Below are 57,461 nucleotides of genomic sequence, written 5' to 3'. Positions count from 1 at the left end.
CGGCCGGCAAGCGTATTTCGGATTGGCTTCGAGCACGCTCGGGACGCTGACCCTGGGTCGGCAGCTCGACATGATCAATGACTATGTGGCGCCAATGACGGCAAACTCGTCGTGGGGCGGTTACGCCTTCTCGCATCCGTTTGATAACGACAATACGGACGGCTCGTTTCGCATCAACAACGCGATCAAGTACACCAGTGCGAACTATCTGGGTCTAAGTTTCGGGGCGACATACGCGTTCAGCAACGCAACGGGTTTCGCGCAGGACCGTGAATACAGCATGGGGGTTCAGTACACGCACGGTCCGCTGGTTATCGCCGGGGCGTACTCGAACGTCAACGGCCTCGGCACCAGCACGAACGGTGCCGTCACGCCCGACACCGCGCCGTTCGTCGCAGATTCCCAGAAGATTGCTGGCGCGGGAATCAAGTACGCTTTCGGCCCTGCGGCGGTCGCCTTCGTTTATACGTATACGGACATCGGCCAACCCGTAAGGAACAACCTCGTCCGCGCAACACTGAACGGCACCAGCTTGAGGTTCAGCAACTACGAAATCAACGGGACATACCAGCTTGCTCCGCAGTTCTCCGTTATGGCGATGTACACCTTTACACATGGCGACTACGCGGCGAGCAGCGGTACCGTCCGCCCGAACTGGAACGAAATTGGCTTGATGGGCGACTACCTGCTATCCAAGCGGACGGACGTGTATGTCCAGGGCGTGTGGCAGCACGTGAGCGGCGTGGCCGATGACATGGGCGGAATGAGCGGGGCGTTGATACTAGGCAGTGCGGGGCAGGCGAGTACGGCTAGCCAGATGCTCGTGCATGTGGGTTTGCGGCACAAATTCTGAGTGTGCGAACCGGTGGGTTGCCGTCAATCGCTCGAGAGAGGGCGCGGCGAGATGGGTGTCGGTGCTACCGTGAGGCCAGACCGATCAACGCTCCCGGCACTACAACGCTCTTCGGTCCTGCCAGCAACGCAGTCCGAATAGCGGCACGAGTGCGTAAGCATGATCGAGCATATCCGACTGCAGGCTTTCATACGGCTCCCAGCGCGTCTCGCCAGCCGGTGTTGATGCGACAGGGTTCCTGCGCGCTGGCACTGGAGCCGTTCAGACGCGAAACCCGGATTTCAACGCCTGATAGAGCCGCCTGTACCGTTCAAGCCGGTCTTCCAGCACGCTCCGAAGTGCTGCCACAGGCTCGTATCGCTCGAGGACAGCGGGCGCTTTGACCACTCCAGCGAGTTCTTCCCGTGTGCACGAGAGACGAGCGAGGCGACTTGCTCCAAGTGCCGCCCCGAGTTCGCTCCCTTCGTTTCGATTGAGTTCGAAGCCGAGCGCGCAAGCGCAGAGTTTGCCCCAGAACGCGCTGCGCGACCCGCCGCCAATGAAGGCGGCCGCGGTGAGCGTCGTTCCCGCTCCCCGCAGCGCCGCATATCCATCCGCCATCGCGAACGCGACGCCTTCCATCACGCTGTACGCGAGATGCTGGGCGCCATGCGCCGAAGTCATCCCGTAGAAGACACCTTTTGCTGCGGCATCGTTGTGCGGCGTCCGCTCCCCGTTCAAATAGGGAAGGAAAATCGGCGCGGCGGCGCTTTGTCCCGAGGGGGCCATCTCGATCAGTTCGGCGACGCTGCTCTTGAGCAGGCCGGACAGCCAGTGCAGGCTCGCGGCCGCGCTGAGGATGACACTCATCTGATGCCACTGTCGCGGCACGCAATGGCAGAATGCATGGACGGCCTGGGCGGGGTTCGGTGCATAGCTCGCGGTCGCGGCGAAGAGTACGCCCGACGTTCCCAGCGACAGGAACGCATCGCCCGGCCGGGCAACGCCGATGCCAACTGCGCTCGCGGCGTTGTCACCGGCGCCGCCACAAACCGTCACGCTGCCATCGAGACCCCACTCGCGCTGAAGGTCTCCCCGCAACTGGGCCGCAGGCTCGCTGCCCTCAACCAGCCGGGGCATGTGCTCCCTCGACAAGCCGGTTGCGTCGAGCATGCGGTCGGACCAGTCGCGTTTTGCGACATCGAGCCATAGCGTCCCCGAGGCGTCGGACATGTCGGATGTAAACTCGCCAGTCAGACGCCATGTGATGTAATCCTTCGGAAGCAGCACTTTTTGCACTGCACGAAAGACGGCTGGCTCGTACTTCGAAAGCCAGAGCAGCTTGGGCGCCGTGAAGCCCGGCATGGCCTGATTTCCGGTGATATCGCGCGAATCGGGCACGAGCGCCTCGAGTTCGACGCACTCCGCGTAGGCGCGCGTGTCACTCCACAGAATCGCCGGACGCAGCACGTTGCCACTGCGATCGAGTAGCGTCGCGCCGTGCATCTGGCCGGAGAGGCCAATTCCGCGCAGCGCCCTGAACGCGCGAGGCTGCTCGCTGCGTAGGGCCGCGACGGCGTCGAGCGTAGCGTTCCACCAGTCCTGGGGACTTTGCTCCGACCACAGGGGGTGAGGGTTCTCGACGCGCAGTCGGGCCCGGCTGCTGGCGATGACGTTCGATTCGGCATCGGTAAGCACAACCTTTACCTCGGACGTGCCGAGGTCGATTCCCAGATAACTCAAAGTGTATTCCCGACGGTGAGCAGGCGGCCGCGCCGCCTGGCATGGTCTCAGGCCGCTGCCTTGTGAGCGTGTGAGGGGGCGTCGTTGAGCCGGTGCAACGCGCGAAACTTCGAAGGCGGAATCCCTTTTTGCGCGAGAAACTGCCGGTTGAAGTTCGATACATTATTGAACCCGACGCGGTAACAGATATCGGTCACGCCCAGATCCGAGCACATGAGCAGTTCGCAGGCTTCGTTGAGGCGCAGCCGGTTCTGATACTGCACAAACGTGCAACCGGTATGCCGCTTGAAGAAGCGCGTAAAGGTGCTGACGCTCATGCTCGACATTTCCGCAACGTCGACTTCACGCAGATTGCCGGCGAGATTCTGCTGGATATAGGACAGCACCTGGTTGATGGTCGACGACATGTAGCGCTGCGCACTGACGTTGTATGCCGGCCCGGCGAGCAGCTTCCTGCTGGTGCAGGCGATCAACTGGTCGAGGATCGACATCAGCAGCATGACGCGGCGCGCACCGTGCGCACCTGAAACCTCCTGCATCACAGGGGCAATGGCGAGGCCGAGTGCGTCCGGAAACTGGATGCCTCGCGACGCCTGATCGATCAGCGCCATCGCAGGGCTGAGTTCGGCGAACGCCGCGACCATCTTTTCGACGGCATCACGCGAGAACTGCAGCACGAGATCGCGAGACGGCACGCTCGCGCCGCCGTCGCTGTCCGTCACCCAGTTGTGAGGCAGATTCGGTCCCGTCAGTACGATGTTGCCAGGATGGAAGTCCCCGATGTAATCCCCCACGAAGAACTTGCCCGACGAGGCACGGATGACGTGCACTTCGTATTCGGGGTGGAAGTGCCATTTCGCAACCGTATGCGGATAGTCGTGCACCCAGGCCCGAAAGGACTCGTCCTGACGGGTATGGACCAATTCGAGATCCGGATTCATTGCTCTCGTCTCCACGGGAATCCTGGCTTCGCGCCCAGGGCGCGTGCATGCACCCTAATGTACTCCCACGCCGGGCGCCGCGTGCAGGCGCGGGGCGGGTACGGGAGCCGCCGCCTCGTCTGCCAGCCCAAGCGACACATTATCCCCCGTCGCGACGTCGAAAACATGCAGATCGTGTTCGCGCAACGCGAGCCTGACGTGATCTCCCGTGTGAGGCTCGGTACTCGCCGGAACCAGCGCGGTGATACGCTCGCCTGAGCAGTCAACGGTAATGAGCGCTTCTGCACCCAACACTTCGACCAGCTCCACAATGCCACTGAGCACGAGGGCATCGTCCGCTTTCACATCATCTGGAATCCATACGAAATTTGGACGGACCGCCAGCTTGATTGCCTGCCCGACCTGCAAGCGCTGAAAGCGGTTCCCGCGTAATTGCCATTGACCGGCGGTTGACGACACGATAAGTCTTTCGCCAGTGCGTTGCACAGAGGCATCCAGAAAGTTCATCGCAGGCGTGCCGATAAAGCCCGCACCAAAAATCGTGCGCGGATACCGGTATAGCTCGGTGGGCGTGCCTTCCTGCTCGATGTGTCCGCCGCGCATCAGAATGACGCGGTCGGCTAGCGTCATCGCCTCGAGCTGGTCGTGCGTCACGTAGACCGTGGTCGTTTTCAGACGCTGATGCAAGCGTTTGATGTCGGTGCGCAGCTGGGCGCGCAACTTGGCGTCGAGGTTCGACAACGGCTCGTCGAACAGGAAGACCGCAGGCGTCTTGATCATCGCCCGGGCGATGGCGGCGCGCTGCTGCTGGCCGCCCGACATGGCGCGCGGCTTGCGTTCGAGCAGCGCATCGAGATTGAGCATGGCGGCTACCTCGCGCACGCGGCAGTCGATCTCGGCCTTCGGCGTTTTGAGGCGCCGCAGGCCGAACGCAATGTTCTCGTACACGCTCATGTGCGGATAGAGCGCGTAGTTCTGAAACACCATCGCGACATTGCGCTCGCGTGCGGGTACGTCGTTCACGACCGTGCCGCCGATCGAGAGGCGGCCCCCCGATATCTCCTCCAGCCCGGCGATCATGCGCAGCATCGTCGACTTGCCGCATCCCGACGGCCCCAGCAGCACGACGAACTCGCCTTCGTCGATGTGCAGGTCGAGCGGATGCAGTACCGGTTGCCCGCCGTCGTACTGCTTCATGAGCCCTTCGCAGACAATAGTCGCCATGATTCAATCCATCTCGATCTGGATCTTCACGTCCTCGGGCCGGCCAGCAGCGGCTTCCTCGAACGCCTTGATGCCGTCTGAAAACGCGAATTTGCGGGAGATGAACGGATTCACGTCGATCATTCCCGAACTGATGAGGGCTAGCGCCCGCGGAAAAATGTTCGCGTAGCGGAACACGGATTCGAGCCGGATCTCCTTTGCCTGCATCGCTACCACGTCGAGCGCGACCGGGCCTGGCGGCATGCCCACCAGCACCGCGCAGCCGCCCGGACACACGAGGTTCAGCAGCGTCTCGAAGACCTTCGCGTTGCCCGAGGCTTCGAACACGACGTCGGCGCCCCAGTCTTCGGTCACCTGGCGCACCACGTCTTCGAGCGATTCCTCTGCGGCATTCACGGTACTCACTGCCGGATTGCCGGCGAAATGGCGCAATTTCTCTTTTACGACGTCGGCGAGGATCACGCGCGACGCGCCGCCCGCGAGCGCCGCGAGCGCCGTCATCGCGCCGATGGTGCCTGCGCCGATCACGACGGCCACGTCGCCGGGCTTCATCGCGGCCTTCGTGGCCGCTTGCAAGCCGATCGACAAGGGCTCGACGATGGCGCCTTGCGCGAACGAGACGTTGTCCGGAAGCCGGTAGGTGAACGCGGCCGGGTGCACTACGTAGGGGGTCAGGCAGCCATGCACGGGGGGAGTGGCCCAGAACCGCACGGCGGGGTCCAGGTTGTAGAGTCCGCGCATGGTGGCGCGCGAATCGAACTGCGGCACGCCGGGTTCCATGCAAACCCGGTCGCCGACTTTCAGGTGGCCGACTTCGGCTCCCACCTCGACGATCGTGCCCGACGCCTCATGACCGAGCACCATCGGCTGCTCGACCTTGAACGGCCCAATGCGGCCGTGCGTGAAGTAGTGCACGTCACTTCCGCACACGCCAACGGTATGAATGCGAACCTTGACATCGCGTGGCCCGATCGCCAGCGGCAAATCGATGTCCCGCAGGCTCAGGCGTCGAGCTTCTTCCAGTACGAGTGCCTTCACAACATTCTCCTTATTTTCCTTTGACCATTGAGTTCAGGAGGCGAATCAGCACGCCCACGAAGATGATTGGCGGCAGGGCGAGCAGAACCGTCGACGCGTTGATCACGCCCCACGGCACTTCCTGGCCGAGCGACGTAAACGCGGATGCGACGACCGGCAGGGTGGCGCTGCGCGACGACGTCAGCGCAAGTCCCATCATCAGTTCGTTCCAGACCAGCACGAAGCTGAAAATGATGCCGCCGAGCAGCGTGTTGCCACAGGTCGGCAACGCAATGCGCCAGAACACCGCGTAGGGTCCATAGCCGTCGAGCGTGGCGGCCTCCTCGATTTCGCGCGGCATGCGCTGGAACACGGGTATCGACAGCCATGTGATGGTGGACAAGGTCGTCAGCAGATAGGTGACGATCATCGAAAAGCGCGTGTCGTACAGACCCAGGTCCACCCAGATCGCGATGAGCGGAATCGCAACCGCGACCGGCGGCAGGAAACGCAGCGACAGCAGAAAGAACTGGATGTCGCGTTTTGCCGGAACGTGAAAACGTGCGATCACATAGGCTGCCGGCACGCCGAGCACCGTGCCCAGGATGACCGCGGTGCCCACGATGACCGAACTGTTCTCCAGTGCGATCAGCACCTCCGGGCTCGAAATCACCTGCCGGTAATTGTCCAGCGTCGGCGTGAAGATGAAACGCGGTGTGGGTGTGACGATATCGAGCAGGTTCTTCAGTGAATTGAGCACCGCCCAAAGGATCGGGAACACCGCCACCACGGCGAGCGCAACGCCGAGCAGCAGGATCGTACTGCGGGAGATCAGTCTTCCCATTTGTTCACCCGCTTCCAGATAAGCGTGAAGATCAAGGTCGTGGCGACCATCATCAGGACCGCCATGCTCGACGCGTACGACACCTTTCCTGCGAGGCCGATTCCCTGGGAGTACGCGTACATGTCCAGCGTTTCGGTGGATACGCCCGGGCCGCCTTTGGTCATCACGTAAATCAGGTCGAACGAGCGCAGCGACTCCACCATCTTGATGAACACAAGACTCATGATCGGCGCCTTGAGCATGGGCAGCGCGATGTATGCATAAACCTGCCAGGTACTGGCATAGTCGAGCCGTGCGGCTTCGAGCGGCTCGGGCGGCAGCGTCTCGAGCAGCTTTAGCACCACCACCGAGAAAAACAGGCCCCATTGCCAGATATCGACCAGCGCGACCGCATAGAGCGCAAGCGCCGGGTCCGAGAGAAAGGCCGTGTTCGTGATGCCAAAGAGGCCGATCAACCAGCTGAGAATGCCATTGAGGGGCGAGTACATGAACTTCCAGATAAACGCCGCGGAAACACGTGGCAACAGCACAGGGATGATCAACAGCACGCTGATGGCGTTGCGCAGCCGGCCGTGCACATGCTCGAACAGATAAATGGCAATGACGATTCCGAGCGCGACCGCGCCGAGCACCGTCACGACCTCCCAGATGGCCGAAACCTCGATGGAGTTGATGAAGCGCCGGTCGGCGGCAAGGCGCACGAAATTGCGCATCCATACGAACTCGCTATCCGGGTAGCGCAGCACGCGATTGCGGAGTGCGAGGTTGATGGCCGCGATGGTCGGCACGAATCCCAGCACCACCATCGCAACGAGAGGCGGCACCAGAAACACGAACGGAAGGCTAGTCTTTCCGCGATTAAACATTCAGCTCTCCAGCTTCGAACACTCGGGAGCGCATCCCGCCGCTCCCGTGCACAGAGGGGACTCGCGCGCCTCGCGCGCGTCCCCGCGCTGCCGCTCACTTGCGCGCATGCTCCATGGCGTCTTGCGCGTACTGGGTCGAATCGTTGAGCGCGCCCTGAATGTCCTTCTGGGTGCCCGTAAAGATTTCCTCGAGCGCCACGCCAAGGTTGTCGCCGATATCCGGCCATTGGGGGCTCGGCCAGAACGTGACCTTCGACACCGGCGTCGTATCTTTCAACCCGGCGAGAATCTGCGGTTTGACATGCTTCTGGAAATAGTCGCTTTCGATCGTGCTCGTGCGGTTGTAGTCGCTGAACACGTTGTCACGCAGGCGTGCCTGCTCCTGATCCTTGCTCGTTGCCCACGCAATGAACTTGCCGGCCGCCTGGCGCGTGCATTCGTCCTTCGCGCCGACCGCAGAAATGGCCAGACCATGCCCGTATGCAGCGGAGGGCAGCGGTGCGGGCGGCCTCACGTAGCCGACCTTGTCGGCGACACTCGACTTGGTGGGGTCTTCCATCCAGTCGGCGAACGGCGTCGACTCGATCATGAACGCCACCTTGCCGGAGCGGAATGCCTCGAGCGCGTTGCTCCAGTCATAGGTAGTGGAGCCCGGCGGCGCATACTTGAAGAGGTCCGTGTAGAGCTGCGTGGCCTTGACGGCAGACGGCGAATTGAATGCGGGTTGCTGCTGCTTGTCGGTCCATGTGCCGCCTTCGGCGAGCATGAACGGCGCCCAGCGCCAGACATTCATGCCGGAGCCGCGCTGGCCTCGGGCAACCCAGCCGTACAGGTTCGGCGGCGCGTTGAGTTTCTTGATGTCGGCAACCAGCTCGTCGAGCGTGCGCGGCACCGGCATATGCGCTTTTTCGAGAATATCCCGGCGATAAAACAGGAAGTCGGAACCACCGATCAGCGGCGCGAAATACGCGACGCCCTGATAGCTCGCGACGGCGCGGCGTCCGGGCAGGAAGTCGTTGTAGTCGGCTTCCTTGGGGTAGTACTTCAGCAGGGGCACGATCCAGCCCGCCGTCGCGAACTCGGAGACATTCGCCTCATCCACGTAGTAGACCTGGTATGAACCGGCGCCGGTCGATGCGTCGAGCCGCGACTTTGCGCGGCGGTCGTTCTCTCCGAAGTAGCTGATCTCGATCTTCGTTCCGGTCTTTTTCTCGTAGTCCGGCAAGGACTTTTCCATCACGGTGAGGCCGAGACTTTTCTGCGCGAGCACCTTGATGACCGGAACATTGCACGACTGCGCGACTGACACGACAGGCAGGGTCGCGCCCAGCAACGCACACAGTGCGGAATAGTGGAACCTTTTCACTGCCGTCTCCTGAAAGGTTTTAGTTCGAGTGGTTGTTATCGGCCGGTGGAGTTTGCGTGCCGGTAGATAGCGAGCGTAAGTTAGCACCGGCCTGGCGAGCCAGCCACGCCAAAACGGGGCAGCGCTTCTGTACTTTTTGCTCAGTTTTTGTGTGCAGCGCAAAATTTTGTGTCGAACCAGGTTGGATTGGGAAACCATGGCTGTATGCGTTCTGGGAGATCGCGACACCTGTTCGATGGGTGGTTCAGGAATGGCCGCGCGTGCAACTTTCGGCTTGATCATGCGAGGAATCCTCGCGGCATTGATCGAAAGTAGACCTATGTAATTTAATTATTCGCGAGGATCGAATCCGTAGATGTCCGCCTTCTCAAGGGGAAGCGGGAAGATGAGGCCGCTCAGCGCTTTTCGTCGCGAACTCGCACGGCCGAAATTCCGTCAATCACGCTCGATACCCAAGGCCGAAATCAGGCGCTCGCGCCGTGACAGCGCCTCCAGCGAGCGCTTGCCAAGATGCGTCGCGACGAGGTTGAGCAAGCCTTCGCAAAAGATCAGATATGCGCCCATGCTGTTGCTGAAGAAACTGCTCTCATGCGGAATCAGAAAGGCGTGACGTGCGGGCGGCACGAGCGGGGAGGCGAGCGTATCCGTGATCGCGATCACGGTCATGCCGGCCTCGGCGGCTGCTACAGCGGCCTCGGCGACGCTGCGCGTATAGGGTGCTACGCTCGTCACGACGACTACATCGCCAGGCTGCAACTGTGCGAGTCCTTCAGCGACGCCGAGCCCCTGCGCATCGAGCAGCGCGACATCGGTGCGGATCATGCCGAGGCCGTAGCACAGGAAACTCGCAAGCGCGCTGAACTGCCGCAAACCATGCACGCGCACGCGCGGCGCGTCGGCGAGCAAGGTCGACGCGCTACGCAGATCGACGGGCGACAGCCGCGCGAGGAACGTCTCGACATTGCCAATCGATTCATGTGCGAGTTGCGCGACGACATCGACTTCAGGCGAACCCGCGCCAACGGTGCCAGCAGGCGCGCCAGCTTTCTGCCCGGACACGAGCCGTTCCGCCTGATGCGTGTAGAAATGCCGATGCTGCTGCGCGAGAGAGTCACGGAACACGCTCTGGAAGTCCGCGAAGCCGGTGTAGCCGAGCTTCGTAGTCAGGCGCGTCAGTGTGGACGCGTTCACGTCGAGCGCCGTTGCGAGATCCGTGATCGTGCGCACGGCCACTTCCTCCGGTCGCTCGAGCAGCCACGCCAGCACCGCATGCGCCTTGCCGCCGAGCGATAACCCCGCCTCGGCGCGGCCGATGCGCACCACCAGATCGCGCAGCCCAGCGACGCTGCGCGGCGCGCTCGCTTCAGGCGCGCTCGCCTCTTCCTTGTGCACCAGTTTGCGGCGCTTCGTGCGTGGGTTTGTGTCCATTGATCAATTGGTAGCGGGGCGGCGACCCAGGCTGTTCATAAACGTCCCATTCTATGTGAGACGCCGCGATCACGATATCGGCGGTTGCGAGCGTATTTTCGTCGTCGGGATCATCGGGGTCGGCGCGATAGATCGGCAGCGACGCGTCGTCGGTGTCGGCAAGGATGGCGAGCGGATTGGGCGCGCGGCCAGCTTCGAGCGCGTCGTGCAATAGCGCATCGCCACGTGTCTGCCGGTGCTGCGACGAATCCGTCACGACCTGGGCGAAACCCCGCATGGACGGATGAATCGCATGATTCGCGTGCACCGACGGCTGCGCGATCTCCTGCACGGAACAACCGCGCGCGCTGTACTCGACGCTCAGCAACGCGGCGCTCGCGCAATGCGCAAGCGTCAGATGGAACCCGCCCGCGCGCGGGTTGTCGCGCACCACGGCAACAGCCGCATCGAGATCGCGCGTATCCAGCACGGCGCGCGTGAGCACCATACGCGGCACGCCGGCTTCTATCTGGCGTGCTCGCAGATTGTTCACGGTGACGGCGAGCCCGGCGTCCGTCACGGCAAACGTGTGGCCCGGCAGCGAGCCCGGATACACAAAGGCCGCAAAACCCGGGCTGCCGTCGATACGGCACGCGGCAATCGCACAATGTCCCGCGAAGCCGGGATCGCCGTCTTCGTTGTGACAGATGCGCCGGCGATCGACGCAAGGCAACTGCACGGTCGTGCAGCCATCGGGCGACGCGGCCCAAACATCGCCGCGACAGTTCCAGAGGAACACCTCCTCGAAGGGCAGGCCGAGACCCACGGCCAGCCCCTGCAGTTCCGCCCAGATACGCGGAAAGCGCTGCTGCGTATGCGCAGCGAGGCCGGCGGCGAGCGGCGTGCCTCTCCACTGCATCACGTCACGCCAGGCCGCCGAGTGCACCAGATGACGATGCACGGCCAACGCGCCAAAGCGCCCCAGCGCCTCGCCCGCGTCGAACGGCGAGCCGGAAATTTCGATGAATGCAGTTGCAGGCATGAGTGCGGGATCATTCAACGTGTTGAAGGAAATCGCGCAGGCGCTGATTCGGCGGATTGTCGAGCAGTTGCGCGGGCGGCCCGTCGACGGTGATATGGCCGTGCTCCATGAAGACGAGCCGCGTGCCGACCTTGCGCGCGAACGTCATTTCGTGTGTCACGACGACCATCGTCATGCCTTCTTCCGCCAGCGACTGCATCACGCGCAGCACTTCCTGGCGCAGTTCGGGATCGAGCGCAGAAGTCGGCTCGTCGAACAGCATCAGCTTCGGCTTGACGGCCAGCGCACGCGCAATCGCGACGCGTTGCTGCTGGCCGCCCGACAACTCGCTCGCATAGTGGCCGACGCGGCCCGCCAGGCCCACTTTGGTGAGCAGCTCGTGCGCGAGCGTTTCCGCCTCGGCCTTGCTCATGCCGCGCACCTGACGCGGACCGAATGCGACGTTTTCGAGCGCCGTCAGTTGCGGGAACAGGTTGAACTGCTGGAACACCATGCCCGCTTCGCGGCGAATCTCGCGCACTTTCTTCGAGCCGCTGAGCACGCTGATGCCATCGACGATCAGATCTCCGCCGTCGATCTGTTCCAGCGCGTTGATACAACGCAGCAGCGTCGACTTGCCCGAACCCGACGGACCGATCAGCACCACGACTTCGCCTGCGCGAATGTTCAGATCGACGCCGTCGAGCACGGTGGTTTGACCGAAGCGCTTCGTGACCTGCTTGAACTGCACCATGTCGAGCGTGCTCATAGTATCCGCATCCTCCTTTCCATCGTGCGCAGACAGAACGTCAGCACGCCGATCATGCACAGATAGATCGCGGCCACGGCCGTCCAGATTTCAACGGCGCGGAAATTCGCCGCCATGATTTCCTGCCCCTGACGCGTGAGTTCACCGACGCCGATCACGATGAAGAGCGACGTATCCTTCAGGCTCACGATGAACTGGTTGCCGAGCGCAGGCGTCATGCGGCGAATCGCAACGGGCCCGACGACGAATCCGAGCACGCGCCACATCGGCATGCCCAGCGCGAGTCCCGCTTCCTTCAACCCGCGCGGCACCGACAGGAACGAGCCGCGCACGATCTCGGCGATATACGCGCCCGAATTGACGACGATCGATACGATTGCGGCCGTCAACGCATCGACGCGCACGTTGAGCAGCACGGGCAGCGCGAAGTAGATGAACATCACCTGCACGACGATCGGCGTGCCGCGCACGAACTCGACGTACGCAAAAGCGATCTTCTGCAGGAAAACATTCCCGTACGCGCGCATCAAGCCGAACAGAAAGCCGACCGCAAGGCCCCCCACAAGGCCCGCAATGGTGATGAGCACCGTCAACCGTGCGCCCTGCAACAGCGCCGGTAACGCATCGACGACGACTGACAGATCGAACTGCATGACTTGCCTCCCGCAGCCGTTGCGTTATCAGGACTTCGTCGGCTCGACGCCGAACCACTTCTTGTAGATCGCCGCATAGCGGCCGTCAGCCTTGATCTTCGCGAGCGCCGCGTTGACCTTCGGCACGAGCGGGCTGCCCTTCGGAAAGCCGATGCCGTATTGCTGCGCCATCATCTGCGGACCGACCGCCTTCACGTGACCCTTGCCCGCCGTGTTGATGTAGTAGAGAACGTTCGGCGTGTCGTGCATCGCAGCGTCGACGCGGCCGGTCTGCAGTTCCAGATACGCGTTGTCGATGTTCGGGAACTGGCGCAGATCGGTGCCCGCGAAGTGTGCCTTCGCGTAATCCGCCGCCGACGTGCCCGTCTTGATCGCGAGCGACTTGCCCTTCAGGTCGTCCGGGCCCTTGATCGCACTGGCGGCCGGCACCATCAGCGTGAAGCCGCTGTCGTAGTAGCCATCGGAGAAGTCGATCACTTTCTTGCGCTCGTCCTTGATCGTGATGCCCGCGAGCGCGACGTCGACGTTATGGGTTTGCAGGGCCGGCAGGATGCCGCTGAAATCCATAGGCTGCAGCTTGTAGTCGAGCTTCAGGTCCTTCGCGATGGCTTCCCACAAGTCGATGTCGAAGCCGACGTATTTGTCACCCTGCTTGAATTCGAACGGCACGAACGCTGTGTCGCAGGCGACCAGCAAGGTCTCGGCCCGAGCGGCATGACCGAGGACGGAAACGGCGACGAGTGCAGCCGCGGCGAGCTTTGCTACGAGTTTCATGATGGCCTCTACAGGGGTGGGTTGACGAACGACGGCAAGTGGATTTGCGTCGAGTATCTTCGCGCAATTTAATTTGCGCAATAGGGGTGTGCGCAATTTGACTTGCGAATCGGGTTTACCCTGGAAGCGCTGAGTGGGTTAGACGTGTGGCTTGTTGGCAGCGCGCAACTGGCGCAGGTTGTCGAAGGCGGTGCAGCAGCGAATCGGGCGAGCCGGGTTGAATGAAGCGAGACCGGCGTCGGCGTCACTCCTCGAGACACCCACGCAGCGTTCGCGCGAGCCGGGCGGCCTCAGCCGCGTCGGCAATGTTCGCGAACCCCATCACAAGGCCGCGCGGCGTGTGCTCATTTCGCAGTCTTGACTATTGCATCGTCGCGACCGCACGCTCGATCAAGCCATCGGACGATGCGGACGTTCTTGCGGTTGCCGGTGACATTGGCGATCCGGCAACCGCCCGCCGCGTTATTTCCGAGGGCGTCGCGCGATTTGGCCGGATCGGCACGCTGGTCGACAACGCCGGCATCTCCATCGGCAAGCCTTTCACCGAACACACTGCCGAAGACTACGCCGCAGTGATGAACGCGAATATGGCGGGCTTCTATCACATCACGCAACTCGCCATTGCCGAAATGGAAAGGCATTCGAGCGGCCACGTGGCCAGCGTGGACCAGGCGTGGAAAGGATAGGTATTTACACCAATGCCAAAACGTGTATCGGGGAAGGCGAATTTTTCATTAGAAGGTTATCGGGCTTCTCCATAGACTGTGCCGAACCCAGTGATCGAGCGCTGTCCGGAGGTAAGGGGCCGGGTCGACGGCGTTCTTGCCTTACCCAATTGCCAGGAAATTCAAATCTAACGACACAAAGGGGGAGCGGAATACTTGCGTTTTGCCTAATGCATCCATTCGATCGGTGATTCGAACAGCGTCAGGCTGTGGCGAAAAATAGCAATTAGAAACTCGTACATCGGAGACAGAATAATGAAGCTGGTCAGAAAGATCGCACTGCGTACGATGGTGGGAGCGGCGTTCGCGCTTGCTGCCGGGACAAGCGCATTCGCGCAGGGCAAGCCGGTTACGCTTGGGTTCTCCCAGGTGGGCGCCGAGAGTGCATGGCGCACGGCGAACACCGTGTCGGTGAAAGCGGCAGCCAGGGATGCCGGCATCAACCTGAAGTTCTCGGACGCTCAGCAGAAGCAGGAAAACCAGATCAGGGCGATCCGCTCGTTCATCGCGCAGAAGGTTGACGTTATTGCGTTTTCGCCTGTCGTCGAGTCGGGCTGGGAGCCGGTGCTCGAAGAGGCGAAGCGGGCAAAGATCCCGGTCGTCCTCACCGATCGCGCGATCGACGTGAAGGATCCTTCGCTGTACGTGACGATGATCGGCTCCGACTTCATGGAAGAAGGGCGGCGCGCCGGTCACTGGCTCGAGGAGCGTTACAAGAACGAGCCGGGTCCCATCAACATCGCAGAGCTGCAGGGGACGGTCGGTTCCGCGCCGGCCAACGACCGTCATGCGGGCCTGATGGAAGTGATCAAGAGCGATCCGAAGTTCAAGGTCATTGCCTCGCAAAGCGGTGACTTCACGCTCGCGGGCGGCAAGCAGGTGATGGAAGCGTTTGCGAAGACGTACGGCAAGAAGATCAACGTGGTCTATGCCCATAACGACGATATGGCGCTCGGCGCGATCCAGGCCATGGAAGAGGCAGGCATCAAACCGGGCAAGGATGTCACGGTGGTTTCCTTCGATGCGACGAAGGGCGGCTTCCAGGCCATGGTGGACGGGAAGATCAACGTGGACGTCGAATGCAGCCCGCTGCTCGGTCCTCAGCTGATGGCCGCGGTGAAGGACATCGTGGCCGGCAAGCAGGTTCCGCAGCGCATCGTGACCGACGAAGGCATCTTCCCGATGAATGTCGCCGCGCAAGTCATGCCGAGCCGCAAGTACTGATCCGCACGTCATACCCCGCCGCTGACGGGCGCGTTCGGGAGGGTCACTCCCGAGCGCGCCGGCTCGTCCCCGACACCCTTGGCGAGGCCGTCCGCGGATCTCGCGAACACCATGAAACCTTCACCCATCCTCGAAATGACCGGCATCGACAAGACGTTCCCGGGCGTCAAGGCGTTGCAGCAGGTCGATTTTCGGCTGTATCCCGGTGAGATTCACACCTTGATGGGCCAGAACGGCGCGGGCAAATCGACGCTCATCAACGTGCTCACCGGCGTATTCGCACACGATAGCGGCGAAATCTGCCTCGCCGGGAAGCCGGTGCGCTTCACGGCGCCGCTCGACGCCGAAGCCGCCGGGATCCAGACGCTGTATCAGGAAGTGAACCTCTGCCCGAACCTTTCCGTGGCGGAGAACATCTTCGCCGGCCGGCACCCGAAGAGGCGCGGAGCAATCGACTGGAAGGCGATCAACCTGCAGGCGCGGGACGCGCTGGCCGCGCTGGATCTCTTCATTGATGTCACGCACTCGCTGGACTCCTACCCGATTGCGGTCCAGCAAATGGTGGCCATCGCGCGCGCCGTCTCCGTCGACGCGAGCGTGCTCATTCTCGACGAACCGACTTCAAGTCTCGATGACGGCGAAGTCGCGCGGCTTTTCGCCGTGCTGCGCCGCTTGAAGGAATCGGGAATGGCGATTCTGTTCGTGACGCACTTTCTCGAGCAGACCTATGCCGTATCGGATCGCATCACCGTCATGCGCAATGGCGCACGAGAAGGCGAGTACCTGGCAAAGGACTTGCCCGTCGACGTGCTGGTCGCGAAGATGACTGGCCGGGAAGGCATGAACGAGGCGATGAAGGCAGGCACATCGGACGGTCCGCACCCGGATGCAGCGTCCACGCCTTTTCTTTCCATGCAGGGTGTGGGTCGGCGCGGGTTGATGAGTCCCGTCGATCTCGACGTGTGCCCTGGTCAGATCGTCGGCCTGGCCGGACTGCTCGGTTCTGGCCGCACCGAAACAGCGCGGCTGGTGTTCGGCGCCGAACGCCCGGACACCGGGACGATGCTGATCGACGGACATCGCGCCAGGCTCACTTCGCCGCGAGACGCGGTGCGACATGGCATTGCCTATTGCCCGGAGGATCGAAAAAAAGAAGGCATCGTCGCGGCGTTGTCGATCCGGGAAAACATCGTTCTGGCGTTGCAGGCACGACGTGGATGGTGGCGCATGCTGAGTTACACCCGCCAAAGAAAAATGGCCGATCAATACATCGCGCAACTCGGGATCAAGGCACGCGACGCAGAGCAGCCCATCGGTTTGCTTTCGGGGGGAAACCAGCAAAAGGTGCTGCTCGCCCGCTGGCTCGCGACCGAGCCAAAACTGCTGATTATGGATGAGCCAACCCGCGGCATCGACGTTGCCGCAAAGTTCGAGATCATGGACCGCGTGCGTTCGCTTTGCGCGAAGGGCCTCGCAATTCTCTTTATCTCTTCTGAAATGAGCGAAGTGGTTCGCGTCAGTCACAGGATTGCGGTCCTGCGCGACCGTCGCAAGGTCGCCGAGATTGCGGGCGATCGCCTCTCGGAGGATCAGGTGTATCAACTCATCGCAGGAGGCGAGTCATGAAGGCGGTTCACGCGCTGATGCGGCACCAACTGGTGTGGCCTGCCATCACACTCATCTTGCTGATCCTCCTGGACGTGGCGCATCGCGCAAGCTTCCTCTCGGTGACAGTCCTGGACGGTCACCTTTTCGGCGCGCCGATTGATATCCTGAATCGTGCTGCGCCGCTTGTGCTGGTCTCCCTCGGAATGACGCTCGTTATCGCGACGCGCGGCATCGATATCTCGGTCGGAGCAACGGTGGCGATTGCCGGCGCGGCCGCCGCGATCATCCTCGAGGCGGATCCGTCGCACGTAGGCATGGCGCTTGTGGCGGCGATTGCCGTCGGACTGTTGGCCGGGATGTGGAACGGTCTGCTTGTCGCGCTCGTCGGGATGCAACCGATCATCGCCACACTCATTTTGATGGTCGCAGGGCGGGGCGTTGCACAGCTGCTGACAGGTGGCCAGATTATTCCCATCGGTGCACCGGGCTACCTCAGGCTGGGTGATGGATATCTGGCGATGGTTCCCTGCTCGGTCTGGATCGCGGTCGTCGTGACGCTGGCGCTCGCGCTTCTGGTGAACCGCACCGCACTGGGACTCTTCGTTCGCTCCATTGGCGTCAACCCTGTCGCAACGCGGCTGGTCGGGCTGCGTTCCGGTGCGATCGTCTTCGGCGTGTACGTCATCTGCGGGCTGATGGCGGCGATCGCCGGGATCATCTCCAGTTCGAACGTACGGAGTGCTGATGGAAACAATGCGGGACTGTTGCTCGAACTCGACGCGATTCTGGCCGTGACGCTCGGCGGCACGTCGTTGCTTGGCGGCCGCTTCAGTCTTGGCGGCACGGTGCTCGGCGCATTGATCATCCAGACGTTGACCTACACGACCTATTCGATCGGTGTGCCGCCGGAAGCAACGCTCGTTGTCAAGGCGATTGTCGTGGTCGTAGTGAGTGTCATTCAGTCCGAAGTTGCGCGCGCGCTGGTCGTCAAGCAGGTGAAACATCTTCTTTCCCCGGCGCGCGAACGCGCATCCACCGGAACGAGTCCATCATGAGAAAGCTGACTGGCCGGCTGGCCGATCCGAGAACGCTGCCCATCGTCGCAACGGTCGTGCTGTTCGCTGCGCTGTTCGGTTTTGGTTCCGTCATGTACACCGGTTTCTTTTCGATGCAGGTATTGACGGGCCTGTTCGTTGACAACGCGTTTCTGCTTGTCGTGGCGATTGGCATGACGTTCGTGATCCTGTCGGGAGGTATCGACCTGTCGGTCGGCGCTGTGGTTGCCCTGACCACGATACTGTGCGCTGTGGGCGCGCAGTGGCTGCACTGGCCCATCTGGGTCGTCGTGCCGATCGTGCTGGTTTTCGGCGCGCTTTACGGTGCGGCGATGGGAACGTTGATTCACTTCTTCCGCCTGCAGCCATTCATCATCACGCTCGCGGGCATGTTCCTGGCCCGCGGCACATGCTTCCTGATCACGACGGAATCCATCACGATCGACGAGCCGACGTTCCATGCTGTCGCGTCGCTGAATATTCCGGTCGGCGGCGGCTCCCTCAATGCCGGAGCGCTGGTTGGCATTGCGACGCTCGGGGTCGCCATTTTCATCGCGCACTTTACGCGCTTCGGGCGCAACGTCTATGCGATTGGCGGCAATGAGCGCTCTGCGCTCCTTATGGGCTTGCCAGTCGCAAGAACGAAGATCGCCGTGTATGCGCTCAGCGGCTTCTGCTCGGCGCTGGGCGGCGTGATCTTTACGCTGTATGTGCTTTCCGGGTACGGACTGCAGGCACAGGGGATGGAACTCGATGCGATCGCCGCAACGGTGATCGGCGGAACGTTGTTGACCGGCGGGGTCGGCTATGTAATTGGCTCGCTGTTCGGCGTCGGCATCCTCGGCACCATCCAGACGCTGATCACCTTCGACGGCACGTTGAGTTCGTGGTGGACGCGCATCGTCATCGGCGCATTGCTCTGTGTGTTCTGTTTGCTGCAGCGGATCATCGAGCGGCACGCGGGTCGACGCCGCAAGGGCGGCGCGGATCTCGCGCCGACCTCGGCCGGGCCGTCACACGGTGGGCAGCGGGGGCGGGACAAGCGTGGCAGCGGTGATCTCGTCACGACGACCTGATCGTTGCAGGTTGGTATTCAGTCTGTCTGAACGAGAGGGGAAAACATGCTCGAGCTGCGGGAAACGGATTTACGAAAGCCAGCCTTCGGGGAGGCGGTGCGACCTGGCGAGCCAGAGCAGGGCGCAGCCGGGAAGGCGTATCGGCAGACGCTTTCGAACGCCTATCTGAGGCTCGACATAGAGGCAGGGCGCCACGGCGGGATTGCGCAACTGGAGTGGAACGACCGCGGCGTGTGGACGCCCGTCTTTCGACAGGCGGAGCGGCGAGGGCATGGAGTGGCTCCGCGTCGACTATCGTGTCAACCGTCGATCTGGGTTCAGAACGCGGCGCAGGACATCGAGGCAGCGGCGCCGTCGCCGGGGTCGCAGCCAATCGGCGCAAGTCGGCGAGCTCCAGTGGCCGATGTTGCTCCAGATGTTGCACTCATGGGTGACTGGAAACTCGACCCCACTGGGGAAAAATGTCTCCGCCTGAAAGCCGAAGTCTCAGATCGCTATAAGGCGGTCCAGACATACGAGCTTGACGGGCCGACACTGGAAATCGCCATTGAACTCGAAAATTCGGGACACACGCCGCTACCGTGCGAAATCGAGGTCAGTCCGGTCCTGGTGCGGGATTCGGATACCCGCATCAGCGCACCGGCGGGCGGCATCTGGATTGCGCGAGAGAACGGAAAAACTCCCAGGCTCGTTCCGGCTCCGTTCGCGTGGCAATTCGGGGTGACATACCCTTTGCCGGGGAAGGCGGTTGACCACGCATTCACTGGCTGGGGAGGGAGGGCGCTGGTCGAATGGCCGGCGCGACAGTTTTCTCTCGCGATCGTGGGAAACACGGACTGCTATCGCCTTCGCGCCTATCCGGAAGACGATTCGTTTTCGTTCCAGGTGATGAATGATCAGTCGGAACACCGCTACATCCGCGAAGGCGATGGCGTGCGCGGGCTTTCGGTTCTTGCTGCGGGACAAACGCTCAGCCGTCGGGTGAGCTTCACAGTCGAACGTCTCGCGTCTCTGACGAGGACCGCGCGTTACTCGACGGAGTAGCGGCTTATTCCAGCTGGAATCTTTTTCTATTAATAGAAAGTCATCACGGCCCGCTTGAGAGGTCTATTTGACACATCATGAATCGGGGGGGGGAAACATGCTCAAGGGGCTCAGTATCAAACGCGGGCTGACCTGCGTAATTTCGGTGTTTGTCGTCATCCTTGCCTTGACGAGTTCTGCGGGCATTCTGGCGCTGAAGTTGAACAACGACGCGCTGCGAGCGATGTACGAAGTCGATACCGGTTCGCTGGTCGCGCTGAAGACCAGTGACGCCTTGCTTCAGCGTGCACGCGTTTCGCTCGACAGCTACCTTTCGTTGTATGGTCTGGGCGACCCGGAACCGGAGCTGCTTTCGGGCGCGCGACAGGATCTAAAGGATTCCGAACTGGAATTCTCGAAGTATCTTTCACTGCAATCGGGCGCGGACTCCGAGGCGGCGAGGCAGCTGGCAGGGCGCCGCCGGTCGGTCCTCGACAAGGCAATCCTGCCGGCGGCCGACGCGCTCAGCCAGATGGATTTCGGCCGCTTCAAGGAGCTCCAGGGGAAGGCGACACAGGATGCGGTGGCGTCTTATCAGAGCGCGATGAAGGCGCGCGAGAACGCGGTCGTCGACTTGCAACGGGAACGTTTTGCGCAGGCGCAGTCGCGCTTTCATTCGATGGTCGCCATGCTTGCCGCAACGGCGATCGTCGCACTTGCCGTGGGAATATTCGCGAGGCGGATCCTCGTCGGCATCGTTGTGCGCCCTGTCGCTGAAATCAAGGGGCATCTCGCGCGCATTGCCTCAGGCAATCTTCAGGGGGATGTGCTCGCAGAATCCCGGAACGAGATGGGAATGCTCATGGCGGACGTCAGGACAATGCAGGACGCGCTGGTGCGAACTGTCCGGAGCGTTCGCGGCGGAACGGAAACCATCAACGTCGGCGCACAGGAGATCGCCTCCGGCAGCGCAGATCTTTCCCGGCGAACCGAGCAACAGGCCGCTTCGCTCGAGCTTGCGGCCGCGAACATGGCGCAGTTGACGCGGGCCGTCAAGAAAAACGCGGAGACCGCCAATAGCGTGAGTCGACAGGCATTGGTAGCTTCACAAACCGCATCTGCCGGCGGCGAGGTGGTTCACGAAGTCGTCCGGACGATGCAAGGCATATCGGTGCATTCCAGCAAGGTTGCCGAAATCGTGGGCCTGATTGAAAGCATCGCCTTCCAGACCAACATTCTGGCGCTGAATGCCGCCGTCGAGGCGGCACGCGCTGGAGAACTCGGGCGCGGTTTTGCGGTCGTCGCGAGTGAGGTTCGAAGTCTCGCTCAGCGAAGTGCCCAGGCGGCAAAGGAGATCAAGCAGTTGATTGACGCGACGGTCGGAAAGATCGACGAAGGTTCACTGCTCGCGCAAAAGGCAGGCACGATCATGACCGAGGTCGTGTCGTCAGTCACAGCGGTAAGCGGCTTGATGGCGGAGTTGCATCGGGCTACGCAGGAACAGAGCCACGACATCGAGCAGGTGAATGGCGCGGTCGTGCAAATGGACACGACCACTCAGCAAAACGCAGCGCTTGTCGAGCAGGCTGCAGCCGCAGCCCAGTCGCTCAAGGAGCAGGCCGCGCTGCTCGACGATGTCGTTTCGGAATTCAAGCTTGCATCGGGTACGTCGTGACTCTGCCACGAGCACAAGCAACCTTACAGCACTGCCGTCGCTTCGATCTCGATCTTGAAGCCGAAGTGGAGCGGCCCCGTCGGCACGATTGTGCGTGCCGGCCGCGCCTCGCCCGCCCAGCCCGCGTAGATCTGGTTGAAACTCGGCCAATGTTCGATATCGTCGAGATAGACGCGAACCTGGACCAGTTGCGCGATGCTGCTGCCTGCGCCTTCCAGCGCGACCTTGAGATTCGCCAGCACCTGCTCTGCCTGCACTTCGAACGACGCGTCGGTAAGCTTTTGGCCCTGCGGGTCGATCGGCAACTGACCGGAGACGAATACCAGTCCGTTTGCGATCGCCACGTGACTATAGTGGCCCCCCGGGGGACGCAGGTTCAGCGGGTTTTCCGTGCGCGGCAATCGCGTGCCCGATTCGTTACCAGCCATGAAAGCGGCTCCATACGGTTGTTTCGCCATCTGCGGATAGCGCTTGATACTCCGGGAACTGCGTACCCGTCGCGCAGGCGTGATTGGGCAAGATACGCAGCTTCGTTCCGATCGGAAAGCGCGTCGCGAGGCTCGTGGTTTGCTGAGTCTCATGAGCGGGCGACAGAATGCCGTGCTCCTGGTTTGCGCCGCTCAAAACCCAGTCGGTCAAGGGCGTGCCATCGAGACTGCAGGGCAGACCATAGCCGAAATCTTCCGCCTGCCGCGACGTCCCGCGGTCGCGGCTCATCGCCATCCAGCCTGCGTCCACGATCACCCAGTCTTTTTCCGGCTGATGGCCGATGACCGTCGTGAGCACGCTCAACGCGATGTCTTCGCTCGAGCATACGCCGATGTTGCGCATCACGAGATCAAAAAAGACGTAAACCCCCGCGCGCACTTCGGATACGCCATCGAGTTTCCCGGCGGACAACGCGGTAGGTGTCGAACCGACGCTCACCGCGTCACAAGGGAGGCCCGCCTCACGCAACCGTTGCGCCGCGCGAACACAGCCCGAGCGTTCCTGCTCGGCGAGCGCAGACAACGCGTCGGGCGTGTGAAGTTCGTAGCTGGATCCCGCGTGCGTCATCACGCCGCCGAGCTTCACGCCGCTGTCGTGCAGAATGCGCCCGACCTCCAGCAACGCATCCTGTTCCGGTGCGATTCCTGAGCGATGCCCATCTGTATCGACCTCGATCCAGACTTCGAAGGCTTCCCGCTGCGCAGCGCAAAACTTCGCGACCTCTACCGCGGCGCGCGTGTTATCCACCACCAGCTTCAGATCGCAGCCCCGTTGTCTGAGCGCCATCGCTCTTGGCAGCTTCGACGGCGCGATACTGACCGCATAGAGAATATCGGTCACGCCAGCCGCAAAGAACGCTTCCGCTTCCTTCAGCGTCGATACCGTGATGCCGTTCGCGCCGGCCGCCAGTTGCGCCCGCACGACCTCCAGACATTTGGTCGTTTTCACGTGCGGGCGGAACCTCACGCCGAGCGCGTTCATGCGCGACTGCATGCGCGCAATATTCCTGGCCATCCGCGGGATATCGACCACGGCCGCGGGGGTATCGAATTCATCGAGTTTCATGATTTCAGGCGGTCAGGTTGTTGTGCGCCGAAACGTCAAACCGGCTGCACCAGGGCACAAGGGCTTCCAGTGTCGGCGCCTCGATTTCAGGAGGCGGCGCACCTTCTACCAGGGGCAGGGCAACCCGGTTGTGCCAATAGGTCCGCAAGCCGACCGCGGCGGTGCCGAACATGTCGTAGCTCGATCCGGCGACGAAGACGGCTTCCGAAGCCGTCACGCCGAGCACGTCGAGCGCCAGGCGATAGGGCGTCGGATCGGGTTTGTAGGTGCCGGCTTCTTCGGCGGTGATCACTGCATGCCATTTGACGGGAATGATTTCTGCCGCCTGGCGGCCAAGTCGTATCGAGCAGTTGGTTACGATGGCGATCTTGCAATGCGATTGAAGCTGTTGCAATGCCTCGACAGCACCGCTCCACGGGGTCAGTTGAAGCCAGTCCGCCTCAAGCGCGAGTGCGGCGGATTCGGGCAAGCCCACGTGCGCCGCGGCCTCCTTTACCAGCTGTTCGTAAGCGACATAGCGCCCGCACCCGTAGGTTAGACGCAAATACTCGGCGCGCCACGCACGCCCCGCCTGTTCCGAGCCTGCGGAACGGTTCCAGAGCGTCCACGAGTCGAGCAGTGCAGTCAGGAGATCGAAGAGGACCGCCTTCGGATAGCCGGTCGTTGAAGATGGATTGCTCATGAGCGAGGCCTCCACGTGGTTCGTTCATGGCATCAAGTATAGAGTTCGATCAGGCGCCGGGAATTCAGTCCCACGAAATCAATCATTCAGAAAGAATGAATGTCTTCCGAGGTGAAGGCTAGCTTCGCCACGGCGGCTGTGGCCGAAACTGCGCCTGCAGATATTGCATGAATTGCCGGGTGCGGGCGGGCAAGCCGGCGCGATTGTTGGTGAGTGCGATCACATCGGCGTCGTGCGCCTTCCATGCAGGGAGCAGCCGCACGAGGTTTCCCTTCGCGATATCGCCGGCAACGTCCCATTCCGAGCGCAGAATGATGCCGCGGCCCTCGCACGCCCATTGGCGTATCACCTCGCCATCGTTGCAGGTCAACTTCGACGACACGCGGATGCTGCGCGCCGTACGGCCCTTGCGGAACTGCCAGAGCGACGCGTCTTCGTTGTTCTCTCGCAGCACGATACATGGCAGTTGGGCCAGATCGTCGGGGGTTTCCGGGCTCGGAAAGCGCTTCAGAAACGCGGGGGATGCACACACGAAGCGTGCATTCGGCGCAATCGCATAGCCGATCATGTTGGACGCAGGCAGCTCGCCGATGTGAACCACGATGTCAAAGCGGTCGGCGGACTCGGTCAATGGTTGATCGGTGAGCGTCAACTCGATGTCGACGTCGGGGTTGCCTTGCTGGAAGCCGGACACGACGGAAGCGAGATAGCGCCGCCCGAAACCTAACGGCGCGCGAACCCTCACGGTGCCGACGAGCCCACCGCGGCGGGCGCGCAAATCCTCGAACAGCGTGTCGAACTGTGTCACCAGGTGCGCGCCGCGTTGACACAGCAGCATTCCCTCTTCCGTGAACCGTAGGCGGCGAGCGCTGCGGTCGACGAGGCGGATATCGAGCTTTCTTTCGATCTGCTGCAACCGCTGCGTGACCGCTGGTGGCGAAAGCCCAAGCTTTCTCGCTGCTGCAACGAGGCTGCCGGCTTCCTGGATGGTCAGCACGAAGCGAATGTCATTGGAATCGCTCATGTCGGTCTCGTCGCAGGCGCGGCTGCAATCGTTGTCTGGTAGACCCCGCAGCGCGAGGGACGCAGCGGCATCGCTGCGATGCGATTCATTGCACTCGATATCGCGCCAGGAAAGTGCAAACGGCGCTCTCGACGATGCGTTCTACCTGAGTGTCGGACAGGGCGTAATCTGTTTGCATCAGGCGAGGATAAAAAACGGTCTCGCCCAGCATGCCAATGAACTCCGCGCGTGCAAGCTGCACGTCGGCAACACGCAGCTCGCCTTCGTCAACGCGCCTTTGCAACCAGGCGTCCGTAATATCGCTGAATAAATGCTTCGCAAGTTGAAAGCGGGCGCCCACGGCGGGAAAGTTTCGCACTTGCCCAATGATCAGGCGCATCGCGGAAATCAAACGCGCATCCGAAACGAGCTCGCAGAATGCGCGTCCAATTTCGCGCAGACCCGGTTCGACGTCGTTGGGCACGACATGATCTTTCCAGCTCGAGAATAGCTGATGGATCAAATGGTCCACCGCTTCGACGAACAGCGTTTCCTTGCTGGGAAAATGTTTGTACAGGGTCGCGTATGACACTGTCGCGCGATCGCCAATGGAATCCATCGTGGCCGCGTCATATCCGCTTTCCAGGAACGTTGCGATTGCAACCTCCAGGATCAGCGCACGCTTTTCCCTGCTAACGCGCTGCTGATATCCCTGTACGCCGTCCGTCGAGGAAGCCTCTCCCCGCGAGATGGGCTTCTTCCTTCCTGTCTTCGCTATTTCCACTCACCAGCTCCAAAACTATCGGTCTGGAAGGCATTCTGCCCCCCGTTGGCAAAAATCGCCAGCAAGCGAGACTGCGGGCGGTCTTTCGGCATCGGCCGCAGCGGCCGTGCCGGGTTTTCCCTACCTTTCTAGTTGCCGTTGACTACTATAGTGTAATACACACTACACCATCGAACTCGAACAGAAATGGGAGCCAGCGTGAACGGTTTCAGACGATTAGGCACCGCCTCGGTGGTGAGAGGCGGGAAGGGCTGGTCTTTACTCGGAGCGAAGTGCTCCGCTTGTGAAGCGCCGATCTATCCGGTACTCACCGTGTGCCCGCACTGCGGCGGTCGTGACTTCGTTGCGTTGCCGTTGCCGGCGATCGGCACCCTCTACTGCCATAGCGTGGTGCATATGGGACCCAGGGGCGTCGACACGCCCTATATCGTCGGCTATGTGGACTTTAGTGACGGCCTGAGGGTCTTCGGGCGCATCGAAATGGAAGTTGGCGCCGTCCAGACGGGGCAGCCACTCGAATTGCGGGTGAAACCAGCAAACAAACGAGCAAGCCAGTTCATCTATTTCTTTGCCGCACCCGGCGAAGGTTCCCGGCAGGCAGGTTCATGAGCGCGACGAACGGTTTGAGGAGCGTGAGCGTCGTCGGCACAGGCATGGTTCGCTTTGGGCGTTTCCCGGAAGTCAGTCTTCCACAGCTCGCCGCGCCAGCGGTCATCGAGGCACTTGACGAAGCCGGAATCGATCGGCCGCGCATCGGCGCTATTTATTGCGGAACGGTATCCGGTGGTCCATTGGCTGCCCAACGTATCGCACGGGAGACGGGGCTGACCGGCATCGAAGCGGCGAATTTCGAAAATGCCTGCTCGTCGTCGGCGAGCGCATTCCGGCATGCCTGGCTCGCAATTGCCGCGGGGGCGGTGGATTGTGCCGTCGTGGTCGGAGCGGAGCAATTGACCCGTCTCGGCGGCGGCCCACTTGACCTGGGCGATGAGGATGTCGAGGCGGCGAACGGATTGACGATGCCGGCGCTATATGCAATGCGCGCACAGCGCTACATGCACGAATTCGATTTGTCGCCTCGCGATCTCGCGCAGATCGCGGTCAAGGCCAGGGCGAATGGCGCGCTCAACGCCTATGCACAGATCCGCAGCACCATCTCGGTGGATGAAGTGCTCGCTAGTCGGCAGGTGGCCTCGCCGCTGACGTTGCATCAGTGCTGCCCGCTGGGCGATGGCGCATCGGCGGTAGTGCTTGTGGCCTCCGACTTTCCCATTGCGAATCGGCAAGGCGCCGTGAAGATTCTTGCGTCGCATCTGACGTCGGGGCGTTACCTGCAGGGAGGCAGGGATATGACGACTCCCGAGGTCACGATGCGTTGTGCGAACGAAACCTACGAATCCTGCGGCATCGGACCTTCCGACATCGATCTCGTCGAGTGTCACGACGCCTTCACCATCGCCGAATTGCTGTACTACGAGGCACTCGGTTTTGCCCGCCATGGAGAAGGGGCGGGTTTGATCAGGGAAGGTCAAACGTCGCTGAACGGGCGGATTCCGTTCAACCCTTCCGGCGGTCTGCTCTGCAGGGGCCATCCGCTCGGCGCGTCGGGCATCGCGCAGATCGTCGAAATAACCCGGCAGTTGCAGGGCCGCTGCGGCGCACGCCAGGTCGCGAAAGACCAGCCGCGCGGTCCGCGGATCGGGCTGGCGCACATCACCGGCGGAGGCACCTACGGCTTCGATCACGGTGCCTGCGCGATACACATTCTTGGAAGGTGAGAAGTGAAATCAGCACCCTTTACCTGGCACCGCCCGGAAAGCGTGGCGCGCGCCGTCGAGCTGCTTGCCACGCTGGACAACGCACGCATCGTCGCTGGCGGGCAGACGCTGATGCCGATGCTGGCCATGCGCTACGCGTATGTGGACCATCTGATCGACGTGAACGCGATACCCGGACTCGACGGGATAGCGTTGGAAGGCGGCGAGGTCTGCATCGGCGCACTGGTTCGCCAGCGGGATATCGAGCAGTCTCCCTTGATTCATCGATACGCGCCGCTGATGGTCGAGGCGTATCGATTGGTCGGTCATATTCAGACGCGAAATCGGGGCACGTTTGTCGGAAGCGTTTGCAACCTCGACCCGGCCTCGGAGCAGCCCGCACTCGCCGAAATCTTCAATGCGACCATCGTCGCCGTGGGACCCCGCGGAGAGCGGCGCATCCCGTTTCATGAGTTCGCGTGCGGCTTCATGACGACTTCGATCGAAGCGGACGAAATGGTGACGCAAATTCGCCTGCGCATCTGGAGCGAGCCGCACGGCTATGCGTTCGAGGAATTCGCGCGCAGGCACGGGGACTTCGCAATCGTCGGCGCCGCGGCCATGGTGTCCGTCGACGCCAATCGCGCTATCAGCCGTGCCGATGTGGTCCTGTGCGGCATTGGCAGCAAACCTTGCCGTCTGCAACTCGACGACGTCCTCCAGGGACAGCAGCCCAGCGACGGTCTCGCAAGGGTGGCCGCTGGTAGAGCAAGCCGGATCGATGCCCTTGGCGACACGAGTGCTAGTGCGGTCTATCGGCAACGCCTCGCGTCCACCGTGACCGAGCGTGCGCTTGGGCGCGCGTTCGCTCGTGCATTGAACGCAAGCTGAGGGAATCATGGATCAGAGAATCGAATTCGTAGAACAGGCAAGGATTGCCTTCGAACTGAACGGACAGGCGGTGACCTGCGACATCGACCCCAGAGTGACGCTCGGCGATTTTCTTCGTCACCAGCTTGGCAAGACAGGCACGCATTATGGCTGTGAGCATGGTGTTTGCGGGGCATGCACGGTACTGGTGGATGGACGTTCCATGCGCTCATGCCTTCAGCTCTGTGGTCAGGTCGACGGGCGGAAGGTCACGACCGTAGAGGGGCTGGCGAATGCCGACGGCTCGCTCGGCATCCTGCAGCAGGCGTTTCAGGATCGCCATGCGTTGCAGTGCGGATACTGCACCCCGGGCATGTTGACCACGCTCACGGAGTTTTTGCGGGCCAACCCCGACCCGTCCGAGGCGCAAGTGCGTGATGCGATCAGCGGGAATATCTGCCGCTGCACGGGCTACCAGGCCATAGTCGAAGCGGCGCTGCTCGCCGCAGCGCGAATGCGCGGCGAGCCCGATCCCGCTTTCGGACCGGTCACCGCACACTCGAAGAGCAGCGATGCCCCTTCGGAGTCGGCCGTGGGCGCGCGATATGTCGGCAAACCCGTCAAGCGCACGGAAGACCCCGCGCTGCTCAAAGGCGAGGGGCAATTCGTCGACGATATCCAACTTGCTGGAACGTTGCATTGCTGTTTCGTGCGCTCGTCGCACGCGCACGCCCGCATCAGGCACATCGATACGCAAGCAGCAAAGGCCGTACCGGGCGTGCAGCATGTCTGGACATTCGCCGACCTGGATGAAGCGCTGCGGGGGCCGTTGCCTGTCCTGGCGCCCACGCACATGCTCACTGAGCCGCGCATGTGGTCGCCGCTGGCTGCGGACGAGGTGTGCTACGTCGGCGAGGCGGTTGCTGTTGTCCTTGCCGAAAGCCGGTACATCGCGGAAGACGCCGCTAACCTGGTGCAGATCGACTACGAGGTACTGCCTGTTGCCGGCGACATCAGGAAGATATTCGACCCGGATGCGCCACGGGCTCACAGCGACGTTCCGACAAACCTCCTGCTCGACATGCCGTTTGCTTTCGGCGAAGTCGACTCGGCCTTTGCGAGCGCAGCACACGTGGTCAAGCGCGAGATATTCCATCATCGCGGAACTGCGCACCCGATGGAGTGCCGCGCGACCCTCGCGCGGCTCGATGGCGGCACCGGCGATCTGACCGTCTGGAATTCAGGCCAGGCGCCGCACCTCGAAAGACGTCTTCTCGCGCAAGCGCTCCGCTACGACGAAGCGAAGATCCGGGTCATCATGCCGGACGTCGGAGGGGCGTTCGGTCCCAAGGGTATCGCCTATCCGGAAGAGTTCGTCGTGGCCTCCGCGGCACTCCGCCTGGGTGTGCCGGTCAAGTGGACCGAAGATCGGCGCGAGCACTTCCTGTGCATTACCCAGGAGCGCGATCAATTGTGGGATCTCGAGATGGCGCTCGACCAGGACGGAAAGATCCTCGGCGTGCGCGGTTCCGTGGTCCACGATAACGGTGCGTACGTGCCCTGGGGCATTGTCGTGCCGATCATCGCGGTGACCTCGTCGCTGGGTCCGTATGTCGTCCCCGCATTCGACGTGAAGCTGAAAGTCGCGTGCACGAACATGGTGCCGACCACGCCGGTGCGCGGCGCGGGGCGGCCCAAAGCGGTATTCGCGATGGAGCGGATGCTCGATGCGGCAGCCGACCAGCTCGGCCTCACCCGTCTGGAAATTCGACGCCGCAATTTCGTGCAGCCGGAACAGTTGCCGTACAAAACCGGCCTGATATTCCGTGACGGTTCGCAGATGGTGTATGACTCCGGAGACTATCCGGAGACCCAGGAAAAGGCGGTCGAGCTTGCCGGTCTGGACGCGTTCCGCGCCCGCCAGGAGCACGCGCGTGCGCAGCAACGGTATCTCGGGATCGGCTTTGCCAACTACGTCGAAGGTTGCGGTCTCGGTCCCTATGAAGGGGCGGAAGTCACGTTGCAAAACGACGGACGCATCCACCTGGACGTCGGTGGCGCCGGCGCGCAGGGACAAGGCATGAAAACCATCTTTGCCCAGATAGCGGCCGATCAGCTCGGTGTCGAGATGGATGCAATCACGGTCGTCGTCGGCGATACGGGCAAGCTTGCAATGGGCGTCGGGACATTCGCGAGCCGGATCACCGTCAACGCCGGAAATGCCGTTCACATTGCATGCGGCAAGCTCGCCGGAAAAATCAGGGCGCTGGCTGCGAACGCCCTTCGTGTTCCGCTGGATCAGATCGAGGTCGCGCGTGGCGTCGTAGGCGCGCGAGGTCAGCCGGAAAGGGCGTTGCCGCTCGGGAAAATCGCTCAGATGTCCTATGGGATACCTGGGTTCACGCTTCCTGAGGGGCTGGATGCAGGCATGACCGTCACGCATTATTTCTCCCCGAAAGCCAGTGTCTACGCCAACGGAACGGCGTTCGCGGAAGTCGAGGTGGATCTCGGGACGGGCTACGTAAAGGTCTTGCGTTATGGCGTTGCGCACGATTGCGGGAACGTGATCAATCCGATGCTCGTCGAGGGGCAAGTGATTGGCGCGATTTCCCATGGGATCGGCAACACGCTGCTCGAGCGCCATGCGTACGACGAGAATGCCCAGCCGCTTGCGACGAATTTCGCCGAGTTTCTGCTGCCGACCGCTCTCGACATGCCATCCCGCATCGCGATGGCGCATCTCGTTTCGCCCTCGCCAAACAACCCGCTTGGCGCCAAAGGCGCAGGGGAGGGCGGGACGATTCCTGCATCCGCGGCGATCGTCAGTGCCATCGAGGATGCGCTGAGCCGTTGGTCTATCCGTTTTGACGAAACCCCCGTGCTGCCTGAAATGATCTTTGAACGTCTGCATGCCGCCGGCGCCTACAGCGACATCGCCCTCTCACACACCTCGAACGAAGAACTTGCAGGATAACGATATGGACTCTGGAAAAACTGGTCCGCTGAGCGGTGTAAGGGTTCTGGACCTCACGCAGTTCCTGTCGGGCCCTTTCGGAACGCAGATCCTCGGTGACCTCGGCGCCGAGATCATCAAGATCGAGCCGCCGGCGGGTGAACTTTCACGCGGCGTGCCTCCCCATTTCGTAGAGGGAGACAGCGCCTACTATCTCGCGGTCAATCGCAACAAGAAGAGTGTCGTCATCGACCTCAAGACCGCGAGGGGAGCGGAACTCGTCCGGGAGCTGGCGGCGCAATCCGATGTCCTCGTAGAAAACAATCGCCCCGGTGTGATGGAGCGGCTCGGGCTCGGTCAAGCGGCGCTTCGCGCGAGCAATCCGCGGCTCGTCTATTGCAGTATCAGCGGCTTCGGACAGACCGGCCCGGACAGGGATCTTCCCGCTTACGACATGATCGTGCAGGCGATGTCGGGGGGCATGAGTCTGACTGGAGAGCCCGGGCAGGCACCCGTTCGCGCTGGTATTCCGATCGGCGACCTTGCGGCCGGCATGTATGGCGTGATGGGCATACTCGCTGCGCTTGTCGAGCGCCAGACTACCGGCGAAGGACGGTTCGTCGATGTGTCGATGCTCGATGCGCAAATCGCCATGCTTTGTTATCAAGGCGCCTATTATCTGCTGTCGGGCGAAGTGCCGGAACCACAGGGACGAGGCCACGATTCGATACCGACTTACCGCTCGTTCGAATGTGGCGACGGCGTTTCACTGGTCGTGACCGCCAACACCGAACGTATGTGGGCCGACCTGTGCAAGGCAGTCGGTTTGCCACACCTCGTCCACGACCCGAGATTCAAGGATCCGGCCGAACGCCTCGCAAACAAGGTGGCGCTATGGGAATCACTGGAGGCGCGCTTCCGGTCCGAACCCGCGCAGAGTTGGCTCGATCTGCTGAATTCGGCCTCGATTCCGGCCGCTCTGGTCAAGACAGTGGATAAGGCACTGAACGCCTCGCAAGTCGCGCACAGAGACATGCTCGTCGAGCTTCGCAGCCGAGCGGGATCCCATGTGCGCGTGCCCGGCAATCCAATCAAGCTCGATACTTCGGGTCCTGCCGGTGCGAGTTACCCACCCCATCTGGGGGAGCATACGAACGCCGTGCTTGGCGAGTACATCGGCCTCGATATCGACGAACTGAGGTCACTTCAGAACCAGGGGGTTGTTCGGCAGTTCGTACCGGGCATGCCATCACCCGGCGTGAAATCGCGATGAACGTGGAGACCAGAATGCATGAAAATCTTCTGCTGAAGATGAAGGGGCATGTTCTGCATATTGCCCTGAACAGCGCTGACGGCAGGAACGAGCTGGATCACGCCATGTTGCGAGCGCTCACAGAAGTGATCGGCGACCCTCCCGAGAGCACCGTGGCAATCGTGTTGTCCGGGGAGGGCGAGAACTTCTGCACAGGCCGGGCCGCATCGCCGCCGCCGGCACTTGCCCCAATGGAAGATCCACGCCCCGCAATCAAGGAACGGGGGGCGGCGCCTATTCTCGCGCTCTACGAGGCCATCCGTTCGAGTGCGGTACCGGTTGCCTGTTTCGTCAAAGGGCTTGCTTCGGGTTTGGGTTGCGCAATCGTTGCAGCGAGCGACTATGCAGTCGCCGACGTGCGTAGCCAGTTCGAAGCCAACGAACTGGAGAAGCAGTTTGCTCCTGCACTGCTGATGTCCGTGCTCATCGCGCGGGTTCATGTCAAAGCAATTTCGCGCCTGGTTTTGACGGGCCGGCCCATCGACGCGACGACCGCTCTGGAGTATGGGCTGATCGGTGCAGTCGTCGCTCCCTGGGAGCTGGACAACGCGCAGGACGAGTTCATCGCGTTCATGAACAGCCGGGCGCCGCAGGCGTTACGCGGAGTCAAGACCTTCTTGCGGGAATCGGCCGGTCCGCATACGCCAACGCTCGCCGCGCTTGCCGCCGATGTTCTGGCGGACTCGATCGCGGCTCGCCTCGAGGCGACAGCGCCGTTCGTGCCGTCCCACGACAAGCGGTTTCTGAGCGTCGACGGCGAGCGCATTGCCTATTTCGACATCGGCAACGGGCCCGCGGTCGTTTTGCTCCATAGTCTCGGTACATCGAGCGCGCTGTGGGACGACATCCTGCCCGCACTCACCGCGAAATATCGAGTCGTGGCGATAGATGCCCGAGGTCACGGCGACTCGACGAAGCGAAGCGCGTGGAATGCAGACGCGGTTGCCGGCGACGTCGTCGCGGTGACGGGGGCCATTGGTCTCGACCGTTTTGGCCTGGTGGGCATCTCGATGGGGGGACTCACTGCAATCCGCGTTGCCGCGAAGCTGGGTCGACGCGTGGCTGTCATGGTCTTGTCGAGCGCTTACGCAAGCGTTTCAGGACCGGCCGTAGCCAGGCGGCTCGCAGCAACCGAAGGGATGTTGAAAAAGCTGCCAATGCATCTCTTTGCGCGCATGTACGTGGAGCAGACCCTCCACAGAAACACGGCGTATCCGAAGCGGGAGCGACTTGCCCAGCAGATTGCGGCCATCGCTTCTACCGATTACCTGGAAATATTGCACGCCATTGCCACGGACGATGTGTCCAGTCTGCTGTGCGACATCGAAGTCCCGACGCTCGTGCTCAACGCCGAACTCGACGGGAGTGTACCCAGAGCCGTATCGGCGCGGTTGACGCAAGGAATCCGGGGCGCGGAGGAACGAACGCTGCGCGCTGCCGCGCACCTTGCATGTGTCGACGCGCCCGATGCGTACGCGGAGGTGTTATTGGGCCAGTTTGAGCAATACACGGATGAAGGTGGAGAAGTATGGAGATCGTAAATCGCTTTTCGGTCGACTCGACGATCGAGAGTGCCTGGAACGCACTACTCGACGTACCGCTGGTGGTGTCCTGCTTTCCCGGTGCGACGCTCACGGACACACTCGGCCAGGACTCGTACAAGGGGCTGATTCGCGTCAGGCTGGGTCCAATCGCGATGGAGTTCTCCGGCCTGGTCACCTTGAGCGCCCCGTTGGGCGACGCGTATACGGCGACCGTTGAGGCCATATGGCAGGAGACCAGGAACCGCGGATCGGCCAATACGGTGACCACGTTTTCTCTATCTCGCCTCAGTGACGCCGCCGGCACCCAGGTCGACGTTCGCACCAGTGTGCAGATGGCGGGGCAGGTGGCGCAATACGGCCGCGGGGTTGGAATCATCAACGCCGTATCGGAACAGATGGTCCGTCAATTCGCGGCTAATTTGCTGGAGAAACTTGCGGACCGGCAGACTGAAGCAAGGGTGCCCCGGGTCGACACAGACGCGTTCGCTTCGACAGCCACTGGAGAAAGAGAACCTGTGGCGGCAACACGCCGTGACAACGCTGCGGGCTCGACGAACGAGATTTCCGTGCTCGGCTTGCTGTGGAAAACGCTGGTTTCGAAGTGCAGGCAGTGGTTTGCCAGGCCGCGTTCGTCATAGTTTTCCTGGTTGAGGTTTTTGTTCAGTCTGGTCAGGTCGTGGCAAACGGCAGCCGCTTCTACTGAGCCTTGTCATGCCCGATATGCGATGCCATCGAAGTGTCGGGAAGTGCTTTTCCAATCATAAGTAGTGCAAAGCAGGAGATGGGAAGATGGAAACGAAATCGACTCCTTTTGAGTCGACAGAACATGGGAGCAATGTCGGCGCTTCTGTCGTGGGCAAGGCCGCGTGGATCGTGCTTGCGTCCGCGTTTGTGGGGTGGATGTTCGATGCGATGGATCTCTACCTGTTCACCATGATCATGGTTCCGGCCCTTCACGACCTGCTCGGGGCCTCACAAGGCAGCGTCATGCGGATTGGCGGGCTCATTGTCGGCGCGAAGCTGCTTTGCTGGGGCATCGGTGGCATTCTGTTCGGTATCGTGGCAGACCGGTTCGGACGAGCTCGAGTGATGCTCGGCACGATGCTGATTTACTCGGTATTCACGGCAGCCGGTGCCTTCGCGCGAGACTGGTATCAGCTGCTCGTGTTTCAGATGCTGGCGGGCTTCGGAATCGGAGGGGAGTGGGCCGCCGGGGCCGCGCTCGTCGTGGAGACCTGGCCGGAAAAGCACAGGGCGAAGGCCGTTCAGGTGATGCAAGTTGCCAATGTGGCAGGGCTGGTTGCCGCCTCCGCGCTTGCGATCCTGCTTTCCGGCGCTGGATGGCGTTGGGTGCTTGGCGTGGGGGCGGCACCGGCACTCGCAAGCCTTGGCCTGCGTTTCATCACACCGGAATCGACGCGTTGGGAGCAGTCACGTGCGGCCGCAATGCGTCACGCAGGTCCAAAAATGGGCTCGATATCGGAGATATTTGGCAGCCCGTTGCGCCGTCGAACCCTGGTCGGAACGCTCATTGCCTCGGCAATGATGATCGGTGGCTGGGGGGCATCCATCCTCTTTCCCACCTTGCTGAGAGAGTTCTTCCCATTCGCCGGCAACGCGGAATTCACGCGACAGACGGGCATCGCTTTCATGGCGACCAATGCCGGTGCCGCACTTGGATATGCCTCGATTCTGCTCCTCGTCAGTCTGATACCGCGTGTTTCCAGACGGATCGTCTACGCGGTGTTTTGTGCCGGCGCCTGGATTGCAGTCGTTGCCCTTTTTGGAGGGGCGAAAACACTGGGGACGTTTTACTTCGCGATGCTTGGATTCGGGTTTTTCGCAATGGGCGGATTTGGCATCGTCGCTCTGTACCTGACTGAGCTTTTTCCACTCCATGTTCGCGCCACAGGACAAGGCTTCGCCTGGAATATGGCACGTCTCTTTACCGCGCTTGGACCGTTGCTCGTGTCGCTTGCATCGGCGCATCTGGGATTCCGTGTGGTGGGAATCACTCTCGCCACCGTATTCGGAATGGGATTGGCCGCGGTATTTTTCGGGCCGGAAACTGCCTGAAAAGACGACGCGGAAGTTCGCAGCGCGGCACGCATCCGCCAAAAAATATGACATTGGAGACAGCATGAAAATGAATGTGATCGTCGCCTCGACGCTCTCTGCGTGGACGGTCGCGGCACACGCGCAATCGTCGGTGACGCTGTATGGCGCCGTCGATACGGGATTGCTGTATCAAAGCGCGAATGCGCCGAATTTCCAGTCGAAAGTGAATCTCGGGCACGTGTACGCACTCAAGGACGCGGGTATTTTCACCAGTTTCTGGGGGCTCAAGGGCGTTGAAGACATTGGCGGTGGTTACAAGGTCAACTTCAGGCTCCAGGGAGCATTCGCCAGTACCAACGGGAAGTTCGGACTGTCCGACACACCGGGCGTCAGCGCAATCTTCAACCAGCAAGCGACGATAGGCATCTCCGGTCCTTTCGGCTCGATCGACGCGGGCCGTCAGTTCGTGCCGATGATATTTGCGATGGCCGACACCGACGTACGTGGCGCGCAATTCTTCGGCAGTATCCTCACCGCATGGCTTGGCATGAATCAGGCTGCAGGCTGGCAGGGCACCAGTACAAACGGAGCGATCGGTGCGTTGTACGACTCTAACGCGATTGTTTACCAGTCGCCGAAATTTCACGGTCTATCGCTGGGACTCGAATACGCGCCGGGTGGCGTCGCCGGTCAATTCCAGGGGGGCACGCGCGAATCGGCAGTGCTCAGGTATTCGAACTACGGTCTGAATCTTTCGGCTGCCTACTACAACGGCCACGACAGCAATCCGTTCACGACGACAGCGGCCGGCACGATCGTCACGGCGCCGCCCACCGGGCTCGATAACAACCGCTTTTACTATGTCGGCGCGATGTATACGTTCCACGACCTGTCGGTGTCGACGTCATACAGCATCGGCAGGAATCCAGCGAAAAGTGGTCAAGACGACTTCGAGATGATTTCCGGGGGACTCGGCTACAAGTTCACTCCTTTTCTCAAGGTTACCTCGGGCTTCTATTACCTGAAGGATCGCAACGTTTCAGCCAATCAATCGGATTTGTACGCGGTGGGTGCCGAATACAGCTTGTCCAGGACAACCATCACCTACATACAGATTGGCCACGTCAATAACCGCGGCAGGATGAGCCAGACAATCGCCTATGCCGCGCCGGTTCCCGAGGGTACCTCAAGCACCGCGGCGATGATCGGCATTCGCCACGTCTTCTGATCTCACCCCGCGCACTGGAGCATTCGATGAAGACAAGCAGGGCACTCAAGATCGCTGTTGGAATACTGGTCGGATCAGCATCCATTCACGTCTGGGCGCAGGCCGGCGAGAGCGAAGCGCGCAGCGCGTCAAAGGGCACAGTGGCCGAAGCGTCCGGGGACATGGGCGCGAAGAGCAATCGAAAGGATAATTTTGCACTGCGCCGCAAGGTCTACGCGGCGATCGCGAAGCACAAGGAGATCAACGCCGGCGACATCAGCGTGGTCGTGAAGCGTGGCTCGGTGACGCTCGACGGGACCGTGGCGGACGCCTCCCAGATTGGCGAGGCGACGGAGATCACGAAAAGCGTTGCGGGCGTGACGTCCGTGACCAACCGGCTGACGGTCAAAGAGCCGTTCGGCAGTCAGTAGGGGCGCGTGCGTGACGGTGCTTGAGCAGGTACTGAAGGAACATGAGCATGAACAGTGTTGATTTCGAGGTGCTGGAAACAACGATGCGCTGGCTCGATGCAGGTCATCGGATGCTGCTTGTGACGGTTGTGAAAACGTGGGGTTCGTCACCTCGCCCGGAGGGGGCGATGCTGGTCCTGCGCGCCGACGGTCACGTGGTGGGCTCGATTTCGGGCGGCTGCATCGAAGATGACCTCATCGACCAGGTGCGTCGGCACGGCGTCGCGCAAAGGACCCCGGAAGTGGTCGAATATGGCATTAGCGCCGAGGAGGCACGCCGTTTTGGGCTGCCTTGCGGAGGTACGATGCAACTCGTGCTCGAGCCGATTACGCGGCAAAGCGGCATTCAGGCCTTGCACGAAGCGCTCAGTCGCGGCGAACTGGTGGCGCGCACGCTAGACATGTCAACGGGTGCAGCCACACTCGGGCCAGCGAGGACGACTGACGGTGTGTACTTCAACGAGACGCGTTTGACGACGATTCACGGGCCACGCTACCGTATGCTCGTGATTGGCGCGGGACAGCTATCGCGCTACTTGTGCCAGGTCGCGACAGGGCTCGATTATCAGGTGGTGGTGTGCGACCCGCGCGAGGAGTACGTGTACACATGGGATGTACCCGGCACGAAACTCGTGCGCACCATGCCCGACGATACGGTCCTGGATATGAGACTCGACGAACGCAGTGCACTCATTACACTCACGCACGATCCTAAACTGGACGATCTTGCGCTGATGGAAGCGCTGAAGACACCCGCGTTCTATGTCGGCGCGCTAGGCTCGCGGCGCAATAATGCTGCTCGGCGGGAGCGGCTTAAAGAGTTCGATCTGAGGGACGCAGAACTCGCACGGTTGCGCGGTCCGGCCGGGGTCTATATCGGCAGCCGCACGCCGCCCGAAATTGCGATATCGATTCTCGCAGAAGTGACGGCCGCGAAGAATAATGTGTTGCTACCGGCAATCCTCCGGGTCGAGCGTGGGAAGACGGCAAGGAGATCACGACTGGCACACCAATAACTGCGCTGGATCTCGCTGACGAGCGCCTGTCGATTTGGTAGTCTGTGAGACGACCTGGTTTCGCCGGAGCAACAGAGCGCCACCGGTGTCGCGATGTCGCCCGCCTCCGGGTGGCCGAATCCCATAGTTACCGCCGTGTCCTGTTTGGTGATAACCGGTTCGCTCACGAAACCGGCTTCTGGCGATGAACTGAGGGCGATGGCCACGCCGACAACGCAATATCAGCCAGCCGCTGCAATGTTTCCCTGCATGCCCCGTCACACGCTTGCGCCGACATGCCTTGCACCACTGCGCCATAAAAGCGTGCGAGCGCATCGGTGTCGGTATCGGGGGCAAGCTCGCCCTCAGCGACGGCACGGTCGAAGCGCGCCTTGATGGTCTGCAGCCCGAGTTCGCGCCTTGCGGCGACCGTCTGGGCGACAGACTCGCACTTTTCGGCGTGTTGGAGAACAGCAGTCGAAACCATGCAGCCGCGCGGCCTTCCCGCGGCGGTAAAGCGCGTCGCCGCATCGTGCAGGTAGAACGCTATTGCATCGTGGGCCGGCATCTTTCCACCTAGCGCTTCCAGCGCCGCTTTGTTTTCACGCTCGCTGATATGGTCGAGCGCCTGTCTGTAAAGGTCTTCCTTGGAGCCGTACGTTGCGTAGAGGGATGGCGGCGGGATACCCATGGCCTCGGTCAGATCGGCGATCGAGGTACCCTCGTATCCATGCTCCCAGAACAGCCGGGCGGCGACGTCGAGTCCCACGTCGCGGTCCAGCAACCTCGGCCTGCCGCGTTTCCGGGCGGGTTCGCTCATTTTTATATCGAGTCCTATAAAAATCGTTGACAAGCATGTTTCGACGTTAATATTATAGCGACCACTACTAATTTAGTCAGGAAGGAGTGGTCGATGTCTGCAAAACTTTCAAACAAGGTGGCCCTTATTACGGGAGGCTCGCGTGGCATCGGGCGTGCTGTCGCGCTGGCATTTGCGAGAGAAGGGGCTGCGCTCATCGGCGTGCACTACGGCACCAATCGGGACGCGGCGAACGCCACCATCCGTGAAATCGAAGCGCTCGGATCGAAAGCGGTCGCTATCGAAGCGGACCTGAATCGCGGGAAGGAAGCAACGGACAGTATCTGGGATCAGTTCAAGGCAGCCGCGATCGGCGCCATAGGCGAACCCCGGCTAGACATTCTCGTCAACAACGCTGGCGTGGCACCGGCCATCCCCCTGTCTCAGACGAGTGAATCAGTATTCGACGAGGTCCTGACGATCAACTTCAAGGCACCGTTCTTCCTGATTCAGGCTATTGCAGATCACATCCGCGACAATGGACGAATTATCAACGTTTCGACGGGTTTTACGCGTGTCGCGGCTCCAACGCATCCCGCTTATGCCGCGTCGAAAGGTGCCATTGAAACGCTGACGCTGGCGCTTGCCCCCGAGTTCGGTCCTCGTGGTATCACGGTGAATGCGGTCATGCCGGGCGTGACGGAGACCGACATGAATGCGGCGTGGATCAAGGTACCGGAGGCACGTGCCGGCGCAGAGGCCATGTCGGTGTTCTCGCGAGTGGGTCAACCTGTCGATGTGGCTGACGTCGTCACCTTCCTCGCGTCGAATGAGGCACGCTGGACGACGGGGCAGGTGATCGACGCGACGGGCGGTGCGCGGCTCTAAGCATTCCGCTCCCCTGATAAAAAGGCTGCACCAGGATAAACCGGACAAGAAGGGGCGGGCGTATCCGTTAGGTGTACTTTTAATGGGAAGAATGGTACGCCTCGCATGTATCCGCATGCTGCTACCGAAAGCAAAGCATTTTGGTGGTCCGCATGCGGCGACTGCATCGTAAAAGCCGGTTCGCGCGCGTCCTGTTCGGGGCTGTGAAATATTTCGCGCACTGCGGAGGTGATCAACATGAAAACTTCCCGCTTGCTGCTCGCCGGCGCCGCGGTCTTTGCGGCGGGAGCCGCTCTGCAATTCGTGTGGCCGCTCCTGCAACCGGAGTCTTATCATCACTTCGCCGACGAGCGTTCCCTGGGCACGCTGCCCAACGCATCGGACGTACCGTTACGCGCCACCCGCTCGAGCAAACCGTGACGGCGCATTTGCCTCAACGTACACACACATCTTTTCTGTCGATTGGGTCATGCCGATCAGGTTGCCGGCGATCGAACCTGATATGCACCCGGCATCGAAAACGCACATCCTCGCTGAATCGCGCGTAACGCGGGATGCGCAACGACTTGATGTGACCGGGTTCGATATCTACGACACCGTACGAAGCGCAGCGCGAGGATCGCGAGTACTCTTTCATCAAGCTTCACGGCAATGCTGCGGAATGGCCGAAAGCCGATTCAGGTTCATAGCTGGTAGTTCGCTCAGCCCGATCACGCCGGCGCCGTTCATCGGCGGCCGGCCGGGGAACATGACTTCCATGGAGCATGTGATGGCAATCAGACCACGTTGGAAAACGCTGTTGTCTCTAATATTCCTGTCGCTGGCAATGATGGGGAGTGTCGCGCGAGCGCAGGGCATTCCCATCGTCACCGGACAGCAATGGATGGCGTCAACGGATGCGGAGAAGAAAGCCTATCTCGTCGGCATTGCGAATCTGCTGGATATTGAGCGTGCCTATGCCGGCAATACGGTAAACAGCAACGATATCGCGCAACGCTTCGGCAAAGGCATGCAGGGCCAGACGCTCGACAGCGTACGCCAGGGTCTGGACAGCTACTACACGGCGAACCCCACAATGATCCAGCATCCGGTGATCGAGACCCTTTGGTTCCAGATGGTCGTACCGGGCCAGAACAAGAGTCAATGAGGGCGAAGATCATGAAACGACTGGGATGGATCGCAAGCATCGTCGGGCTCATTGCCATGACAGGTTGCACGAATATGACCCCGCGCGAGCAGGGCGCCGTGAGCGGTGCGGCGCTTGGCGCCGGTGCGGGCGCGGGCATCGCGGCGATCGCCGGTGGCAACGCGTGGACAGGTGCGCTCATCGGCGGCGCTGCGGGTGCGGTGGCAGGCGACATACACGGTGCCCGTCAGCCAACCTGGCAGCAGCCGCCATGGCAGCAACCAGGCTGGCAGCAGCCACGCTGGTAGCGGGCCGCGCGCACGGTGTTCTATGAGACCGCGCCGAAGCTGGCCATGGGCTGGAGCGACGAACACCCGCACCGGTTGATCATCCGCGGATGGCGTTACGGTGGACATCGCGACGGTCCGTTCCAATTCTTCGACGGCCCAGACACCCAGTCGCTGGTGGCGTTTGGCCTGCACGAGCATGAGCGCTTTCGTTAGTCGAGTACTGTTTTGGCTGCACGTGTGACATTGCCGCGCGAGTGGTTTCTCGAGATGATCCGCAAACGGGCAAGCGCTGCGCGGGACCGGTGAGCGTTGTGTTGCCTTGCACGTTGGCCGTGCGACTGGATCCTCAAAGTCGCGGGTTGACCCCAGGTTCACCTGAAATATCGTTGGCTATAATCGCGAACGGTCGGGCGCTGTGATCCAGCGTTCCGGCAAGCGGGAAAGGTTACCCCCCATTCCCTCATCGATGCAGTTGCCGATCGCTACCGGAGACTGGCATGGCAGAACAACTCATCATTTTCGATACCACCTTGCGGGATGGAGAGCAGTCGCCGGGTGCGTCGATGACAAAAGAAGAAAAACTCCGCATTGCGAGGCAACTCGAGCGTATGCGGGTCGACGTGATCGAAGCGGGCTTCGCAGCGAGCTCCGAGGGCGATTTCCAGGCAGTGCGCGCAATCGCAAGCGAAGTGAAAGACAGCATTATCTGTTCTCTCGCACGCGCGAACGAGCGTGATATTTCACGTGCGGCCGAAGCGCTGCGGCCAGCCAGTCGTTTTCGCATCCATACCTTTCTCGCGACATCGCCGCTGCACATGGAGAAAAAGCTCCGTATGTCGCCCGACCAGGTGTACGAGCAGGCGCGTCGCTCCGTGCGTCAGGCGCGCAGTTTCACCGATGACGTCGAGTTCTCGCCAGAAGACGCTAGTCGCTCAGACATGAACTTTCTCTGCCGGGTGCTGGAGGGTGTGATTGCCGAAGGCGCGACTACGATCAACGTACCCGATACCGTTGGCTATGCCATGCCGGAAGGTTATGCAGCACTGATCCGCGAACTACGCGAGCGCATTCCAAATTCGGACCGGGCGGTTTTTTCGGTGCACTGTCACGATGATCTCGGCCTCGCCGTAGCGAACTCGCTAGCCGCGGTCAAATCGGGCGGCGCAAGGCAGATCGAGTGCACGATCAACGGACTGGGCGAACGGGCAGGGAATACGGCGCTCGAGGAAGTCGTCATGGCAGTCAAGACCCGGAGAGATCATTTCGACCTCGACGTGCGCGTCGATACGAGCCAGATCGTCGCCGCTTCACAGCTGGTCTCGGAGATTACCGGATTTGCAGTGCAGCCCAACAAGGCGGTCGTTGGCGCTAACGCATTCGCTCATGCGTCCGGCATCCACCAGGACGGTGTGCTCAAAGCGCGCGATACGTACGAAATCATGCGGGCGGAAGACGTAGGCTGGAGCGCAAACAGGATCGTGCTCGGGAAGCTTTCTGGTCGAACCGCCTTCAAACAGCGCCTGCGTGAGCTTGGCGTCATGATGGACAGCGATACAGAATTGAATGCAGCGTTCGCGCGCTTCAAGGCTCTCGCCGATCGTGAGGCCATCGTTTCCGATGTCGCGCTGCTTGCCCTGGCACGTCCGGGCGAGGGCGTGAATTCCGGCAGCGCGCATCGATAACGGTCAGCGACCAAGGCTTTCACGTCACAGACCGCCGGACTGCAGGAACCCTGCGACCGCGTTATTTTCGTCATTGCTCGAAGAAACCATGAATACTGAAACAACTGTCCAGTTTGCTATTTCGCCCAGCACGACACCTACCCCACGCGATGAGATCACCGCGAGCATTGCCAACCCGGTATTCGGTCGCGTGTTCACCGATCACATGGCGACTGTCCGATGGACCAATACCCTTGGCTGGCACGATGCGAAAGTTGAGCCGCGCCGGCCGTTTCAGATTGACCCCGCCTGTGCTGTCCTGCACTACGCGCAGGAGATTTTTGAGGGCATGAAAGCCTATCGCGGCGACGACGGCTCGATCTCGCTTTTCAGGCCTTACGAGAATGCCAGGCGGTTTCGCGCGTCGGCAGCGCGCATGTCCATGGCGGAACTCCCCGAAACACTCTTTGCCGGCGCAGTGGATGCGCTCGTGAAGATCGATCGGGACTGGGTTCCTGGCGGCGATGGCAGTTTGTACCTTCGGCCTTTCATGTTTGCAACGGAGAGTTTTCTCGGGGTGCGCGCCGCCAACGAGTATCTGTTCTGTGTTATCGCTTCGCCCGTTGGGCCGTATTTCAAGGCGGGTAAGACAGCGGTCACTGTTTGGGTGTCCGACCAATACACCCGAGCGGCACCAGGTGGAACAGGCGCGGCCAAGTGCGGCGGAAATTATGCCGCCAGCCTGATTGCGCAAACCGAGGCGGCAGCGAAAGGCTGCGACCAGGTCGTGTTCCTCGACGCTGCGGAACACAAATGGATCGAAGAACTGGGCGGCATGAACGTGTTCTTCGTGATGGACGACGGCTCCCTGCGTACCCCTCCGCTGTCGGGCACCATCTTGCCCGGTATTACGCGTGCTTCCATTATTGAGCTGGCCAGACAGGAAGGCATCACAGTCTCCGAAGAGCCTTATGCATTTGCATCGTGGCAAGCCGATGCGATCAGCGGTCGCGTCAAGGAGGCCTTCGCCTGTGGTACGGCGGCGGTTGTGACGGCCATCGGAGAAGTTCGTCACGCGGCGGGCGAATTCAAGATCGGCGATGGTGGCGAAGGACCTGTCACACAACGAATTCGCACTACGCTCACCGGTATTCAGCGCGGCAAAATTGCTGACCCATTCGGCTGGATCCACAAGGTGTCTTAAGCGATTTTCCTGGGACATGTGTGTAGGCATGCGAACCATCTCTCGCGGTTTGACGCCTGTGCCGACGACAGGGCCAATCCAACCCACTCAACACTGACGATCGATCGCGCGCACGCCCTGCGCGCTTCGATGCGCTCTTCCTTTCCCGGCCGCCTGGCCGGCCCCCCGGCGTGTACCGACGGTTTTGACGCGCCAATGTTCAGATCAATCTGCTGCAAAGTGGCAATCGTCGATGGCCACAACGAAAACAGGCGTTTCCGACTCGTTGACACAGCGACTTTGCGCCTAAGATGAATTTCGATGCGCACAAGCTGGTGCAGGCCCCCAATTGGCGGGAGCCAGAACGCAGCGCGCGGATCGACGCCAACAAGTGTTTTCATCAAGGGTGCGAGCGTGCGTGCGGCGGGCGCCTGTCGTGCGACAGCAATGACGCACGGGTGCGCGACGGAGATCATTGCGCTGGCGACGTCTGGCCGGGCTGGCTGGTCGGCCTCGCTTCGCCATGGTTGCAGCAGTCTGCCAGCTTGCCAGCGCTCAAAAACACGACATCTGTATTTAGCGGAAACACGACATCTGAACTTGGGACTCAGGGGGTGCGGCGCAATTCTTGGACTGGGTTCATGTCGTCAGCCCGAGGCTCTCCCGGTATTCAATCGGACTGAGTGCGCCAAGGGAGATCTTGATCCGTTTCTCGTTGTACCAGCGAATGTACGAGTCAACGACCTCAATGAACTGGTCGGTGCTGACGGTCTGCCAGTCCCGAGAGTAAAACAGTTCCGTTTTCAGTCGTCCGAAGAAGCCTTCGCACGCCGCGTTGTCGGGCGAGCAGCCCTTGCGCGACATTGAGCGAATCAGCCTGGCCTCACGTATCCGGGTAAGCCAGCCTGGCCAGCGATAATGCGCACCGCGATCTGAATGGACCACAGGTCGGTTGCCGCTACTACCGATTGCTTCGATGGCGGCATCGAGCATCGTATTCACAAGCTCGGCGTCGGGTCGCGTACTGATCGACCAACTGATCACCAGTCCATCGAAACAATCGATGACCGGAGACAGATAGACTTTACCGGCGGGAATCTGGAACTCCGTGATGTCTGTGAGCCACTTTTCATTCGGTGCGGCGGCCCGGAAGTCCCGGTTGATAAGATTATCTGGAGCTGGACCTATTTCGCCGGCGTAGGAGCCGTATCGACGTCGCCTCGTTGTGGCCGCGCTTAGCTGCTCCTGCTTCATCAAGCGCCGCACGACCTTCTCCGAGATGAAGACTTTCTGCCTGCCAAGTGCCGCGCGCACCCGTCGATATCCGTAGCATCGGTGGTTCAGTTCAAAAATATCTGCGATGGCACGGCGTACACCCGCATACTTGTCGGCAGCCTGTATTCGCGCCCGGTGATAGAAGTAGGAGCTGCGGGCGAGCCCCAGTTCAGCCAAAAGCTCCGGCAACGTGTACGTCTGTTTCAGGGCATCAACCAGCGCCGTCTTCTCCCGATTCGTCAGGAGTTGCGGGTCGATGCCCAGGCCTTTTTTTTAATATTTCATTGGCCTTCTTCAGGATGTCGTGTTCAATCTGGAGCTTCCGGATGTCTCGTCGGAGTGACTCGACTTGCTGTTCCAGCGTCGTTTTCTCGGAGCTCTGCGGCGGATCGTTGCGGCGTGTCATGGCTGAAGCAACCTCCTGACCGAGTAACCGATCTCTCCAGTTGTACAACGTTGGACGGCTCACGCCAATCCTTTTAGCAACTTCCTCGGCGCTTTCTCGCCGAGTGCACAGATCGATGACCGCTATCTGCCTGAGCTCTGGTGTATGCCGAATACCCGAAGTTCTCCCGAGAACGCGTTTCTTTCGCTCAGGATGCAGCTCGTCGAGCCAGGCGACGAGCGTCCCGCGCACCGGATATCCCAGGGCCTTTGTCGTTGCAGCCAGACACTGGCCATGGCTCATATAGTGGTCTGTGGCCGCCTTCTTTTGTTCCACCGAATAGCGCGGCCTCAAGCAGATACGTTCCTTCGGCAAATCCAGACATCGCTCGTACGTGTGATACCAACGTTCGAGAGATTTCGTTGTGGGATAGCCTAATTGACGAACGGTCGCGGTGAGGCGCTTCCCAAGTTTCAAGTAGAGCTTGACTGCTCGGATGCGGTCTTCATATGAATACATGGACTAGCTCCTAATAGTCCAAGAATTGCGCCGCACCCCCGAACCGGACATTTCAAAAAAGCCGTAACACGTAAAACTGCGATAAATTATATTATGTTAAATGCGATACACCATTCTTAGAGCGAGCGTCTCGGCTCCCATTTTGGCGGTCGATGCGATCTCAGACAGCCTGGCCCCACCAGTTTCACCAATGCAGAAGTTGGACTTGTGTCGACACCATCAAATAACACTCCCCCTCGATCCATTGCCTGCGCGAGCTGGCCCAAGACGCCTCCAGGAATGCGAAACTGGCTATTTGAAGGCGCGCGTCGATGCAGTCCCTGATCGAGCCGGCGATAAAGAGTCCGCGGCCGCACCGTGCCGTCCACCGCTTTGAATATCATCGTCCCCTGAATCTCGTCGCGAACTTACCGACGCGAAGACGACTGATCAGTCGAGCGCCCCTTCTGCGGCTAGCGCAACCAACGTATCGACAACGTGCCGGACTTTTGGCCGGAGATGCGCCATTTTCGGCCATACAACGTGCACGTCGATGAGGTCCTTCGACACCTTGTCGAGCACCGAAACGAGTGTTCCACCCTTCAAGCCCGGTCGGAGCAGCGACATCGGCATCTGGCAGATTCCGAGTCCGGACAACGCGGCGTCGATAATGGTATCGCCGTCACTTATCTGATGAGTGGGAGGCGGAGAGATGCGCCGCGATTCCCCATCTGTGTTGACGCGCCATGAAAGCGGCTGCCCTCTGCGATACCCCACAATGCACGAATGGTTCTGCAGATCATCGACCGTCTTCGGAGTGCCCTTCCGTTTGAGATACTCTGGCGCTGCCGCGATGACCATTCGCTGGCTCGCCAAACGGCGCGCGACGAGGCCACTTGAACTTTGCAGCTCTCCAAATCGCACTACGAGGTCGACGCCCTCCTCGATCGGGTCGATGATGTGGTCGGAGAAGGTCATCGTGAACTGGAGATCGGGGTGCTCCCGGCCGATCTTGAGAAGGATCGGAACCAGCACACGTCGACCGAACGCCGCAGGCATATCAATGCGCAGGCGGCCCACCGGTCGTTGCTGTCCTGGCCCGAGGGCGGCTTCGGCCGCCGAAATTTCGTCCAGCGCCGCGGAGCACGCCGCAAAGTAAGCCTCGCCATCGGCGGTCAACGCGATGCTTCGCGTCGTCCGGTGAAAAAGCTTGGCGCCAAGGCGCTCCTCCAGCTTGGCAATGGACTTGCCAACGGCTGACTTGGTCAGCCCGAGCTGGTCAGCAGCGTCCGTAAAGCTGCGCGATTTGGCAGCGGCTACGAAAATCGCAACGCCGCTGAAGGTTTCCGGTTGCGCCATGAAATCGCCCTAAATGGAGAGGTAACCTCTCCATTTAGGGCACAGGTCGCCCCGTTGTCAACTTTTCTTCAACGGGTGACGCGGACGCCGGCTTCGCCATTCGCCCGCGGTCACGGCCTTCAGATCCGGACTGCGCGGCCGCTCTGCGCAGCCTCGAGCGCGCAATTGGCGATGTGAAGCGCCCTGATGCCGTCGCGTGGAGTCGCGGGCATTGCGGTGCCGCTCTGCAATGCGTCGATGAAGGCATTGAGCTCGACACGATACGAATCCGCGTGGCGCTCCAGAAAGAAGTTGAGCAGCGGATCGCGCGCCTCGGTGGCGCCGCTGGTCCAGCGACGCAGACTCGACGGGCGATGGTTCTCGTTCAGAACCATGCCCTTCGAACCGAATACCTCCACGCGCTGATCGAAGCCGTAGACGGCCTGTCTCGACCCGTTGATATGACATTGTTTTCCGGATGCTGTACGCAACAGCACCATTACGCTGTCGAAGTCTGGAATCTCGTCCAGGCCCGGATCAACCAGGCGGTTACCCATCGCCATCACCTCGACGGGGTCCTCGCCCAGCAGCCAGCGAGCGGTATCGAAGTCGTGGATGGTCATATCGCGAAAGATCCCGCCAGAGTGGCGAAGATATTCGCGCGGCGCGAGGCCGGGGTCGCGGCTCGTGATGACGACCTGACGAACGTCACCCACTTCGCCGTCACGGATCGCCTTTTTCAGGGCCATTGCGTCGGGATCGAAGCGCCTGTTGAAAGCGAGCATCACCTTGCCCTGCAGTCGTTCGATCTCCTCCACGGCGGCAAGCGCCCGGTCGATGTCGAGGTCGATCGGCTTCTCGCAGAGAACGGGTTTTCCGAGCCGGACAGCGCGCAGCGTGAGGTCGATATGGGTGTCAGTCGGCGTACCGATGATGACCGCATCAACGTCTTCGCGATCGACCGCTGCTCCACAGTCGAGGCTGAAATCACAGCCGAGCGAACTCGCCAGCTCTGCAACCGCAGCCTCGTTGGGATCCGCAACAACGACGAGTTTAAGACGACGGTCTGCTGCAACGTTTGCAGCGTGGATTTTTCCGATGCGGCCCGCACCAAGGACAGCAATTCGCAACATACAAGTCTCCTGTGTCCAACCACGCGCCTGTGCGACGCGCTATTTATTGCAAACGTCAATTTTCAGAGGTAGCAACGGTCGTTCGGCGCGACGGCGAACCTGCACATTCAGGTTGCAGCAACCTCTGAACGTAGGGATGCTCTGGCCTGTTCGGGCCATCCGGTGCAAACTCCCGGCTCAACCGAAGGATATCCACGACACCATATTCCCAGATATCCGGCCCTTGCTCTCCGCGCGCCTCTGCGATTTCGATCGCCAGGCGATGGGCGTAGCTGCGCTCCCTTAGCAGCATGGCAAGCGCCTCCGCGAGAATGCTGCGGTCCTGGGTAGACATTGACGAACCAGACATATCTTCTCCTGCTACCTTTCGGTTTCCCTCATAGGGCGCGGGAACGCACGCCAAGACCGTACCAGCTCTGCGGCTGCGCGCGCCCCCGTCCTCAGATGAGGCTTCGAATGCTGCCGCCATCGACGCCCCACACCGCCGACGTTACGAACGAAGCGAGGTCCGAAGCGAGGAACACGATCACGTTCGCCACCTCTTCCGGCGTACCCAGTCGGTTCAACGGGAGCTGGCGCAGGGAGAGCTCATGCTCCACGGCTTCACGCGGCGCCATGCCGTGGAACTTGCCCATCGTGTCCGCGAAGCCACCTTCCTTGGTCCAGAACGGCGTCCATACGGGTCCGGGGGCAACCGCATTGACGCGGATCCGGGGCGCCTCCGCACGCGCCAGCCCCTTGGTCAGGGCAAGTACAGCCGCCTTCGATGCGGAATAATCGATGGGAACAGGCTCCGGCTGTCGAGCCAGGTCCGATGCGTTATTGATGATGACGGCCTTTTCCCGCGAGCGAAGTGCGGGAAGCAGATGGCGGCATGCACGCACGTAACTCATGAAATTGAGGTTCAGGGTGAAATCCCAGTCCTCGTCCGAGAGTTCCTCGAATGTCCGGACCTTGCCTGCACCGACATTGTTCACGAGCACGTCGATCTGCCCGCCATACGGCCGCAGTACCGAATCAATCCCTTCCGAGACACCGTTGGCTTTCGAAAGGTCGGCCTGCGCGATGTTCACGTTGCTGCCCATCGCCCGAAGTTCCGCCTGGACCTCCTCGAGTGCGCCACCATCGATATCCACCAGGCACAGGCGTGCCCCCTCCTTCGCGAAGGCAACTGCCGTTGAGCGGCCGATGCCTTTCGCAGCGCCAGTCACGATGACGATCTTTCCATCAAGACCCGTTTGCATAATTGTCTCCTTTCCTATTTATAAGTAATCCTGCAGATTCGAGAAACTCTGGCATCGTTATGATCCATGCCACCACGCGGCGACCTACGCGCACCAGGCCGCCGTCATCCCTCAAGGCATGGCTAACGGTTATCCACGCGCTTGATGAATGGCCGAATATCGATCGATTTCCAGATCTTCGCCTTGTTGAACGGATCGTCCTTGACGAATGCCTCGATGTCAGCGATCTCCTCTGCCTCATAGAGGAAGAAGCTACCGATCATCGTCGTTCCGTCCGCTTTGGTCAGCGGACCGGAGATCAAGGTCTTCACCGGTGAAGTCTGCAGGTAGGCTTTGTGGGCGTCGTAGTGTTCGAGCCGGCGTTCGACGACGCCGTCGTGGTCAAGACAATAGACAGTGAAATGCATACTGCACCTCCAGAGATTCAAACGGCCGATGTGCTCATGCGCGACATCAATGCTGGCGCGGGCTGATGCTGGCCTGTGCCACCCTAGTGCGGGCTAACGCCGTCAAACGCATCCCGCAGCAAGGCGTGGATCGCTTCACGTTCGATCGGCCGCGGATTCCAGTACGGATTCGAGCTGGCGATTTCCGCTGCCTTTTCCACGTCCTCGACCTTCATCCCGATATCCTTCAGCGCGACCGGCGCGCCGTTGGCCTTCGCCAGTTCGTAGACGCCGACTGCTGCATCGTCGGCCCCGATGGCACGCGCAATGCGGGTCATCGCGTCAGGTGCAGCCTGCCTGTTGTATGCAAGCGCGTGCGGCAACACGATGGTGTGAGTTTGCGCGTGTGGAAGATTGAAGCTTCCGCCGAGCGTATGGCAGAGCTTGTGGTGTAGCGCCATACCGACATTCCCCAGAGCCGTCCCACACAACCATGCACCATACAGTGCCTGCGAACGGGCATTGATGTCGGTGGAGTTCGCAACGATGCCTGGCAGCGCACGCGCCAGCGATGCGATGCCCTCTTCGGCCATCAGGCTGATAACCGGATTCGCGTCGCGTGAATACAGCGCCTCTGCGGCGTGTGCGATGGCGTTGATGCCGCTCGTAACGGAGAGTCCAACGGGCAATGTCACCGTGAGGTCGGGATCGTAAATCACCGTTTTCGGAAGCACCCTGACGTCCGTTCCGGTCTTCTTCAGGCCGCCTTCGGTAATGCCATAGATCGCCGTCATCTCGCTACCGGCGTAGGTCGTGGGAATCGCCAGGATAGGAAGACCGGAATCCATCGCGATCGCCTTGCCGAGGCCGACCGTGGAGCCTCCGCCAACGGCGATCGCGCAATCCGCGTTCAGTTCCCGGGCCAACGCACGTGCTTCGCGAGCGAGTTCAATCGGCACATGCATCACAGCCTTGTCGAAAACGGCTGCCGTGCGGGCACCCAGCCTTGCGGCGACCATTTCGGCAGTCTCCCGCTGCTCCGGCGTGCAGAGAACGAGTGCACGTTCCGCGCCGAGTTCCAGGACTTCACGCTCGAGGTGCTGCAAGCTACCCGCGCCGAAAACTACACGGCCCGGTCGTGCCTGATAGATAAATTCAAGCTTTTGCATGTACGGGCTCCGCCTCCATCGTACGCATCGCGGCAGCATCAAATTCATAGTCGACCTGGAACCGTGCTGTCCGCACGTCGCCGAGTTCCGTCCGGACACGCAGATGCTCAGGATGAGACGCATACGCGTCCAACGCCTCGCGGGACTCAAACTCCGTCACGAGAACGGCGTCGCATGCGTAATCGACCCCGCTTGAGTCGATGCCGACCTCAAGATGACTCATTCCCGGAATTCGACCGCGCAGCCCTTCGAAACTTGTCTTCACAAGCTCCGACGTTGCCGCACGCTCAGCCTCCGTTTCACCGCGTACTCGCCACATAACGATATGCCGGATCATGCGATTGCCTCCGATGGATTGAGGATGAAATCGTAGTCGAGCGTGTACCACGGTACCTCGAATATCTTGCCGTCCGGTGCGATCCCGGGCTCGTGACGAACCCAGTCTGCGATCAGGGACGAGCGCACACCGAAGACCACGTCGGAATCGAGATACTGGTCGCCATCCCGGAACACGTGAGTGATCAGGGTCTCGTAGCCGGGCGCCTGAAGCATGAAATGCAGGCGGGGCGCCAGGGGTGGCGTCCGGTCGCGGCGAGCATCCGGCCGACCGGCCCATCGTGGGGAATCGGATAAGCTTCTGCGAGGATCGACCGAAAATGGAAATGCCCCTCGGCATCGGTCTGCAACCGCCCGCGAGCACGATGTTCCGTCGGTCCGTCGCCACTGTGCGTCTGGACGTCGTAGAAGCCGTCTTCGTCCGACTGCCACACGTCAAGCCACGCATTCGGCACGACTTCGCCATCTGCGCCGCGAACCTGGCCTTTCACGTAGCACGGCGCGCCATGTGCACCATTCGAGATGTCCTCGCCGTTCCTGTAGACCGGCGCCCCCTCGAGAAAGAACGGTCCGAATACCGTTGCCTCGGTGCAATTGGCCGGCTTGCTGTTGTTCTGAGCCGTCACCAGCATGGACAGGCCAAGCGTATCGGAAAGCAGGATGAATTCCTGGCGCCTGTCGTCGGTGATGTGACCGACCTCCGTCAGAAATGAAATAGCCTTGAACCACTCAGCCTCGGTCAGTTTCACCTCTCTCGCAAAAGCGTGAAGGTGCTGCACGAGGCTGGTCATGATGGTTCGCAGGCGAGCGTCTTCGCACTTGGCGAAGGATTCGATCACCGCGAGCGTGATGGTGTCTTCGTTGATATTGCGCATTTCAATTGTCTCCGGTGTGCGCTCTTGCAAGCGTCTTCCCGACAAAGTTAAAGCTTCGTTGCCGGAAATAAAATGCGCTCCGGCGAAATGACATTTCCTGGCGCCGGAAAAATGCCCCTGCGTCGCTTCCACAGATGGCAGCACTTCGCGTGACCCGTCGGCCCTTTTGCAGCAAGACTGTCGACCGCAGGTTGACAATCTGGCGACCTGCAGTGTGTTTATCCACCTCTGAAACTGGGTGATAGTGCGTCTGAACACGCTGAAAAAATCAGCCTTGATTGTTCCAGCACTATCAGATCGAGGAGACGATGGACCGCCTGACCCAGATTCAGTTGTTCGTGCTTACTGCGGACCTTGGCAGCTTGTCCAGGGCCGCTGAGCAACTCGATATGTCTAACGCTGCCGCGAGTCGCACGCTGAGTCTGCTCGAAGAGCAACTCGGCACGCGTCTGATTGAACGCACGACGCGACGAATGTGGCTCACCGACGCCGGCCGGGAATATCACCGGCGATGCGGGCTGGTGCTTTCCGAGCTGGCAGAGGCGGACTCGATCGCCGCCGATGAGAGCGTAAGTCCCCGAGGGGTACTTCGTGTCACGAGCTCCGTGTCGTTTGCGATGATGCATCTGGCGCCGGCGCTGCCTGACTTCTTGAAGCGCTACCCCAATCTGTCGGTCCAGTTGACCGCAGCGAACCAGTACCACAACTTCATCGAGGCTGGTATCGACATTGCCATCCGCACCAAGGAACACGAGGGAGATTCTGGAATCACTGTTCGACGGCTTGCCGAAACCCGACGTGTGCTCGCCGCGTCGCCTGACTATCTCTCGACGCACGGACGGCCGCAAACTCCACAGGACCTGGGGCAACACCGGATGCTGATCTACAGCCTGTCGGTTGACCCGCATCAGCTCCATCTGCGCCGCGGGGAGGACGAATGCACCGTATCCATCTCGAGCGCGCTCGATTCGAACGAAGGGCAGGTCATCGTGGCTGCCGGGCGGGCGGGTCTGGGCATCGTCATCCAGCCGATGTACATCATTCACGACGACATCGTCGCAGGACGACTCGTCCCCGTCCTGGAAGACTGGCAACTGCCAAAGCTCACGATCAATCTTGCCTACCAGAGCCGCCGATACCAGCCGGCAAAGATCCGGGTCTTCAGCGAATTTCTTGTCGAGCGCGTCAGGTCGCAGCAACTCGAGAAGCGCTGGATGACATTCGCCCCCTAAACCAGCAGTATCCGCACCATACCTTGGATTCGCAGACTCTCTGACGCGCAAGTCGCTTCCATACCAGAATGCCGACGTACGTTGCAGCACGCCGGCATTCTCACAACCGCCGGTTCGCACTCCGTCAGGCGCTCGCGCCTTTCGCGGAGCGGGCCCGGGCCAGGCGTGCCAACGGATTGGCCAGCACGCTGCCCAGACGGCCGTCGAGCAGCACGACCATCAGAAGAAGCAGACCATTGACCAACAGGATCTGGGTCGAGGTCGCATTGAGCAGGCCGAGACCGTTGTTGAGCACCGTGAGGATCAACACGCCAACTGCCACGCCAAGTGGCGACCCGATTCCCCCCTCAAGTGCCACGCCGCCCACAATGGCCGCTGACGCCGCCTGGAGCAGGATATTGCTGCCCATCGTTGCAGACGCGGTGGCAAGGCTGAGCGACAGCAGACCACCACCGAGCGCGGAAAGGCTTCCAGAGATCGCAAAGCCCACCGTCAGGGCAGCCCCGACCCGCGCGCCGCTCTGAACGGCAGCTTTCCGGTGTCCACCTGCTGCGTAGATGTCCCGACCGAGCGTGGTGAATCGCAAAAACAGCGATACGACCACATAGCAGAAGATGGTAATCAGGCTACGCGGGGAGAAGATGCCGAAGATGTTCTGATCCAGGAAGTCGCTCACATCCAGATTCGCCCAGCTCAAGACGCGCCCGCCCGCTAACCAGTAACCGACGCCCGTAAGGAACATCATCGAACCGACGGTTGTGACAAGCGACGAGACGCCAAGCCAGGGCAAAAGCGCCGCGTTCGCGATACCCACCACGATCCCGAAACAGACGGCATAGACCAGGCCAAGCACCGCACTATCGCCGCCAAACTTCACGGTGATCAGGCCCGCGACCGTCGCAAGCGCCGCCACACTGAGGTCGAACTCACCGGCGACCATCGTCACCGACAAGCCCAGCGCTACGATGCCGAGGAAAGCGAACGCCTGAAAAATCGCGTACAGGTTGGCCGCTGAGAAGAAGTGATCGACGGTCAGGCCGAAGTACACGGGCATGCCGATTAGCAGGACCGAACGAATCACAAGATTCAGAAGACGTTGAGATTGATTCATTTCGCTCTCCGCTTATTTCTTGCTGGGCCCGAGACGGGCGAGCAATGCACCGAACACGACCGCCCCCAGCACCACCATGCCCTTGACGACCAATTGATACTCGTAGCTCACGCCGCTCACGAGCAGGATGTTACTGATCACGGCGAGGAAGATGGCGCCGGTAACCGCGTCCGAGATCTGGCCACGTCCGCCCCGGATCGAGATGCCACCGACCAGAACTGCAGCGATTGCGTTGAAGTCGAGGTCGACTCCGTATGTGAGATTGCCTTGCGCCGACGACGATGCGATGAGCGACCCGGCAAGCGCCGCCGCCGCACCGGCAAATCCGTAGCAGAACAGGGTGGCCGCCATCAGGCGCAGACCCGCGATGCGAGCAACCTCCGAACGCATGCCAATGAGCCTGATCTCCCGTCCGATACGCGTCTTCTGGAGTATGAAACTCCCGATGATCACGAAAACGGCGAGCACGATGATCTGGGTCGGCAACCAGCCAAAGAGCTTGCCTTGACCAAGCCAGGTTGCATCGCCATTTCCGATGACGGTAAGGCCGCCGGTATAGAGCACGCCCGCGCCGAGAATGATGGAAGAGGTTGCGATCGTCGTGATGATCGGATTGGCCCGGCCCAGCGCGATGATGGCGCCCTGCACAATGCCTATCGCCAGGCCAGCAAGCACGACTGCGAGAACGGTTACGCCTAGCCCGAGGTGGATCAATGCAGCGAACATTACCGTTGAAACCGCAGCCGTCGCGCCCATCGAGAGCATGAACAGGTTGCCGCTCAGTGTGACGAGTGCCATCCCGACTGCACCGACTCCGACTGCGGCAACCGAGTACATCACCGACTGGACGTTGCCGAATTCGTTGAAGTGAGGAACGACGCCCGCTGCAACGATGATCAGCAATAGCGTTGCAACGCGGATAGAACCCGCATGAATACTCGTGCTGCCGAACAGTGCCGAAGCCCAGCGTCTATAGAATGTAGGAGAAGCCTGCATAGAGGGTTCAAGAGCGGTTTTATGCATGGCCAGCCTCCACGCGTTGAGTTCTGAACGAAGCGGGGCCACCCGCCGCTTCGCCCCCACCTGCGACGATGTCATGCAGGACCGTATCGCCATCGATTTCGTGCCGCGGCTTGCGACGAACCATCTGGCCTCGGAAAATCGTCACCACCGTATCCGCGAGTTCGAGGATTTCCTCAAGGTCGGTCGAGTAGAAAACCACGGCCAGGCCGTCGTCCGCCATCTTCCGCAGGGTCGAATAGATTTCGCTGCGTGCCCCGATATCCACACCGCGCGTCGGCTCGTTCAGCAGCAGGAGCTTCGGCGCGAGCGCCGCCGCCTTGGCGAGCGAAACCTTCTGCTGGTTTCCGCCGCTTAGAGGCCAGTTCAAAAAAAACCTTGATGGTCTGTTAACTTTCGCGGCGCGATGTTAACCTCAGTCGTCCAGAGAACGGAGACCGAGGGGATGCAAGCGCCGATCATTGACGACGAATTGTGGGC

54 protein-coding genes and 3 pseudogenes (1 of these 57 running past the window's edge) are annotated in these 57,461 nt (G+C 61.0%); 27 read left to right on the top strand and 30 right to left on the bottom strand.

All coding sequences use genetic code 11. The features are described 5' to 3' along the window. Positions 1-853 carry the 3' portion of a porin gene (locus AB4Y40_RS38150; RefSeq protein WP_368692259.1) on the top strand. It extends 290 nt beyond the left edge of the window, so only the last 853 of its 1,143 coding nucleotides appear in the window; the start codon falls outside the window, past its left edge; the stop codon is at positions 851-853. Between the two features lie 261 nt (positions 854-1,114). Here the strand turns inward: AB4Y40_RS38150 and xylB are convergent, their stop codons facing one another. The 12 genes from xylB to glnH all read right to left on the bottom strand — a co-directional run bounded on the left by xylB (position 1,115) and on the right by glnH (position 13,457). Beyond that, positions 1,115-2,575 (bottom strand): xylulokinase, encoded by a 1,461-nt coding sequence (gene xylB, locus AB4Y40_RS38145; RefSeq protein WP_368692258.1) that lies wholly within the window; start codon positions 2,573-2,575, stop codon positions 1,115-1,117. 47 nt (positions 2,576-2,622) lie between these two features. Then, the gene (locus AB4Y40_RS38140) at positions 2,623-3,516 is read right to left on the bottom strand and encodes a helix-turn-helix domain-containing protein (protein ID WP_368692257.1); all 894 of its coding nucleotides are present in this window, start codon (positions 3,514-3,516) and stop codon (positions 2,623-2,625) included. Positions 3,517-3,570: 54 nt separating this feature from the next. Next, positions 3,571-4,740, bottom strand: a complete 1,170-nt coding sequence (locus AB4Y40_RS38135) for an ABC transporter ATP-binding protein (RefSeq protein WP_368692256.1) — start codon at positions 4,738-4,740, stop codon at positions 3,571-3,573. Positions 4,741-4,743: 3 nt separating this feature from the next. Continuing rightward, complete coding sequence (locus tag AB4Y40_RS38130; protein ID WP_368692255.1) at positions 4,744-5,778, bottom strand: NAD(P)-dependent alcohol dehydrogenase; 1,035 nt, start codon at positions 5,776-5,778, stop codon at positions 4,744-4,746. Positions 5,779-5,788: 10 nt separating this feature from the next. Beyond that, the gene (locus tag AB4Y40_RS38125; RefSeq protein WP_028207513.1) at positions 5,789-6,601 is read right to left on the bottom strand and encodes a carbohydrate ABC transporter permease; all 813 of its coding nucleotides are present in this window, start codon (positions 6,599-6,601) and stop codon (positions 5,789-5,791) included. Continuing rightward, on the bottom strand, positions 6,589-7,467 hold the full coding sequence (locus AB4Y40_RS38120; protein ID WP_368692254.1) for a carbohydrate ABC transporter permease: 879 nt from the start codon (positions 7,465-7,467) through the stop codon (positions 6,589-6,591). The genes AB4Y40_RS38125 and AB4Y40_RS38120 overlap by 13 nt, the downstream gene beginning before the upstream one ends. A 94-nt stretch (positions 7,468-7,561) precedes the next feature. Then, complete coding sequence (locus AB4Y40_RS38115; protein WP_368692253.1) at positions 7,562-8,833, bottom strand: sugar ABC transporter substrate-binding protein; 1,272 nt, start codon at positions 8,831-8,833, stop codon at positions 7,562-7,564. A gap of 435 nt (positions 8,834-9,268) precedes the next feature. Beyond that, on the bottom strand, positions 9,269-10,261 hold the full coding sequence (locus AB4Y40_RS38110; protein ID WP_368692252.1) for a MurR/RpiR family transcriptional regulator: 993 nt from the start codon (positions 10,259-10,261) through the stop codon (positions 9,269-9,271). Beyond that, a complete protein-coding gene (locus AB4Y40_RS38105) occupies positions 10,197-11,282 on the bottom strand; it encodes a C45 family autoproteolytic acyltransferase/hydolase (RefSeq protein ID WP_368692251.1) in 1,086 nt (361 codons plus the stop codon). The genes AB4Y40_RS38110 and AB4Y40_RS38105 overlap by 65 nt, the downstream gene beginning before the upstream one ends. 10 nt (positions 11,283-11,292) lie before the next feature. Next, complete coding sequence (gene glnQ / locus AB4Y40_RS38100) at positions 11,293-12,030, bottom strand: glutamine ABC transporter ATP-binding protein GlnQ (protein ID WP_368692250.1); 738 nt, start codon at positions 12,028-12,030, stop codon at positions 11,293-11,295. Then, complete coding sequence (gene glnP / locus AB4Y40_RS38095; protein ID WP_368692249.1) at positions 12,027-12,683, bottom strand: glutamine ABC transporter permease GlnP; 657 nt, start codon at positions 12,681-12,683, stop codon at positions 12,027-12,029. The genes glnQ and glnP overlap by 4 nt, the downstream gene beginning before the upstream one ends. 27 nt (positions 12,684-12,710) lie before the next feature. Continuing rightward, positions 12,711-13,457: a glutamine ABC transporter substrate-binding protein GlnH gene (gene glnH / locus AB4Y40_RS38090; protein WP_368692248.1), complete on the bottom strand. Its 747-nt coding sequence runs from the start codon at positions 13,455-13,457 to the stop codon at positions 12,711-12,713. A gap of 305 nt (positions 13,458-13,762) precedes the next feature. Here glnH and AB4Y40_RS38085 point away from each other — a divergent pair. The 7 genes and pseudogenes from AB4Y40_RS38085 to AB4Y40_RS38055 all read left to right on the top strand — a co-directional run. After that, a pseudogene (locus tag AB4Y40_RS38085) lies at positions 13,763-14,128 on the top strand (SDR family NAD(P)-dependent oxidoreductase); the annotation flags it as partial. A gap of 309 nt (positions 14,129-14,437) precedes the next feature. Continuing rightward, positions 14,438-15,406 (top strand): ABC transporter substrate-binding protein, encoded by a 969-nt coding sequence (locus AB4Y40_RS38080; protein ID WP_368692247.1) that lies wholly within the window; start codon positions 14,438-14,440, stop codon positions 15,404-15,406. Positions 15,407-15,517: 111 nt separating this feature from the next. Further along, complete coding sequence (locus AB4Y40_RS38075) at positions 15,518-17,032, top strand: sugar ABC transporter ATP-binding protein (protein ID WP_368692246.1); 1,515 nt, start codon at positions 15,518-15,520, stop codon at positions 17,030-17,032. Beyond that, positions 17,029-18,069 carry an ABC transporter permease gene (locus AB4Y40_RS38070; protein WP_368692245.1) on the top strand — a complete coding sequence of 347 codons (1,041 nt, stop codon included), beginning with the start codon at positions 17,029-17,031 and terminating at the stop codon, positions 18,067-18,069. The genes AB4Y40_RS38075 and AB4Y40_RS38070 overlap by 4 nt, the downstream gene beginning before the upstream one ends. Next, positions 18,066-19,145, top strand: a complete 1,080-nt coding sequence (yjfF, locus tag AB4Y40_RS38065) for a galactofuranose ABC transporter, permease protein YjfF (RefSeq protein ID WP_368692244.1) — start codon at positions 18,066-18,068, stop codon at positions 19,143-19,145. Before AB4Y40_RS38070 ends, yjfF begins: the two co-directional genes overlap by 4 nt. 45 nt (positions 19,146-19,190) lie before the next feature. Then, positions 19,191-20,189: a hypothetical protein gene (locus AB4Y40_RS38060; RefSeq protein ID WP_368692243.1), complete on the top strand. Its 999-nt coding sequence runs from the start codon at positions 19,191-19,193 to the stop codon at positions 20,187-20,189. Between the two features lie 97 nt (positions 20,190-20,286). Further along, entirely contained in the window at positions 20,287-21,843 is a 1,557-nt protein-coding gene (locus AB4Y40_RS38055; RefSeq protein ID WP_368692242.1) for a methyl-accepting chemotaxis protein, read from the top strand. 23 nt (positions 21,844-21,866) lie between these two features. On the opposite strand, the gene AB4Y40_RS38050 is transcribed toward AB4Y40_RS38055, so the two are convergent. The 5 genes from AB4Y40_RS38050 to AB4Y40_RS38030 all read right to left on the bottom strand — a co-directional run bounded on the left by AB4Y40_RS38050 (position 21,867) and on the right by AB4Y40_RS38030 (position 25,866). Beyond that, positions 21,867-22,271, bottom strand: a complete 405-nt coding sequence (locus AB4Y40_RS38050; protein ID WP_368692241.1) for a RidA family protein — start codon at positions 22,269-22,271, stop codon at positions 21,867-21,869. Continuing rightward, positions 22,261-23,397, bottom strand: coding sequence for a DSD1 family PLP-dependent enzyme (locus AB4Y40_RS38045; protein ID WP_368692240.1), 1,137 nt, complete (start codon positions 23,395-23,397; stop codon positions 22,261-22,263). Before AB4Y40_RS38045 ends, AB4Y40_RS38050 begins: the two co-directional genes overlap by 11 nt. Before the next feature lie 4 nt (positions 23,398-23,401). Then, positions 23,402-24,079: an HAD-IA family hydrolase gene (locus AB4Y40_RS38040; RefSeq protein WP_368692239.1), complete on the bottom strand. Its 678-nt coding sequence runs from the start codon at positions 24,077-24,079 to the stop codon at positions 23,402-23,404. Positions 24,080-24,197: 118 nt separating this feature from the next. After that, a complete protein-coding gene (locus AB4Y40_RS38035) occupies positions 24,198-25,103 on the bottom strand; it encodes a LysR family transcriptional regulator (RefSeq protein WP_368692238.1) in 906 nt (301 codons plus the stop codon). 85 nt (positions 25,104-25,188) lie between these two features. Continuing rightward, positions 25,189-25,866, bottom strand: coding sequence for a TetR/AcrR family transcriptional regulator (locus AB4Y40_RS38030; protein ID WP_368692237.1), 678 nt, complete (start codon positions 25,864-25,866; stop codon positions 25,189-25,191). A gap of 198 nt (positions 25,867-26,064) precedes the next feature. Here AB4Y40_RS38030 and AB4Y40_RS38025 point away from each other — a divergent pair, with 198 nt between their 5' ends. The 11 genes from AB4Y40_RS38025 to AB4Y40_RS37975 all read left to right on the top strand — a co-directional run bounded on the left by AB4Y40_RS38025 (position 26,065) and on the right by AB4Y40_RS37975 (position 39,053). Next, positions 26,065-26,475, top strand: a complete 411-nt coding sequence (locus AB4Y40_RS38025; RefSeq protein WP_368692236.1) for a Zn-ribbon domain-containing OB-fold protein — start codon at positions 26,065-26,067, stop codon at positions 26,473-26,475. Further along, entirely contained in the window at positions 26,472-27,644 is a 1,173-nt protein-coding gene (locus AB4Y40_RS38020) for a thiolase family protein (RefSeq protein ID WP_368692235.1), read from the top strand. The genes AB4Y40_RS38025 and AB4Y40_RS38020 overlap by 4 nt, the downstream gene beginning before the upstream one ends. 3 nt (positions 27,645-27,647) lie before the next feature. After that, on the top strand, positions 27,648-28,514 hold the full coding sequence (locus AB4Y40_RS38015; RefSeq protein ID WP_368692234.1) for a xanthine dehydrogenase family protein subunit M: 867 nt from the start codon (positions 27,648-27,650) through the stop codon (positions 28,512-28,514). 7 nt (positions 28,515-28,521) lie between these two features. Continuing rightward, positions 28,522-31,467, top strand: a complete 2,946-nt coding sequence (locus AB4Y40_RS38010) for a molybdopterin cofactor-binding domain-containing protein (RefSeq protein ID WP_368692233.1) — start codon at positions 28,522-28,524, stop codon at positions 31,465-31,467. A gap of 4 nt (positions 31,468-31,471) precedes the next feature. After that, positions 31,472-32,719 (top strand): CaiB/BaiF CoA transferase family protein, encoded by a 1,248-nt coding sequence (locus tag AB4Y40_RS38005; protein WP_368692232.1) that lies wholly within the window; start codon positions 31,472-31,474, stop codon positions 32,717-32,719. Between the two features lie 14 nt (positions 32,720-32,733). Beyond that, positions 32,734-34,299 carry an alpha/beta fold hydrolase gene (locus AB4Y40_RS38000; RefSeq protein WP_368692231.1) on the top strand — a complete coding sequence of 522 codons (1,566 nt, stop codon included), beginning with the start codon at positions 32,734-32,736 and terminating at the stop codon, positions 34,297-34,299. Continuing rightward, entirely contained in the window at positions 34,287-34,940 is a 654-nt protein-coding gene (locus AB4Y40_RS37995) for an SRPBCC family protein (RefSeq protein ID WP_368692230.1), read from the top strand. Before AB4Y40_RS38000 ends, AB4Y40_RS37995 begins: the two co-directional genes overlap by 13 nt. Positions 34,941-35,091: 151 nt before the next feature. Continuing rightward, positions 35,092-36,378 (top strand): MFS transporter, encoded by a 1,287-nt coding sequence (locus AB4Y40_RS37990; protein ID WP_368692229.1) that lies wholly within the window; start codon positions 35,092-35,094, stop codon positions 36,376-36,378. Positions 36,379-36,442: 64 nt separating this feature from the next. Next, positions 36,443-37,588, top strand: a complete 1,146-nt coding sequence (locus AB4Y40_RS37985) for a porin (RefSeq protein WP_368692228.1) — start codon at positions 36,443-36,445, stop codon at positions 37,586-37,588. Between the two features lie 26 nt (positions 37,589-37,614). Beyond that, on the top strand, positions 37,615-37,998 hold the full coding sequence (locus AB4Y40_RS37980; RefSeq protein ID WP_368692227.1) for a BON domain-containing protein: 384 nt from the start codon (positions 37,615-37,617) through the stop codon (positions 37,996-37,998). A gap of 47 nt (positions 37,999-38,045) precedes the next feature. Continuing rightward, the gene (locus AB4Y40_RS37975) at positions 38,046-39,053 is read left to right on the top strand and encodes an XdhC family protein (protein ID WP_368692226.1); all 1,008 of its coding nucleotides are present in this window, start codon (positions 38,046-38,048) and stop codon (positions 39,051-39,053) included. Positions 39,054-39,216: 163 nt separating this feature from the next. Here AB4Y40_RS37975 and AB4Y40_RS37970 read toward each other — a convergent pair whose 3' ends face one another. After that, a complete protein-coding gene (locus AB4Y40_RS37970) occupies positions 39,217-39,852 on the bottom strand; it encodes a TetR/AcrR family transcriptional regulator (protein ID WP_368692225.1) in 636 nt (211 codons plus the stop codon). 93 nt (positions 39,853-39,945) lie between these two features. Here AB4Y40_RS37970 and AB4Y40_RS37965 point away from each other — a divergent pair, with 93 nt between their 5' ends. The 7 genes and pseudogenes from AB4Y40_RS37965 (at position 39,946) to AB4Y40_RS37935 (ending at position 45,000) form a co-directional block, all read left to right on the top strand. After that, on the top strand, positions 39,946-40,719 hold the full coding sequence (locus AB4Y40_RS37965) for an SDR family oxidoreductase (protein WP_368692224.1): 774 nt from the start codon (positions 39,946-39,948) through the stop codon (positions 40,717-40,719). Positions 40,720-40,956: 237 nt separating this feature from the next. Further along, on the top strand, positions 40,957-41,139 hold the full coding sequence (locus AB4Y40_RS37960) for a hypothetical protein (RefSeq protein WP_368692223.1): 183 nt from the start codon (positions 40,957-40,959) through the stop codon (positions 41,137-41,139). 49 nt (positions 41,140-41,188) lie between these two features. Further along, entirely contained in the window at positions 41,189-41,866 is a 678-nt protein-coding gene (locus AB4Y40_RS37955) for a hypothetical protein (RefSeq protein ID WP_368692222.1), read from the top strand. Between the two features lie 11 nt (positions 41,867-41,877). Beyond that, entirely contained in the window at positions 41,878-42,153 is a 276-nt protein-coding gene (locus AB4Y40_RS37950; protein WP_342923770.1) for a hypothetical protein, read from the top strand. Between the two features lie 15 nt (positions 42,154-42,168). After that, on the top strand, positions 42,169-42,348 hold the full coding sequence (locus AB4Y40_RS37945; RefSeq protein WP_368692221.1) for a hypothetical protein: 180 nt from the start codon (positions 42,169-42,171) through the stop codon (positions 42,346-42,348). A 284-nt stretch (positions 42,349-42,632) separates the two neighbouring features. Then, positions 42,633-43,772, top strand: a pseudogene (locus tag AB4Y40_RS37940) (2-isopropylmalate synthase); the annotation flags it as partial. Positions 43,773-43,905: 133 nt separating this feature from the next. Then, positions 43,906-45,000: a branched-chain amino acid aminotransferase gene (locus AB4Y40_RS37935; RefSeq protein ID WP_368692220.1), complete on the top strand. Its 1,095-nt coding sequence runs from the start codon at positions 43,906-43,908 to the stop codon at positions 44,998-45,000. 618 nt (positions 45,001-45,618) lie between these two features. Here the strand turns inward: AB4Y40_RS37935 and AB4Y40_RS37930 are convergent. The 9 genes and pseudogenes from AB4Y40_RS37930 to AB4Y40_RS37890 all read right to left on the bottom strand — a co-directional run bounded on the left by AB4Y40_RS37930 (position 45,619) and on the right by AB4Y40_RS37890 (position 53,618). Then, positions 45,619-47,158, bottom strand: a protein-coding gene (locus AB4Y40_RS37930; protein ID WP_368692219.1) for an IS3 family transposase whose coding sequence is annotated in 2 segments (ribosomal slippage) — positions 45,619-46,527 and positions 46,529-47,158 — 1,539 coding nt in all. Because the reading frame shifts where the segments join, the coding sequence is not laid out codon by codon here. Positions 47,159-47,587: 429 nt separating this feature from the next. Continuing rightward, positions 47,588-48,496 (bottom strand): LysR family transcriptional regulator, encoded by a 909-nt coding sequence (locus tag AB4Y40_RS37925; protein WP_368692218.1) that lies wholly within the window; start codon positions 48,494-48,496, stop codon positions 47,588-47,590. Between the two features lie 119 nt (positions 48,497-48,615). Further along, the gene (gene iolG, locus AB4Y40_RS37920; RefSeq protein WP_368692217.1) at positions 48,616-49,608 is read right to left on the bottom strand and encodes an inositol 2-dehydrogenase; all 993 of its coding nucleotides are present in this window, start codon (positions 49,606-49,608) and stop codon (positions 48,616-48,618) included. Between the two features lie 55 nt (positions 49,609-49,663). After that, positions 49,664-49,957 carry a hypothetical protein gene (locus tag AB4Y40_RS37915; RefSeq protein WP_368692216.1) on the bottom strand — a complete coding sequence of 98 codons (294 nt, stop codon included), beginning with the start codon at positions 49,955-49,957 and terminating at the stop codon, positions 49,664-49,666. A 91-nt stretch (positions 49,958-50,048) separates the two neighbouring features. Then, on the bottom strand, positions 50,049-50,852 hold the full coding sequence (locus AB4Y40_RS37910; protein ID WP_368692215.1) for an SDR family NAD(P)-dependent oxidoreductase: 804 nt from the start codon (positions 50,850-50,852) through the stop codon (positions 50,049-50,051). Between the two features lie 122 nt (positions 50,853-50,974). Continuing rightward, positions 50,975-51,259 carry a YciI family protein gene (locus AB4Y40_RS37905; RefSeq protein ID WP_133188019.1) on the bottom strand — a complete coding sequence of 95 codons (285 nt, stop codon included), beginning with the start codon at positions 51,257-51,259 and terminating at the stop codon, positions 50,975-50,977. Between the two features lie 83 nt (positions 51,260-51,342). Continuing rightward, a complete protein-coding gene (locus tag AB4Y40_RS37900) occupies positions 51,343-52,407 on the bottom strand; it encodes a maleylacetate reductase (protein ID WP_368692214.1) in 1,065 nt (354 codons plus the stop codon). Then, positions 52,394-52,744, bottom strand: coding sequence for a Dabb family protein (locus tag AB4Y40_RS37895; RefSeq protein WP_368692213.1), 351 nt, complete (start codon positions 52,742-52,744; stop codon positions 52,394-52,396). Before AB4Y40_RS37895 ends, AB4Y40_RS37900 begins: the two co-directional genes overlap by 14 nt. Next, positions 52,741-53,618, bottom strand: a pseudogene (locus tag AB4Y40_RS37890) (intradiol ring-cleavage dioxygenase). The gene AB4Y40_RS37895 and the pseudogene AB4Y40_RS37890 overlap by 4 nt, the downstream one beginning before the upstream one ends. A 308-nt stretch (positions 53,619-53,926) precedes the next feature. Here AB4Y40_RS37890 and AB4Y40_RS37885 point away from each other — a divergent pair. After that, complete coding sequence (locus tag AB4Y40_RS37885) at positions 53,927-54,850, top strand: LysR family transcriptional regulator (protein ID WP_368692212.1); 924 nt, start codon at positions 53,927-53,929, stop codon at positions 54,848-54,850. Between the two features lie 124 nt (positions 54,851-54,974). Here the strand turns inward: AB4Y40_RS37885 and AB4Y40_RS37880 are convergent, their stop codons facing one another. Genes AB4Y40_RS37880 through AB4Y40_RS37870 form a run of 3 tightly spaced genes read right to left on the bottom strand, consistent with a single transcriptional unit; the run spans position 54,975 to position 57,351 of the window. After that, on the bottom strand, positions 54,975-55,961 hold the full coding sequence (locus AB4Y40_RS37880; protein ID WP_254319691.1) for an ABC transporter permease: 987 nt from the start codon (positions 55,959-55,961) through the stop codon (positions 54,975-54,977). Positions 55,962-55,973: 12 nt separating this feature from the next. Then, positions 55,974-56,984 (bottom strand): ABC transporter permease, encoded by a 1,011-nt coding sequence (locus tag AB4Y40_RS37875; protein ID WP_368692211.1) that lies wholly within the window; start codon positions 56,982-56,984, stop codon positions 55,974-55,976. Further along, positions 56,977-57,351: an ATP-binding cassette domain-containing protein gene (locus AB4Y40_RS37870; protein ID WP_368692210.1), complete on the bottom strand. Its 375-nt coding sequence runs from the start codon at positions 57,349-57,351 to the stop codon at positions 56,977-56,979. Before AB4Y40_RS37870 ends, AB4Y40_RS37875 begins: the two co-directional genes overlap by 8 nt. Positions 57,352-57,461 lie beyond the last annotated feature (110 nt).

Origin of the sequence: Paraburkholderia sp. EG287B (assembly GCF_040965595.1) — a bacterium.
GTDB lineage: Bacteria > Pseudomonadota > Gammaproteobacteria > Burkholderiales > Burkholderiaceae > Paraburkholderia.
Note: the sequence above shows the minus strand (reverse complement) of the source record. Positions and strands in the feature narration are given on the sequence as shown.

Coding starts and splice junctions, on each gene's coding strand:
- AB4Y40_RS38140 (WP_368692257.1), bottom strand. CDS start 3,516: ATGAATCCGGATCTCGAATTGGTCCATACCCGTCAGGACGAGTCCTTT.
- AB4Y40_RS38135 (WP_368692256.1), bottom strand. CDS start 4,740: ATGGCGACTATTGTCTGCGAAGGGCTCATGAAGCAGTACGACGGCGGG.
- AB4Y40_RS38125 (WP_028207513.1), bottom strand. CDS start 6,601: ATGGGAAGACTGATCTCCCGCAGTACGATCCTGCTGCTCGGCGTTGCG.
- AB4Y40_RS38120 (WP_368692254.1), bottom strand. CDS start 7,467: ATGTTTAATCGCGGAAAGACTAGCCTTCCGTTCGTGTTTCTGGTGCCG.
- AB4Y40_RS38110 (WP_368692252.1), bottom strand. CDS start 10,261: ATGGACACAAACCCACGCACGAAGCGCCGCAAACTGGTGCACAAGGAA.
- AB4Y40_RS38105 (WP_368692251.1), bottom strand. CDS start 11,282: ATGCCTGCAACTGCATTCATCGAAATTTCCGGCTCGCCGTTCGACGCG.
- glnQ (WP_368692250.1), bottom strand. CDS start 12,030: ATGAGCACGCTCGACATGGTGCAGTTCAAGCAGGTCACGAAGCGCTTC.
- glnP (WP_368692249.1), bottom strand. CDS start 12,683: ATGCAGTTCGATCTGTCAGTCGTCGTCGATGCGTTACCGGCGCTGTTG.
- glnH (WP_368692248.1), bottom strand. CDS start 13,457: ATGAAACTCGTAGCAAAGCTCGCCGCGGCTGCACTCGTCGCCGTTTCC.
- AB4Y40_RS38080 (WP_368692247.1), top strand. CDS start 14,438: ATGAAGCTGGTCAGAAAGATCGCACTGCGTACGATGGTGGGAGCGGCG.
- AB4Y40_RS38075 (WP_368692246.1), top strand. CDS start 15,518: ATGAAACCTTCACCCATCCTCGAAATGACCGGCATCGACAAGACGTTC.
- AB4Y40_RS38070 (WP_368692245.1), top strand. CDS start 17,029: ATGAAGGCGGTTCACGCGCTGATGCGGCACCAACTGGTGTGGCCTGCC.
- yjfF (WP_368692244.1), top strand. CDS start 18,066: ATGAGAAAGCTGACTGGCCGGCTGGCCGATCCGAGAACGCTGCCCATC.
- AB4Y40_RS38060 (WP_368692243.1), top strand. CDS start 19,191: ATGCTCGAGCTGCGGGAAACGGATTTACGAAAGCCAGCCTTCGGGGAG.
- AB4Y40_RS38055 (WP_368692242.1), top strand. CDS start 20,287: ATGCTCAAGGGGCTCAGTATCAAACGCGGGCTGACCTGCGTAATTTCG.
- AB4Y40_RS38050 (WP_368692241.1), bottom strand. CDS start 22,271: ATGGCTGGTAACGAATCGGGCACGCGATTGCCGCGCACGGAAAACCCG.
- AB4Y40_RS38045 (WP_368692240.1), bottom strand. CDS start 23,397: ATGAAACTCGATGAATTCGATACCCCCGCGGCCGTGGTCGATATCCCG.
- AB4Y40_RS38040 (WP_368692239.1), bottom strand. CDS start 24,079: ATGAGCAATCCATCTTCAACGACCGGCTATCCGAAGGCGGTCCTCTTC.
- AB4Y40_RS38035 (WP_368692238.1), bottom strand. CDS start 25,103: ATGAGCGATTCCAATGACATTCGCTTCGTGCTGACCATCCAGGAAGCC.
- AB4Y40_RS38020 (WP_368692235.1), top strand. CDS start 26,472: ATGAGCGCGACGAACGGTTTGAGGAGCGTGAGCGTCGTCGGCACAGGC.
- AB4Y40_RS38010 (WP_368692233.1), top strand. CDS start 28,522: ATGGATCAGAGAATCGAATTCGTAGAACAGGCAAGGATTGCCTTCGAA.
- AB4Y40_RS38005 (WP_368692232.1), top strand. CDS start 31,472: ATGGACTCTGGAAAAACTGGTCCGCTGAGCGGTGTAAGGGTTCTGGAC.
- AB4Y40_RS38000 (WP_368692231.1), top strand. CDS start 32,734: ATGCATGAAAATCTTCTGCTGAAGATGAAGGGGCATGTTCTGCATATT.
- AB4Y40_RS37995 (WP_368692230.1), top strand. CDS start 34,287: ATGGAGATCGTAAATCGCTTTTCGGTCGACTCGACGATCGAGAGTGCC.
- AB4Y40_RS37990 (WP_368692229.1), top strand. CDS start 35,092: ATGGAAACGAAATCGACTCCTTTTGAGTCGACAGAACATGGGAGCAAT.
- AB4Y40_RS37985 (WP_368692228.1), top strand. CDS start 36,443: ATGAAAATGAATGTGATCGTCGCCTCGACGCTCTCTGCGTGGACGGTC.
- AB4Y40_RS37980 (WP_368692227.1), top strand. CDS start 37,615: ATGAAGACAAGCAGGGCACTCAAGATCGCTGTTGGAATACTGGTCGGA.
- AB4Y40_RS37975 (WP_368692226.1), top strand. CDS start 38,046: ATGAACAGTGTTGATTTCGAGGTGCTGGAAACAACGATGCGCTGGCTC.
- AB4Y40_RS37970 (WP_368692225.1), bottom strand. CDS start 39,852: ATGAGCGAACCCGCCCGGAAACGCGGCAGGCCGAGGTTGCTGGACCGC.
- AB4Y40_RS37965 (WP_368692224.1), top strand. CDS start 39,946: ATGTCTGCAAAACTTTCAAACAAGGTGGCCCTTATTACGGGAGGCTCG.
- AB4Y40_RS37960 (WP_368692223.1), top strand. CDS start 40,957: ATGAAAACTTCCCGCTTGCTGCTCGCCGGCGCCGCGGTCTTTGCGGCG.
- AB4Y40_RS37955 (WP_368692222.1), top strand. CDS start 41,189: ATGCCGATCAGGTTGCCGGCGATCGAACCTGATATGCACCCGGCATCG.
- AB4Y40_RS37950 (WP_342923770.1), top strand. CDS start 41,878: ATGAAACGACTGGGATGGATCGCAAGCATCGTCGGGCTCATTGCCATG.
- AB4Y40_RS37935 (WP_368692220.1), top strand. CDS start 43,906: ATGAATACTGAAACAACTGTCCAGTTTGCTATTTCGCCCAGCACGACA.
- AB4Y40_RS37925 (WP_368692218.1), bottom strand. CDS start 48,496: ATGGCGCAACCGGAAACCTTCAGCGGCGTTGCGATTTTCGTAGCCGCT.
- iolG (WP_368692217.1), bottom strand. CDS start 49,608: ATGTTGCGAATTGCTGTCCTTGGTGCGGGCCGCATCGGAAAAATCCAC.
- AB4Y40_RS37915 (WP_368692216.1), bottom strand. CDS start 49,957: ATGTCTGGTTCGTCAATGTCTACCCAGGACCGCAGCATTCTCGCGGAG.
- AB4Y40_RS37910 (WP_368692215.1), bottom strand. CDS start 50,852: ATGCAAACGGGTCTTGATGGAAAGATCGTCATCGTGACTGGCGCTGCG.
- AB4Y40_RS37905 (WP_133188019.1), bottom strand. CDS start 51,259: ATGCATTTCACTGTCTATTGTCTTGACCACGACGGCGTCGTCGAACGC.
- AB4Y40_RS37900 (WP_368692214.1), bottom strand. CDS start 52,407: ATGCAAAAGCTTGAATTTATCTATCAGGCACGACCGGGCCGTGTAGTT.
- AB4Y40_RS37895 (WP_368692213.1), bottom strand. CDS start 52,744: ATGATCCGGCATATCGTTATGTGGCGAGTACGCGGTGAAACGGAGGCT.
- AB4Y40_RS37885 (WP_368692212.1), top strand. CDS start 53,927: ATGGACCGCCTGACCCAGATTCAGTTGTTCGTGCTTACTGCGGACCTT.
- AB4Y40_RS37880 (WP_254319691.1), bottom strand. CDS start 55,961: ATGAATCAATCTCAACGTCTTCTGAATCTTGTGATTCGTTCGGTCCTG.
- AB4Y40_RS37875 (WP_368692211.1), bottom strand. CDS start 56,984: ATGCATAAAACCGCTCTTGAACCCTCTATGCAGGCTTCTCCTACATTC.